This is a genomic window from Streptomyces sp. CNP082, assembly GCF_059570535.1.
The window spans coordinates 1-57,339 of the sequence record NZ_JCANSZ010000013.1 but is presented as its reverse complement, the minus strand read 5'-3'; the positions used below and the strand labels follow the sequence as shown (position 1 = coordinate 57,339).

At 71.9% G+C, this 57,339-nt stretch carries 47 protein-coding genes and 3 pseudogenes (1 of these 50 only partly in view); 27 read left to right on the top strand and 23 right to left on the bottom strand.

Annotation, left to right across the window (positions count from 1 at the left end):
• Positions 1-724 carry the 5' portion of a glycoside hydrolase family 19 protein gene (locus tag B124_RS13770; protein ID WP_496503172.1) on the bottom strand. It extends 179 nt beyond the left edge of the window, so only the first 724 of its 903 coding nucleotides appear in the window; its start codon is at positions 722-724; the stop codon falls past the left edge of the window.
• Between the two features lie 358 nt (positions 725-1,082).
• Between B124_RS13770 and B124_RS13765 the strand changes: the two genes are divergently transcribed.
• Positions 1,083-2,546 (top strand): SGNH/GDSL hydrolase family protein, encoded by a 1,464-nt coding sequence (locus B124_RS13765; RefSeq protein ID WP_496503084.1) that lies wholly within the window; start codon positions 1,083-1,085, stop codon positions 2,544-2,546.
• A gap of 154 nt (positions 2,547-2,700) precedes the next feature.
• Here B124_RS13765 and B124_RS13760 read toward each other — a convergent pair whose 3' ends face one another.
• Entirely contained in the window at positions 2,701-3,564 is an 864-nt protein-coding gene (locus B124_RS13760; protein WP_496503171.1) for a D-alanyl-D-alanine carboxypeptidase family protein, read from the bottom strand.
• A 354-nt stretch (positions 3,565-3,918) separates the two neighbouring features.
• Here B124_RS13760 and B124_RS13755 point away from each other — a divergent pair, with 354 nt between their 5' ends.
• Positions 3,919-5,145, top strand: coding sequence for a lipase family protein (locus B124_RS13755; protein ID WP_496503083.1), 1,227 nt, complete (start codon positions 3,919-3,921; stop codon positions 5,143-5,145).
• Between the two features lie 217 nt (positions 5,146-5,362).
• Entirely contained in the window at positions 5,363-5,617 is a 255-nt protein-coding gene (locus B124_RS13750) for a hypothetical protein (protein ID WP_496503082.1), read from the top strand.
• Positions 5,618-5,706: 89 nt separating this feature from the next.
• On the opposite strand, the gene B124_RS13745 is transcribed toward B124_RS13750, so the two are convergent.
• Positions 5,707-7,062 (bottom strand): MFS transporter, encoded by a 1,356-nt coding sequence (locus tag B124_RS13745; RefSeq protein WP_496503081.1) that lies wholly within the window; start codon positions 7,060-7,062, stop codon positions 5,707-5,709.
• A 367-nt stretch (positions 7,063-7,429) separates the two neighbouring features.
• Here B124_RS13745 and B124_RS13740 point away from each other — a divergent pair, with 367 nt between their 5' ends.
• A complete protein-coding gene (locus B124_RS13740) occupies positions 7,430-8,023 on the top strand; it encodes a CGNR zinc finger domain-containing protein (RefSeq protein ID WP_496503080.1) in 594 nt (197 codons plus the stop codon).
• Between the two features lie 241 nt (positions 8,024-8,264).
• Positions 8,265-10,892 carry an ATP-dependent Clp protease ATP-binding subunit gene (locus tag B124_RS13735; RefSeq protein WP_496503079.1) on the top strand — a complete coding sequence of 876 codons (2,628 nt, stop codon included), beginning with the start codon at positions 8,265-8,267 and terminating at the stop codon, positions 10,890-10,892.
• A 123-nt stretch (positions 10,893-11,015) separates the two neighbouring features.
• Here B124_RS13735 and rho read toward each other — a convergent pair whose 3' ends face one another.
• Positions 11,016-12,278, bottom strand: coding sequence for a transcription termination factor Rho (gene rho, locus B124_RS13730; RefSeq protein WP_496503078.1), 1,263 nt, complete (start codon positions 12,276-12,278; stop codon positions 11,016-11,018).
• A 328-nt stretch (positions 12,279-12,606) separates the two neighbouring features.
• On the opposite strand from rho, the gene B124_RS13725 reads away from it, so the two are divergent.
• The gene (locus B124_RS13725) at positions 12,607-15,927 is read left to right on the top strand and encodes an AAA family ATPase (RefSeq protein WP_496503077.1); all 3,321 of its coding nucleotides are present in this window, start codon (positions 12,607-12,609) and stop codon (positions 15,925-15,927) included.
• Between the two features lie 411 nt (positions 15,928-16,338).
• On the top strand, positions 16,339-16,509 hold the full coding sequence (locus B124_RS13720) for a hypothetical protein (RefSeq protein ID WP_496503076.1): 171 nt from the start codon (positions 16,339-16,341) through the stop codon (positions 16,507-16,509).
• Positions 16,510-16,646: 137 nt separating this feature from the next.
• Here B124_RS13720 and B124_RS13715 read toward each other — a convergent pair whose 3' ends face one another.
• Together B124_RS13715 and B124_RS13710 are read right to left on the bottom strand one after the other, a co-directional pair.
• On the bottom strand, positions 16,647-17,834 hold the full coding sequence (locus B124_RS13715) for a sensor histidine kinase (protein ID WP_496503170.1): 1,188 nt from the start codon (positions 17,832-17,834) through the stop codon (positions 16,647-16,649).
• Between the two features lie 380 nt (positions 17,835-18,214).
• Complete coding sequence (locus B124_RS13710) at positions 18,215-18,934, bottom strand: response regulator transcription factor (protein WP_496503075.1); 720 nt, start codon at positions 18,932-18,934, stop codon at positions 18,215-18,217.
• A gap of 296 nt (positions 18,935-19,230) precedes the next feature.
• On the opposite strand from B124_RS13710, the gene B124_RS13705 reads away from it, so the two are divergent.
• From B124_RS13705 to B124_RS13675, 7 genes and pseudogenes are all read left to right on the top strand, one after another.
• Positions 19,231-19,698 (top strand): hypothetical protein, encoded by a 468-nt coding sequence (locus tag B124_RS13705; protein WP_496503074.1) that lies wholly within the window; start codon positions 19,231-19,233, stop codon positions 19,696-19,698.
• Positions 19,698-20,855, top strand: a complete 1,158-nt coding sequence (locus B124_RS13700; protein WP_496503073.1) for a peptidoglycan-binding protein — start codon at positions 19,698-19,700, stop codon at positions 20,853-20,855. The genes B124_RS13705 and B124_RS13700 overlap by 1 nt, the downstream gene beginning before the upstream one ends.
• Positions 20,852-21,721, top strand: a complete 870-nt coding sequence (locus tag B124_RS13695) for an ABC transporter ATP-binding protein (RefSeq protein ID WP_496503072.1) — start codon at positions 20,852-20,854, stop codon at positions 21,719-21,721. The genes B124_RS13700 and B124_RS13695 overlap by 4 nt, the downstream gene beginning before the upstream one ends.
• Positions 21,718-22,956: an ABC transporter permease gene (locus B124_RS13690; protein WP_496503071.1), complete on the top strand. Its 1,239-nt coding sequence runs from the start codon at positions 21,718-21,720 to the stop codon at positions 22,954-22,956. Before B124_RS13695 ends, B124_RS13690 begins: the two co-directional genes overlap by 4 nt.
• Before the next feature lie 77 nt (positions 22,957-23,033).
• Positions 23,034-23,603, top strand: a complete 570-nt coding sequence (locus B124_RS13685) for a Uma2 family endonuclease (protein ID WP_496503070.1) — start codon at positions 23,034-23,036, stop codon at positions 23,601-23,603.
• 496 nt (positions 23,604-24,099) lie between these two features.
• A pseudogene (locus B124_RS13680) lies at positions 24,100-24,216 on the top strand (IS5/IS1182 family transposase); the annotation flags it as partial.
• A gap of 266 nt (positions 24,217-24,482) precedes the next feature.
• Positions 24,483-25,040 carry a hypothetical protein gene (locus tag B124_RS13675; RefSeq protein WP_496503069.1) on the top strand — a complete coding sequence of 186 codons (558 nt, stop codon included), beginning with the start codon at positions 24,483-24,485 and terminating at the stop codon, positions 25,038-25,040.
• A gap of 553 nt (positions 25,041-25,593) precedes the next feature.
• Here B124_RS13675 and B124_RS13670 read toward each other — a convergent pair.
• Together B124_RS13670 and B124_RS13665 are read right to left on the bottom strand one after the other, a co-directional pair.
• Positions 25,594-26,115: a GNAT family N-acetyltransferase gene (locus B124_RS13670; RefSeq protein WP_496503169.1), complete on the bottom strand. Its 522-nt coding sequence runs from the start codon at positions 26,113-26,115 to the stop codon at positions 25,594-25,596.
• 29 nt (positions 26,116-26,144) lie between these two features.
• A complete protein-coding gene (locus tag B124_RS13665) occupies positions 26,145-27,500 on the bottom strand; it encodes an NsdA family TPR-like regulatory protein (protein WP_496503068.1) in 1,356 nt (451 codons plus the stop codon).
• A gap of 335 nt (positions 27,501-27,835) precedes the next feature.
• On the opposite strand from B124_RS13665, the gene B124_RS13660 reads away from it, so the two are divergent.
• A complete protein-coding gene (locus tag B124_RS13660) occupies positions 27,836-28,309 on the top strand; it encodes an ATP-binding protein (protein ID WP_496503067.1) in 474 nt (157 codons plus the stop codon).
• Here the strand turns inward: B124_RS13660 and B124_RS13655 are convergent.
• A complete protein-coding gene (locus B124_RS13655; protein ID WP_496503066.1) occupies positions 28,296-29,279 on the bottom strand; it encodes a LysR family transcriptional regulator in 984 nt (327 codons plus the stop codon). The two genes, B124_RS13660 and B124_RS13655, sit on opposite strands and share 14 nt — an antisense overlap.
• A 179-nt stretch (positions 29,280-29,458) precedes the next feature.
• Between B124_RS13655 and B124_RS13650 the strand changes: the two genes are divergently transcribed.
• On the top strand, positions 29,459-30,901 hold the full coding sequence (locus B124_RS13650; RefSeq protein WP_496503065.1) for an MFS transporter: 1,443 nt from the start codon (positions 29,459-29,461) through the stop codon (positions 30,899-30,901).
• Between the two features lie 32 nt (positions 30,902-30,933).
• Here B124_RS13650 and B124_RS13645 read toward each other — a convergent pair whose 3' ends face one another.
• Together B124_RS13645 and B124_RS13640 are read right to left on the bottom strand one after the other, a co-directional pair.
• Positions 30,934-31,413, bottom strand: coding sequence for a hypothetical protein (locus B124_RS13645; RefSeq protein WP_496503064.1), 480 nt, complete (start codon positions 31,411-31,413; stop codon positions 30,934-30,936).
• 147 nt (positions 31,414-31,560) lie between these two features.
• Complete coding sequence (locus B124_RS13640; protein ID WP_496503063.1) at positions 31,561-32,460, bottom strand: LysR family transcriptional regulator; 900 nt, start codon at positions 32,458-32,460, stop codon at positions 31,561-31,563.
• Positions 32,461-32,530: 70 nt separating this feature from the next.
• Here B124_RS13640 and B124_RS13635 point away from each other — a divergent pair, with 70 nt between their 5' ends.
• A complete protein-coding gene (locus B124_RS13635; protein WP_496503062.1) occupies positions 32,531-33,256 on the top strand; it encodes an SDR family oxidoreductase in 726 nt (241 codons plus the stop codon).
• A 170-nt stretch (positions 33,257-33,426) separates the two neighbouring features.
• Here B124_RS13635 and metG read toward each other — a convergent pair whose 3' ends face one another.
• A complete protein-coding gene (gene metG / locus B124_RS13630; RefSeq protein WP_496503061.1) occupies positions 33,427-35,043 on the bottom strand; it encodes a methionine--tRNA ligase in 1,617 nt (538 codons plus the stop codon).
• A gap of 166 nt (positions 35,044-35,209) precedes the next feature.
• Here metG and B124_RS13625 point away from each other — a divergent pair, with 166 nt between their 5' ends.
• Positions 35,210-37,297, top strand: coding sequence for a PhoX family protein (locus tag B124_RS13625; protein ID WP_496503060.1), 2,088 nt, complete (start codon positions 35,210-35,212; stop codon positions 37,295-37,297).
• Between the two features lie 127 nt (positions 37,298-37,424).
• Positions 37,425-37,817: a hypothetical protein gene (locus B124_RS13620; RefSeq protein WP_496503059.1), complete on the top strand. Its 393-nt coding sequence runs from the start codon at positions 37,425-37,427 to the stop codon at positions 37,815-37,817.
• Positions 37,818-37,911: 94 nt separating this feature from the next.
• Here B124_RS13620 and B124_RS13615 read toward each other — a convergent pair whose 3' ends face one another.
• The gene (locus B124_RS13615) at positions 37,912-38,472 is read right to left on the bottom strand and encodes a TetR/AcrR family transcriptional regulator (protein WP_496503058.1); all 561 of its coding nucleotides are present in this window, start codon (positions 38,470-38,472) and stop codon (positions 37,912-37,914) included.
• Between the two features lie 143 nt (positions 38,473-38,615).
• On the opposite strand from B124_RS13615, the gene B124_RS13610 reads away from it, so the two are divergent.
• Positions 38,616-39,197 carry a hypothetical protein gene (locus tag B124_RS13610; protein WP_496503057.1) on the top strand — a complete coding sequence of 194 codons (582 nt, stop codon included), beginning with the start codon at positions 38,616-38,618 and terminating at the stop codon, positions 39,195-39,197.
• 74 nt (positions 39,198-39,271) lie between these two features.
• Here B124_RS13610 and B124_RS13605 read toward each other — a convergent pair.
• The 5 genes and pseudogenes from B124_RS13605 to B124_RS13585 all read right to left on the bottom strand — a co-directional run.
• A pseudogene (locus B124_RS13605) lies at positions 39,272-39,907 on the bottom strand (MFS transporter); the annotation flags it as partial.
• A 224-nt stretch (positions 39,908-40,131) separates the two neighbouring features.
• The gene (locus B124_RS13600) at positions 40,132-40,980 is read right to left on the bottom strand and encodes an ABC transporter permease (RefSeq protein ID WP_496503056.1); all 849 of its coding nucleotides are present in this window, start codon (positions 40,978-40,980) and stop codon (positions 40,132-40,134) included.
• Positions 40,977-41,978 (bottom strand): ATP-binding cassette domain-containing protein, encoded by a 1,002-nt coding sequence (locus B124_RS13595; RefSeq protein ID WP_496503168.1) that lies wholly within the window; start codon positions 41,976-41,978, stop codon positions 40,977-40,979. Before B124_RS13595 ends, B124_RS13600 begins: the two co-directional genes overlap by 4 nt.
• Positions 41,979-42,026: 48 nt before the next feature.
• A complete protein-coding gene (locus tag B124_RS13590; protein ID WP_496503055.1) occupies positions 42,027-42,668 on the bottom strand; it encodes an NADPH-dependent FMN reductase in 642 nt (213 codons plus the stop codon).
• Between the two features lie 344 nt (positions 42,669-43,012).
• Positions 43,013-44,217 (bottom strand): annotated as a pseudogene (locus tag B124_RS13585) (RNA-guided endonuclease InsQ/TnpB family protein).
• Positions 44,218-44,405: 188 nt separating this feature from the next.
• On the opposite strand from B124_RS13585, the gene B124_RS13580 reads away from it, so the two are divergent.
• The 6 genes from B124_RS13580 to pstB all read left to right on the top strand — a co-directional run bounded on the left by B124_RS13580 (position 44,406) and on the right by pstB (position 50,600).
• Positions 44,406-45,434 carry a PstS family phosphate ABC transporter substrate-binding protein gene (locus B124_RS13580; RefSeq protein ID WP_496503054.1) on the top strand — a complete coding sequence of 343 codons (1,029 nt, stop codon included), beginning with the start codon at positions 44,406-44,408 and terminating at the stop codon, positions 45,432-45,434.
• 227 nt (positions 45,435-45,661) lie between these two features.
• Entirely contained in the window at positions 45,662-46,396 is a 735-nt protein-coding gene (locus tag B124_RS13575) for a response regulator transcription factor (protein ID WP_496503053.1), read from the top strand.
• 75 nt (positions 46,397-46,471) lie between these two features.
• Positions 46,472-47,614: a phosphate ABC transporter substrate-binding protein PstS gene (pstS, locus tag B124_RS13570; protein ID WP_496503052.1), complete on the top strand. Its 1,143-nt coding sequence runs from the start codon at positions 46,472-46,474 to the stop codon at positions 47,612-47,614.
• A 120-nt stretch (positions 47,615-47,734) separates the two neighbouring features.
• Positions 47,735-48,733 carry a phosphate ABC transporter permease subunit PstC gene (gene pstC / locus B124_RS13565; protein WP_496503051.1) on the top strand — a complete coding sequence of 333 codons (999 nt, stop codon included), beginning with the start codon at positions 47,735-47,737 and terminating at the stop codon, positions 48,731-48,733.
• Positions 48,730-49,800, top strand: coding sequence for a phosphate ABC transporter permease PstA (gene pstA, locus B124_RS13560; protein ID WP_496503050.1), 1,071 nt, complete (start codon positions 48,730-48,732; stop codon positions 49,798-49,800). The genes pstC and pstA overlap by 4 nt, the downstream gene beginning before the upstream one ends.
• Positions 49,801-49,823: 23 nt before the next feature.
• A complete protein-coding gene (gene pstB, locus B124_RS13555; RefSeq protein ID WP_496503049.1) occupies positions 49,824-50,600 on the top strand; it encodes a phosphate ABC transporter ATP-binding protein PstB in 777 nt (258 codons plus the stop codon).
• Between the two features lie 333 nt (positions 50,601-50,933).
• Here the strand turns inward: pstB and B124_RS13550 are convergent, their stop codons facing one another.
• From B124_RS13550 to rfbB, 4 genes are read right to left on the bottom strand one after another with little or no spacing between them, the layout of a single operon-like run.
• Positions 50,934-52,106: a UDP-N-acetylglucosamine--N-acetylmuramyl-(pentapeptide) pyrophosphoryl-undecaprenol N-acetylglucosamine transferase gene (locus B124_RS13550; protein WP_496503048.1), complete on the bottom strand. Its 1,173-nt coding sequence runs from the start codon at positions 52,104-52,106 to the stop codon at positions 50,934-50,936.
• A 20-nt stretch (positions 52,107-52,126) separates the two neighbouring features.
• Positions 52,127-53,272, bottom strand: a complete 1,146-nt coding sequence (locus B124_RS13545; RefSeq protein ID WP_496503047.1) for a DegT/DnrJ/EryC1/StrS family aminotransferase — start codon at positions 53,270-53,272, stop codon at positions 52,127-52,129.
• Positions 53,269-54,237 carry an ATP-grasp domain-containing protein gene (locus tag B124_RS13540; RefSeq protein ID WP_496503046.1) on the bottom strand — a complete coding sequence of 323 codons (969 nt, stop codon included), beginning with the start codon at positions 54,235-54,237 and terminating at the stop codon, positions 53,269-53,271. Before B124_RS13540 ends, B124_RS13545 begins: the two co-directional genes overlap by 4 nt.
• A complete protein-coding gene (gene rfbB, locus B124_RS13535) occupies positions 54,234-55,241 on the bottom strand; it encodes a dTDP-glucose 4,6-dehydratase (protein WP_496503045.1) in 1,008 nt (335 codons plus the stop codon). Before rfbB ends, B124_RS13540 begins: the two co-directional genes overlap by 4 nt.
• Positions 55,242-55,388: 147 nt before the next feature.
• Between rfbB and B124_RS13530 the strand changes: the two genes are divergently transcribed.
• On the top strand, positions 55,389-56,882 hold the full coding sequence (locus tag B124_RS13530) for a peptide deformylase (RefSeq protein WP_496503044.1): 1,494 nt from the start codon (positions 55,389-55,391) through the stop codon (positions 56,880-56,882).
• 246 nt (positions 56,883-57,128) lie between these two features.
• On the opposite strand, the gene B124_RS13525 is transcribed toward B124_RS13530, so the two are convergent.
• Positions 57,129-57,339: IS30 family transposase (locus B124_RS13525; RefSeq protein WP_496503043.1), on the bottom strand; the 211-nt coding region annotated here is incomplete at its 5' end.

Here is a 57,339-nt window from a genome sequence, read left to right as displayed (position 1 = left end):
TGCCGGGGCCGGACTGGGTCATCCAGTACCACAGGCCGGTCTGCCAGGCCACGGCCGGCTCCCGCTCCACCCGCCAGGGGTTGGTGAGCAGGTCGAGGCCGAGCGCGTCGCCGGCGGCCTTGTAGTTGAAGTTCCAGCTGAGCTGGATGGGCCCGCGGCCGTAGTACGCGGCCTGGCCGGCGGGGCAGCCGTAGGGCTGGGTGGCGTCGCAGTAGTGCGGGTAGTTGGACTGGTTCTGCTCGACGACGTACACGAGGCCGCCGGTCTCGTGGCTGACGTTGGCGAGGAAGGCGGCGGCTTCGCGGGCCTTGGTGGTGTCGTCACCGGTGTTGGCGAAGGCGGGGTAGGACTGCATGGCGGTGGTGAGGCCGCTGTACGTGTAGAAGGAGTTCCGGTTCGGGAACATCTGGTTGAACTGGGCCTCCGTCACGAACTCCCCGGGGCCGGGCCCCGGTCCGGGGTCATCGCCCCCGCAGGTGCCCTGGTCGGCCCAGACGCCCCACTCCCCGGTGGTGCCGGGCTCCTCGCCCTGGGTCCACCACTTGGCCTGCCAGTTGTGCCCGTTGTGCGAGACGACGTTGCCCTGGGTGTAGACGGCGCCGCTGCTCCAGCCGGCCGCGCAGGCGGCGGCGCTGGCGGGGGCGGCGGTGGCGAGGGGGACGAGCACGGCGAGGACGGCCGCCGCGGCGAGGGCGGCGACGAGGCCCCGGATCCGTCTGCCGATGCTGCGGTGCAGGCGCACGTGCACATGTGTGGCTGACACGACATCACATCCTGTCGGTGGGGGTGTGCGCGGTATGTACGTGGCATGACGGAGCAAAGCCCCTTGGTCTGGACCTGTCAAGGTCTAGACCAACAAATACCCCGAGGATCGGCCCGCCCGTCCACGGCCCTCACCAGCAAGGGCTTTCTGCAACGGTGGCCCGAAGCAACTGAACGCCCCTCAGGCCCCGTTGACCGCCGTTCCTGAGCAGCCGTACCTTCCTCCCGTCTGGTTTCTCAGCCCGGTCGGGCAGCCGGACCGGCCGCCCTCGGCGGCGGACCGCCGGGCGTGCTCCGACCGCCGAGCCGGAGGTACGCACGTGCCCGAAGAAGCCACCCCGCCACCCGACCATGCCGTCGTCCGAGGCCCCGGCAGACCCGGCGGCCCCGGCAGACCCGGCGGCCCCAGCAGCCCCAGCAGCCCCCGCGACTCCAGCAGCCGCAGCGGCCTCAGCAGACGCAGCCTCGGCCGCGCCGCCGCGGCGGTCGCCGCCACCCCCGTCCTCGCCGGTACGTGGCAACTGCTCACCACCCCCGCCGCCTCCGCCGCGGAGGCCGGCGGCGCGGCGGGCCGGGCCTGGACCGGCACGTGGGCCACCGCCGAGACGACGGTGCCGGCGGCCGACGCCACCGCCTTCGCCGACCAGACCCTGCGCCAGGTCGTCCACACCAGCACCGGCGGACGCGCACTGCGTATCCGCCTCACCAACCAGTACGGCACCGAGCCCCTCGTCGTCGGCGAGGCCCGCGTCGCGCTCTCCGTCCCCGGCGACGGCACCGCCGTCGTCCCCGGCACCGACCGCCCCGTGCTCTTCGGCGGCCGTACGTCCGTGACGCTGGCGCCCGGCACCCGGCGGTGGAGCGACCCGGTGTCGCTGGACGTACCGGCCGCGGCGAACCTCGCCATCAGCGTCTACCTGCCGCAGGCGACGCCGGCCGACACGGTGCACAGGTCGGCGTTCCAGCGCAACTACGTCGCCGCCGGCAACGTCGCCGCGAAGCCGGCCGTCGAACCCCAACGCTCCGCCACGTACTGGTACTTCCTCGCCGGGGTCGCCGTCGCCGGCGCCGTGCCGGGGACGGACGGCGGCACCGGCACCGGTGCCCGCCAGGCGATCGTCGCCTTCGGCGACTCCATCACCAACGGCTCCAACACCACTGTCGGCGCCAACCGCCGCTGGCCCGACCACTTCGCCCGCCGCCTCCGCGACGAGGCCGGGCGCACCGGCACCGGCGTCCTCAACACCGGCATCGGCGGCAACCGCCTCCTGCGCGACCCCAACCCGCCGCCCGGCTCCCCCGCCGAGACCTCCGCCCCGTACTACGGCGAGGCCGGCATCCGCCGGTTCGCCCGCGACGTACTGGACCAGCCCGCCGCCCGGCACGTCATCGTGCTCATCGGCGTCAACGACCTCGGCCACCCCGGCCTCGCCGCCCCCGTCGACGAGGAGGTCACGGCCGCAGAACTCATCGCCGGCCACCGCGACCTCATCCGCCAGGCCCACGCCCGCGGCCTGCGCATCCACGGCGCGACGGTCCTGCCGATGGAGGGCAACTCCCTCGGCATGTACACCCCGGAGCGGGACGCGATGCGCGAGACGCTCAACGACTGGATCCGCACCGCCGGGGAGTACGACGGCGTGATCGACTTCGACGCGGTCACCCTCGACCCGGCGCAGCCGAGCCGGCTGCTGGCGGCGTACGACAGCGGCGACGGGCTGCACCCGAACGACGCGGGGATGGAGGCGATGGCGGCGGCGGTGCCGCTGGACCTGTTCACCTGAGACCTGTTCACCTGAGACCTGGCCACTGAGACCTGGTCGCCTGAGGTCCGTTCGCCTGAGACCCGTTCGCCTGAGCGGCACGAGGGCCGGCCCGCGCGCTCGCGCGGACCGGCCCTCATGTGCCGTACGCCTTACGGACCTTCGGACGGACAGGTCAGTCCCGCTGGGCGCCCTCCGGGAGCTGACGGAGCTGCATCGTGCTCGCCGTGCTGCTGCCGAAGCCGTAGTCCAGGAGCTTCGCCGCGTCCTTGTAGCGGTCGCTGGCGTTGAGGACCACGCCGATGTACGTCTTGCCGTCGCGCTTGGCGGTGAAGACCAGGCACGGCCCGGCCGGGGTGGTGGTGCCGGTCTTCATGCCGTTGGCGCCGCTGTAGGAGCCGAGGAGCTGGTTGGTGTTGTACCAGGTGTACGTGCGCCGGTTGCCGTTGCTCGCGGTGGCGTAGCGCACGGCCTTCGTCTTGGCGATGATCTCGCGGAACTTGCTGGAGTAGTTGTACGCGCTCTTCGCCAGCTTCGCCATGTCCCGCGGCGTCGAGTAGTTCTCCCCGGTGCTGGAGATGCCGTCGAACGAGTCGAAGTGGGTGTTCGTCATCCCCAGGAAGTCGGCCTTGGCGTTCATCTTCTTGATGAAGTTCTTCACCCGCGCCGCGCGCGTGTCGCCCGAGCCGTACGTGTCGGCCAGCGCGTACGCGGCGTCGCAGCCGGAGGGGAGCATCATCGCGTACAGCAGCGTGCCGACGGCGACCTTGTCGCCGGTCTTCAGATCGGCGGTGCTGGCGCCCTTGTTGACGACGTAGTCGCGGTACGCCTGCTTGATGGTGACCTTTTTGTCCAGGTCCAGGTTCGGCTGGCTGAGCACCACGCGCGCGGTCATGATCTTCGTGGTGCTGGCGATCTGCCGCTTGGTGTCGGCCCCCTTGGCGAAGACCTTCGTGCCCGACCCGTTGATCAGGAACGCGCCCTTGGCGGAGACGGTGGGCGCGGCGGCGGCCTCGGCCGCGCTCGCCGGGGAGGCCATCGGGGCCACGGCCAGCAGCGCCCCCGCGGCCACGACCCCGGCGGTCGCCTTGCGGAACCGGGTGCCCGGGCGGCGCGGGCGGACGCTGTTTTCTGTTGATATCAAGTCAGTTGCTCCGATGCTCCGGATGTCGCGGCGGCTGCGCCGCTCCCTCTCACGACTCGCGGGCGGGCCGGATGGATGTACGACATCCGGCCTGGTTTTCCCGGGCCGTGCCGGGTCGTGCGGGTCGTGCCGGGTCGTACGGGTACGGGGCCGGCGGCGCGGACCGCACCCGCACAGAGGGTTGACATGTTCGCGGAAAGCGCGCTTCTTTACTGACAAGTCAGTAACTTCTGTTGGGAGTTGACCGCAATGCATGGCCGTACCCTCCGGCGTGCCTTCGGCACGCTCGCCGGCACCACCGCGGCGGCCCTCGCCGCCACCGTCGCCCTCCCGCTCACCGCCGCCGCGGCGGAGGAGCGCCCGCCGTTCTACGAGCCGCCCGCCGCGCTCCCCGCGGACAACGGCGACGTCATCCGCTCCGAACCGTCCGTCTACTACCTCGACCCGCTCAAGACCCTGAAGGTCGACGCGAACGTCCAGCGCGTCATGTACCGCTCCACCGACGGCCAGGGCGCGCCCGTCGCCGTCACCGGCACCGTCATCACCCCCAGGTCCGCCTGGTCCGGACCCGGCGAGCGGCCCGTCATCGGGTACGCCGCCGGCACCCAGGGCCTCGGCGACCCGTGCGCGCCGTCGCGCCAGCTCGCCAACGGCACCGAGTACGAGGGCCTGTTCGTCAAGGGCCTCCTCGCCCGCGGCTACGCCGTCGCCATGACCGACTACGAGGGCCTGGGCACCCCCGGCCTGCACACGTACATGAACCGCGCCGTCCAGGGCCAGGCCGTCCTCGACTCCGTACGCGCCGCGCAGCGCCTGCCCGCCGCGGACCTCCCCGACGACGGCCCCGTCGCCGTCTACGGCTACTCCCAGGGCGGCGGCGCAGCCGCCTCCGCAGCCGAACTCGCCCGCTCCTACGCCCCGGACCTCGACGTCAAGGGCGTCGCGGCGGGCGCCGTCCCCGCGGACCTCGCCGCGGTCGGCCGCAACCTCGACGGCTCGCTGTACGCCGCCTTCCTCAGCTTCGCCGTCGCCGGCCTCGCCGAGGGCTCCGGTGTCGACCTCGACCCGTACCTCAACGACCGCGGCCGGCAGGTCATGGCCGAGGCGGCGGAGATGTGCACGGCAGAGGCCATCCTGAGCTACCCCTTCCTGCAGTCGAAGACGCTGACCGCCGACGGCCGGCCGATCACCGACTACATGAGCGAGTCGCCGTGGCGCGAGGTCGCCGAGGACCAGCGGATCGGCGTACGGAAGCCGGAGGTCCCGGTGTTCGTCTCGCACAGCATGCTCGACGACGTGATCCCGTACGGGGTCGGGCGGAACCTGGTCGCGGACTGGTGCGCGCGGGGCGCGACGGTGGACTTCTCGACGAACGTCGCGCCGACGCACGTGGGCGGCGCGGTGGCGTCGTACCCGGCGGCGTACGGGTGGCTGGAGGACCGGCTGGCGGACCGGCCGGCACCGTCCGACTGCTGAGCGGTGCGCAGGCGCTGCGCTGTGCGTACGGGTCCGGGGGGCGGACGGCGCGGGGGACGGCGCGGCGGGCTCGCTTCCGTGTCCAGGGACTCCCTCCCCCGGGCGGTTTCCTCCACCGGTACACCCGCATCCGCGGCCGTCGCCCGCACCGGAGGGAAGGAGCCGCGCGGGGGCGTGCGAGTCGGCGCCCGTTCATCGGCGTAGGAAGGATGAGCCCATGGCTGTCTACGACACCGAGATCCACACCGGAGGCGGCGGCTGGCAGGGGGACCAGCCGCTGTCGCTCAGCATCGCGAACCGCGGCGAGGTCGTCCCGGCGGACGCACCTCCCGCGACGGGGACGACCGTGACCTGGAGCGGCGACGCGGGCAACGGCTCCGTCACGTTCTTCGACAGCGGCAGCCGTTTCTCGGGGACCGCACAGTTCCCCGGTGAGGGCCCCGTCGAGTACCGCGGCACGCTCCAGGGCTGACCCGGTCAACCCGCCAGCCGGGGTACGGGGGGTGCGCCCCCGTACCCCGGCTGGACGCGTCGGAGGCCGCGCGCACCGCACCGACCCGCTCAGCGACGGGGTGTGCCGCGCAGCAGCGTGGCGCCGGCGAGTTGGAGCGCGGCGAGAGCGGCGAGGAGTGCGGCGGGCGAGAGCGCGGACGCGGCGGCGGCGGTGAGCGCCGCACCGGCCGCGCCAGCGGTGGTCTTGAGCCCGGCGCCGAGAGTGAAGACCTGGGTGCGGACGTCGGGCGGCGCGTGGTCGGCGCGGATCCGCAGCGTGGCGGCGAGCAGCGGCCCGTCGCAGAGCCCGGCGAGGGCGAACAGCGCCACGCACAGCGGGTACGGGGCCGCGGCGGCGGCGCCGAACAGCGCCACCCCGGTACCGACGAGGCAGGCGGCGGCCAGCCCCACGTCCGACAGCCCGGGTGCCCGCCGCGCGGCGGCCAGCGACCCGAGGAGCGCCCCGGCGGCCAGCACGGTGAGCAGCACACCGCCGCCGCCGGGATAGCCGCGTTCGTCGGCGAGCAGCACGGCGGCGGGAGCGAGCCCGCCGACGCCGACGAAGGCGAGGGAGGTGGCGGCGGTGATCCCCCGCAACTCGGGCACCCGCCACAACACCCCGAGCCCGCCGAGGAGTTCCCGCCAGCGGGGGAGCCGGGGGCGGGGACGGCGAAGGGGCAGGTGGCGGATGCGGCGGTCGGGGCCCGGGGTGGCACCGCATGCCCCGGCGCTACGCGACTCGGCAGCACGTGGCTCAGCGGAACCCGACTCGGTGGCGCGTGGGGCGGCATGGGTGCGCAGCCGCCAGCGGCGGCCCCGCGGCCCGGGTCGCCCACCGGCGGGCTCGGGGCCCTCGCCGGCCGGCCGCGGTATCCGCAGGGTCGTCGCCAGGGCTGCCGCGCCCGCCGCCGACGCCGCCAGGGCCGCCGTCGCCGGGCCCGCTCCCCACACGCCCGCCGTCGTCGTCACCGCCGCCGGGGCGGCGATGCCCGCCGCGTTGTACGCGGCCGCGTCCAGGGCGTACGCGCGGGCGCGGGCGCCCGAGTCCGGGACCAGGCCCGCGAGCAGGCTCGACAGGCCGCCGGTGACCATCGGCCCGCAGCAGCCGCCCAGCGCCGCCACCGCGAGCACCACCGGCACCGGCGCGCGGCCGAGGGTGAGCGCGACGCCCGCGATCGCCGCGGCGAAGACGCAGAGCGCGGCTCCGTGGAACACCGCACCCGCGCCCCGCGCCCGCGCGGCCAGCGCCCCCGTCAGCGGGGCGGCGACCGCGTGCGGCGCCATCCACGCCGCGAGCACCGCCGCGCCCTGCGCGGCGCTGCCGGTCCGGTGGAGGGCGAGCAGCGTGACGGCGACGGCCATGCCGTCGTCGGCGAAGCGTGCACAGGTGGCGGTGGCCAGGTACCGCCGCAACCCCTGCCCCATGCGCCCCACCTCTCCCGTCTGACGGCTGCTCACGTTTGCGATCACCGCTCACCCGCGAGAGCACCGCTCTCGATGCAGAGCATCGATCTCGTCGCGGAGCGTCGCTCTCGGTGCAGAGTGCCGGTCTCGGCACAGAGCAGCGGTCTCGGCACAGAGCAGCGGTCTCGGCACAGAGCGCCGATCTCGGCGCAGAGCACCGATCTCGGTGCGGAACACCGATCTCGGAAAAGAGCACCGCTCTCGGAAAAGAGCACCGCTCCCGCCCTCGCTCGCCCACCCCGCAGAGCAGCACCCTCCGTAACGGCTTATTGCATCAAGACGTTACCACTACCCTGGACCCACCACCCCGCCCACCCCAGGAGCCCCGATGCCCCCGCCGCCGCCCTCCGCGGCCCACGGATTCCGCCCCGCCCAGCGCCTCCTGGACGTCGCCAACGCCGTCCGCCGCGACCCGGCCACTCCCCGCGCCGACCTCGCCCGGCTTCTCGCCGCCCACGGCGAGACGCCCGCCGATCTCGCGCCCGGCGCCTTCACCGACGCCGACGCCGACGCGCTGCGCGGCGCCGCCCGGCGGATGACGGCCGTGCTCACCGAGCCCGACCCGGACCGCGCCGCCGCCGCGCTCAACGACGTGTTCGCGGAGTGCGGCGCCCGGCCCCGGCTCTCCCGGCACGGCGACCACCCCTGGCACCTGCACGTGGACCGCGGCGACGACGCCGGCTGGGCCGACTGGTTCCTCGCCTCCGGCGCCCTCGCGCTGGCACAGCTCCTCACCGAGTACGGGCAGCCGCCCTGGGGCGAGTGCGCCGCCCCCGACTGCACCGTCCTCTATCTCGGCACCGGCCCCGGCAGCGCCCGCCGCTACTGCTCCACGGCCTGCGCCTCCCGTACGCGCGTCGCCGCCCACCGCCGCCGGAAGCGGGCCGAGCAGGCAGAACGGACCGAGCCCGCGGGGGCCTGACCCCACCGCCGCCCCGAGCCGCTGCCCCGAGACAGCACCCCCGAGCCGCCGCCCCGAGCCGGCACCCGGGCAGCCCGACACCGCACCCGGGCAGACCACCGGGCCCCAGCAGACCGACCCCCGGCAACCGTCCGAGCGAACCCCCCACCCCCCTTTCGTACCGTTTGCGCGCTTCCGTCGCTCTTGTTTCAGTGAAGTGAGGCCCACGCACCACCCCACCCACCGCCGCGGAGACTCCCCCATGTCCCTGACCCCCCTCGGCCCCTACGGCTCCTCCGACCCGTTCTCCGAGCTGCTCAACCGGTTCTTCGGCATGTCCCCCGCCACCTCGCCCCCCGCCGTCCAGCGCGTGCCCATCGGCCGTCTCCTCACCGACTCCGCGCGCGAGCTGATCGGCCGCGCCCAGCGCCGCGCCGAGGAGGACGGCAGCGTCGACCTCGACACCGAGCACCTCCTGTGGGCCTGCACCCAGGTGGACCCCGCCCGCTCCGTCCTCGCCCAGGCCGGGGCCGACCCCGACGAGCTGGCCCGCGCCATCGCGGAGGCGCTGCCGGGGGAGGGGCGCACCGCGTCGTCGGAGCCGGAGCTGACGCCGGCCGCGAAGCGGGTGCTGCGGGGTGCGGTGGCGCGTTCGCAGGCCCACGGCACCTCGTACATCGGCCCCGAGCACATCCTCGGCGCCCTCCTCGACGACCCGGACGCCGGCGCCGCCCGGCTGCTCGGCGCGTACGGCACGGACACCGACCGGCTGCGCCGCACCGCCGAAGCCGCCACCGCGAGCCACGCCCCCGCCCCCGGCCGGCCCGGCACGCAGGGCTGGCCCGGCACCCAGGGCCGGCCCGGCGTGCAGGGGCAGCCCGGACAGCAGCCGCGGAGCGAGACCCCGACCCTGGACGAGTACGGCCGCGACATCACCGCCGAGGCGCGCGCCGGCCGGCTCGACCCCGTGGTGGGGCGCGCCGGGGAGATCGAGCAGACCGTCGAGATCCTCTCCCGCCGCACCAAGAACAACCCCGTGCTCATCGGCGAACCCGGCGTCGGCAAGACCGCCATCGTCGAGGGCCTGGCGCAGCGCATCGAGTCGGGCGACGTGCCGCAGACGCTCGCCGGCAGGCGCGTCGTGGGCCTGGACCTGGCCGGTCTTGTCGCGGGCTCGAAGTACCGCGGCGAGTTCGAGGAGCGGCTGAAGAAGGTCATCGAGGAGGTGAAGAGCACCGAGAGCAGCACGGTCCTCTTCATCGACGAGCTGCACACCGTCGTCGGCGCCGGTTCCGGGGGCGAGGGCGCGATGGACGCGGGCAACATGCTCAAGCCCGCGCTCGCCCGCGGCGAGCTGCACGTCGTCGGCGCGACGACGATCGACGAGTACCGCAGGCACGTGGAGAAGGACGCCGCGCTGGAGCGCCGCTTCCAGCCGGTGCTGGTGCCGGAGCCGACGGTCGCGGAGACCGTGCAGATCCTGGAGGGGCTGCGGGACTCGTACGAGGCGCACCACCAGGTCCGCCTCACCGACGAGGCGCTGGCCGCCGCCGCCGAGCTGTCCGACCGCTACGTCTCCGACCGCTTCCTGCCCGACAAGGCCATCGACCTCGTCGACCAGGCGGGCGCGCGCGTACGGCTGCGCTCGATGGGCCGCAGCACCGAGGTCGTCGACCGCGAGGACCGGCTCGCGAAGCTGCGCCGGGAGAAGGACGAGGCGGTCGCGGCCGAGAGGTACGAGAAGGCGTCGCAGCTCAAAGAGCGGATCGCCGAGGCGGAGGCGGAGCTGGCGGGCGTCGAGGAGCGGCGCGAGGGCGTGATGGAGGTGACCGCGGACGACATCGCCGGGGTGCTGTCGCGCTCGACGGGCATCCCCGTCGCGCAGTTGACGGAGAGCGAGAAGGACAAACTGCTGAAGCTGGAGGACGCGCTGCACGAGCGGATCGTCGGGCAGGACGAGGCGGTGGTGGCGGTCGCCGAGGCGGTACGCCGCGGGCGGGCCGGCATGAGCGACCCGGACCGGCCGACGGGCTCGTTCCTCTTCCTCGGCCCCACCGGCGTGGGCAAGACGGAGCTGGCGAAGGCGCTGGCGGAGCTGCTGTTCGGCGACGAGAGCCGGATGGTCCGCTTCGACATGAGCGAGTTCCAGGAGCGGCACACGGTCTCCCGGCTGCTGGGCGCCCCGCCCGGCTACGTCGGCTACGAGGAGGCCGGGCAGTTGACGGAGAAGGTACGCAGACGCCCGTACAGCGTGCTGCTCTTCGACGAGATCGAGAAGGCGCACCCGGACGTCTTCTCGGCGCTGCTCCAGGTGCTGGAGGACGGGCGGCTGACGGACGCGCAGGGGCGGACGGTCGACTTCCGCAACACCGTCGTCATCATGACGTCGAACATCGGGGCGCAGCGGATCCTCGCGCACAAGGGGCGGGTCGACGAGATCAGAGACGAGCTGATGGAGGACCTGCGCGCCCGCTTCCTGCCGGAATTCCTCAACCGCATCGACGAGGTCATCATCTTCCACGGGCTGACGGCCGACGACCTCGCCTCGGTGGTGGACCTGCTGCTGGACCGCAGCCGGCGGCGGCTGCGCGCCCAGGAGGTCGGCCTGGAGGTGACGGACGCGGCGAAGAAGCGGCTCGTCGCGCTCGGCCACCAGCCGGAGTTCGGCGCCCGGCCGCTGCGGCGCACGCTCCAGCGGGAGCTGGACAACCGGATCGCGAACCTGCTGCTGGACGGGTCGGTACGGCCCGGGGACACGGTGCTGGCGGACGTGGACAGCGACAGCGGCGAGCTGGTGTGCACGCTGGTCCGGCCGGAGACCTCGGCGCAGGAGGAGCGCGAGGTGGAGGCGGAGGGGAACGGCCCGAGCGGGCTGCCGGACGCGGCATAGCGGGGCCAGCGGGCTCAGCGGGGCCAGCGGGCTCAGCGGGAGTCACACGGCGCGGCGCGGGGCGTTCACGTCGTACGAACCGGGCGCACACCCCGCTCCGTACGCCCGCGCGCCCCACCCGCGTCACGCCGGTGTCGTACGCCCCAGGCGCAGCAGGAACTCCGCGTTGCCGCCGCTGGCCTTCATCCGCTCCAGCAGCAGCTCCATGCTCTGCACGGTGTCGCGGTCGCCGAGCACCCGGCGGAGCCGGTGCAGCAGTGCGACCTCGCCGGGGGCGGCGAGGAGTTCCTCGCGGCGGGTGCCGGAGGCGTGCACGTCCACGGCGGGGAAGATGCGCCGTTCGGCGAGGGCGCGGCTCAGGCGCAGCTCCATGTTGCCGGTGCTCTTCAGCTCCTCGAAGTAGTAGTCGTCGGCGCGGGAGCCGGTCTCGACGAGCGCGGAGGCCAGGATCGTCAGCGAGCCGCCGTCCTCGATGTTGCGGGCGGCGCCGAAGAGCTTCTTGGGGATCAGCAGCGCGGAGGCGTCCACGCCGCCGCTGAGGGTACGGCCGCCGGCGCCGGCGCTGTTGTTGGCGGCGCGGCACAGCCGGGTCAGCGAGTCCAGCAGGATCACGACGTCCTGCCCGGCCTCGACCATCCGCTTGGCGCGCTCGATCGCCATCTCGGCGACGGCGACGTGCTCGCGGGCGGGGCGGTCGAAGGTGGAGGAGATCACCTCGGCGCGTACGGAGCGCTGCATGTCGGTGACTTCCTCGGGGCGTTCGTCGAGGAGGACGACCATCAGGTGGCACTCGGGGTGGTTGACGGCGATGGCGTCGGCGAGGTGCTGGAGCAGGATCGTCTTGCCGGTCTTGGGCGGGGCGACGATCAGCCCGCGCTGGCCCTTGCCGACGGGGGCGAGGAGGTCGACGACGCGGTTGGTGAGGCGGCCGGCTCGGGTCTCCAGGCGCAGCCGCTCGGTGGGGTGGAGGGGGATGAGGTCGGCGAAGCGGGGGCGGCGGGCGGCGTCGGCGGGGTCGAGCCCGGCGACGCGGTCGACTCGGGCGAGGGCGGGGGCCTTCGACCGCCGGTCGGCCGCGGTGCCGCGGTCGCGGCGCTTGCCGGAACCTGAACCGGAGCCGGCGTTTGAGCCGGAACCGGAGTGTGCGGCGGAGCCGCCGGCCGGCAGCACGCCGCCCTCCACGAGGTCGCCCTTGCGGAGGCCGAAGCGGCGTACGAGGTTCGCCGGCACCTGGACGTCGTCGTCGCCCGGCTGGAGGCCGCCGACGCGCAGGAAGCCGTGGTTGCCCACCGGCTCGAACACCCCGGCGACCGCGGTGAGTTCGGACGTGGCCCGGACGGCGGTGGCAGGCTGGGGCGCTGCTGTGGCGGGTGTCGTAGTAGTCATGCACGGTCCTTTCGAGGACGGTGTCGCGGTTCCAAGAGGTGTGTGGGATGTGCGGCAGAGGCGCGGCTTGGACACGCGCGGCCACTGAAAGAGGTGGTACGACCTCGCTCGGCGTCAGTCAGCGACTCGACGGAGAACCGGAGCGAGCGGGTGGAGAAGCACGGGCGCCGATCTGCGGGCGCGGCTCAGTGCTGATGTCAGCGTAACACCCCTCGTGCCCCGGGCCATTCCCCCGAGTAGCCGCGCATGCGCTGACCAGGCACGTAGCGGCGGATTCGGGGAAAAGGGCTGCCTGACTGTCAGAGGCGCATGTCATGGTGCTGGGGACATGACTGCTGCACTCATCGGACGGGACCACCCCGCGGGCGTACTCCGCGCCGAGGCCGACCGGGCCGCGGACAGCCACGGGGGCCTCGTGCTGGTCACGGGAGAGCCGGGCATCGGCAAGACGTCGCTGGTCACGGCCGTGGTGGCGGACGCGAGACGGCGGGGGACGCTGGTGCTCGGCGGCTCGTGCTGGGCGTCGGAGAGCGCCCCGGGGTACTGGCCCTGGGTCCAGGTCGTACGGGCGCTGCGGCGCGGTGTGCCGGCGGCGGAGTGGGCGGAGGCGCGCGAGGCGGCGGGCGGCGGTCTTGAGGTGCTGCTCGGCGAGGAGCCGGCCGCGGCCGGGAGGCACGAGCACGGCGCGCCCGACGACGTACGGGACGACGGCACGCAGCACCGCGGGACCGACCCCGCAGCGGCACCCGACCCGCAGGCCGCCACCCCCGGAAGAGCCCCTGCAAGCACGGGGCCCTACGCCGACGGCTTCCACCTCGCCGACGCCGTCACCACCGCCCTGGTCGCCGTCTCGCACACCCGCCCCGTCATCGTCGTCCTCGACGACCTGCACTGGGCGGACCCCGCCTCCCTGCGCCTGCTGGAGTTCGCCGCGCAGCACACCTGGTTCGAGCGGCTGCTGCTCATCGGCACGTACCGGGACGCCGAGGTCGACACCCCCGGCCACCCGCTGCGCGACCAGATCGCGCCGCTGGTCGCCAAGGCCACCACCCTCACGCTCACCGGCCTCGACCGCGCCGGTACGGCCCGGCTCATGGCCCGTACCGCCGGCCGCGACCCGGACGAGGCGCTGGCCGCCGAGGTGCACCGGCGCACCGGGGGCAACCCGTTCTTCATCGAGCAGACCGCCCGCCTGTGGGCCGGCGGCGCCGCCGCGGACGCCGTGCCGCCCGGCGTGCGTGACGCGCTGCGGCACCGCGTGCGGCTGCTGCCGGCGCCGGTCGCCGAGCTGCTGGTCGCCGCCGCGGTGCTCGGCCGCGAGTTCCACCGCCAGGTGCTGGCCGCCGCCGTCGGCAAGCCGCCCGGGCACGTCGACCGGCTGCTGGAGACCGCCGTCGCCGCCCGGCTCGTCGTCGGCCGGGGGGCGGGCACGTTCGCCTTCGGGCACGACCTGGTGCGCGAGACGCTGTACGAGGAGCTGGACCCCGCCGAGGCCCGCCGCCGGCACGCCGACGTCGTCCGCGCCCTCGACGCCGCGCCCGCGCTGAGCGAGAAGGTCTTCCCCGCCGACCGCGCCCGGCACGCCTGGGCCGCGGGCGGCGAGCTGCCCGCAGAGCAGGCCGTCGGGCTGCTGCGGGCCGCCGGGCAGGACGCCGGCAGCCGGCTCGCGTACGAGGAGGTCGTCGGCCATCTCCGGCGGGCGTACGAGCGGTCTGCCGGCGCGTCGGCGCGCTGCCGGGCGCTCACGGCGCTGGACCTCGGCGGCTCGCTGCTGCACGCGGGCCGGATGACCGACGCCGCGCCGCTGTTCGAGGACGCGGTGCACATCGCCCGGGAGCAGGGCGACCCGGAGCTGCTGGCCCGCGTCGCCCTCGGCGTCTACAGCGCCGAGGGGTACTGCGGGCCGATCCCCCGGGACCAGGTCGAAGCCAACCGCCTGCTGCTGCACGAGGCGCATCGCGCGCTGGCCCGCCGCGCCCGCCCGGAGCCGGCCGCCGGCCCGGCAGGCGCCCCGACCGGCGGCCCCACCACTGACATAGAGCTGTCGGGCGACCAGATGGCGGCGGAGCTGAGCATCGCCCTGTCGGTCAGCGCCCGCCGCGGCCAGGACGACGAGGAGCTGGGCTTCGGCCTGTGGACCCGGCACAACGCGATCTGGGGCCTGGGCACGGCCGCCGAGCGGCTGGCGCTGACGGAGGAGCTGATCACGCTCGCCGAGCGGGCGGGCAACCCCTCGGGGCGCCACATGGCGGTGGCGATGCGCTGGGTGGCGCTGCTGGAGCTGGGCGACCCGCGCTTTCCGTACACCTACCGCGGCTACGTCGACGCCGCCGAGCGGAGCGACCTGCCCAGCATCCGCCACACCCTGGAGATGGACCAGAGCCTGGTCACGGCGCTGCGCGGCGACTTCGACGCCGCGGAGCGGCACCTCGCGTACGTCGTCGAGCTGGGCCGGGACAACGACGCCGAGCACTGGGTCGAGATGCTCGACCACCACTGGTGGACGATCCGGATGCTCCAGGGCCGGTACGCGGAGGCGGCCGAGGCGGCGGCCAGGGTCACCGTCGCCGGGCACGGCTTCCCGGCCGCGCTGCACGCGCTGACGGAGCTGCGCCGCGGCGACCCGGAGCCCGCGCTGCGGCTGATCGCCGAGGGCCCGCCGACGGACGAGCAGTTGAACCGCGGCTTCCTCCCCCTGTGGCTGCGGCTCCAGGCGGAGACGGCCGCCGCGACGCGGGACCCGGAGCTGGCCGCGGCGGTACGGGACGCGCTGTGGCCGTACCGCGGGCAGTGGCTCGTGGCGGTCTACGGCTGGGACGTGAGCGGTCCCGTCGACTACTGGCTGGCGCTGGTCGACGCGGCGCAGGCCCGCTGGTCCGAGGCCGCGGACGGCTTCCGCGCGGCCCGCCGCTCTGCGGACGTCATGCAGGCCCGCCCCTGGTCGGTGCTGGCCCGCCACGGCCTGGCGCGGGCGCTGCGGGAGCGGGGCGACGAGGCGGCGGAGAAGCTGGCCCGCGAAACGGCGGCGGAAGCGGCCCGCCTGGGCATGCGGCTGGACGGGGAGACCCCCCGCCCCCCGCAGCCCAAGCCGGCCCCCACTGGTGCGGAGTTCAGCTACGACGGCCGGGTGTGGACGCTGACGTACGCGGACCGGACCGTGCACTTCCCCGACGCCAAGGGCCTGCGCGACCTGCACACCCTCCTCGCCACCCCCGGCACGGACCACCCGGCCGTACGCCTCCTCGCCCCGGAGGGCGGCGAGGAGCTGGCAGCCGCCCACCGCCTGGGCGGCGACCCCGTGCTGGACGCCGAGGCCAAGTCCCGGTACCGCCGCCGCCTCGAACTCCTCGACGAGGAGATCGACCACGCCACCGCCACCGGCGACGACACCCGCGCCGCCGCCTACGACCGCGAACGCGCGGCCCTGTTGGACGAGCTACGCGCCGCCGCGGGCCTCGCGGGCCGCACCCGCCGCCTCGGCGACGAGGCGGAACGCGCCCGCAAGGCGGTAGGCGCCCGCATCCGCGACGCCCTCCGCAAGATCGCCAAGGACCACCCGCCCCTGGCCGACCACCTCAGACAGACGATCTCCACCGGCACCACCTGCACCTACCACCCGCAGCACCCGGCACCCACCTGGCGCCTGTGAAGGCTCCCCCGTCTGAAGGGTGACGGTGAGTCTGTCGGCCTTCCCCGCCCCGTTCCCCCTGACGTTTGCTGGCAATGCCACATGTGCTCCAGCGGAAGACTCTTCGCGCCACTTTCCCGCCCTGTTACAGGCGCTCAGGTGAGGCCAGTCTGCATCTTGGGGAAGGCGGTTTCACGTGCTGGCCTTCCAACAGGAACTTGCATGCCGCCTTCGGTTTCGGCAGTGATCGGCATGCGCGATCAGGAGCGAATGGCAATGAAAACAGCACAAGCAGCGCGTCGTTCGGTGGCGCGAGGTCTGATGGTCTGCGTCGCCGCCGCAGTGGTGGCCTTGGGCGCTGGCCCACCGGCGGCGGCTCAGCCAAGCGTGTTGCCCACGTACCAGTGCGAGGATGGCTCCGGGAGCCTCGCGGTGTCCGCTGGCACTCGCTGCCAGGCGTTGAACGGCGCCCCGTACCAGGGCATCGTCCCAGAGGTCTTCGTCATGGCGTTCCCGACCGGCGCCTGGACGTGTTCCTTCGGGGTGGCCAATATGCCGGGGGTGGTCGCCGGAATCGCTTGCAGCGAAGCCGAACCCCCGTGATCAGCCAGTCTTGGACGAGTCGGGCGCTTCTTCGCCCTGTGCTCGATGTGCCGGACGGGCGGAGTGCGCTCGTCCGGTACATCCCCACTGATCCGCCCGACCCGAACGCACCCCGCCTCCGCCTGGCGTCTGTGACGTCACCGAGCCGACTCGTCGGGGGGTGAGTCGGGAAGTGAGCCGGGCAGCCCGTCCGGCGACTCGGCGCCCGCTCCCGAAGGCGCGTCGGCGGCGGCGTCAGCGGCGTCAGCGAGCGGCAGCGTGAGGCGGAACACCGCCCCCGCACCGGGCGCGGTGTCCACGGTCACCGTGCCCCCGTGGGCGGTGGCCAGCGAGGCCACGATGGCGAGGCCCAGTCCGGAGCCGCCCGTGCTGCGGGTGCGCGAGGTGTCGGCGCGGTAGAAGCGTTCGAAGACGCGCTCGGCCTGCTCGGAGGTGAGGCCGGGGCCCTGGTCCGCCACCTCCAGGACCAAGGCGGGTGCGGTGCCGAGCCGGCCGGGGCGGAGCCTGAGGGCGACCGGCGTGCCCGGCGGGGTGTGGGTGAGGGCGTTGGCGGTCAGGTTCGTCACCGCCTGGCGGAGCCGGTCCTCGTCGCCGCTGACGACGTAGGCCGTGCGGTCGTCGGCCGTGAGGCGGATGTCCCGTTCGGGCGCGAGCAGGCAGGCGTCGCGTGCCGCGTCGGCGGCCAGGGCGAGCAGGTCGACAGGGCGGTGCCGCAGGGGACGCTGCTGGTCGAGCCGGGCCAGCAGCAGGAGGTCCTCGATGAGGGTGCCCATCCGGGTCGCCTCGGTGCCCACGATGCCCAGGATCCGGTCGAGTTCGGCGCGGTCGCGGCGGGGTCCGCGGTGGACGTGGTCGGCCCAGGCGCGGATGACGGCCAGCGGGGTACGAAGGTCGTGGCCGGCGTCCGCCACGAACCTGCGCATGCGTTCCTCCGAGCGCCGGGCCGTCGACTCCGACTCGGCCCGCGCCCGGAACGCCCCCTCGATCTGGCCGAGCATCCCGTTCAGGGCCCGGCCGAGCCGGCCCAGTTCGGTCCGCGGGGGATGTTCCGGCACCCGCCGGGTCAGGTCGCCGGCGGCGATGGCGGCTGCCGTCTTCTCCACCCTGACGAGCGGTCGCAGCGCGATCCGTATCAGGGCGGCGCCGACGGCGGCGACGGCGAGCAGGGCGAGCGAGCCCACGGCCAGGTCGACGCGGACGAGTCCGGAGACGGTGGCCTCGTGATGGCCGAGAGCCGCCGCGACCACGAGCCACCCGTCCGTCCCGGCCTGCGGCTGGATCAGGATGCGCCAGTCGCCGTCGCCCGTCGTCGACGACACGGTCATCGGACGGCCCGCGTGCTCCCTCAGCCAGGCCGCGTCCTCGGGTACGTCGAGGGCCGTCATCTCCGCCCCGGCCGCGGGCTCCGGCTCACCGGGGTTCTTCAGCTTCCTGCCGTCGCCGTCGTGCCGCTGGACCCGGTACAGGCCCGTGCCCCCCGGCTGGGGCGCGTCCGGGGTGTCGACACCGGGCGGGCTGTCGCCGACCGGCGAGTCGGGGTACCCGAGGGCCACCAGGCTGAGCTGGGCGTCGGTCCGGTCCAGCAACTGCCGGTGCAGGACGGTCACCCCCGCGATGCTGATGGCGGTGAGCGCCATGGCGACGAGCAGGAGGATCGCGGCCACCAGCCGGAACCGGAGCGACAGCCGCCCGAGCGCGCGCCGGATCACGACGGGGGCCGCAGTACGTAGCCGATGCCGCGGAGGGTGTGGATCAGCCGGGCCCGCGGCTCGCCGATCTTGCGGCGTACGGAGTGGACGTACGTCTCGACGATGCCGCTGTCGCCGCGGAAGTCGTAGCTCCACACGTGGTCGAGGATCTGTGCCTTGGACAGGACCCGGCCGGGGTTGGCCATGAAGTAGCGCAGCAGCTTGAACTCGGTCGGCGACAGGGCGATCCGCTCACCGCCGCTCCACACCTCGTACGTCTCCTGGTCCAGTTCGAGGTCGGCGAAGGCCAGCCGGGCGGTGGGGCGGCCGGCGGCGGCGTGGGACTGCCGGCGCAGTACGACGTGGATCCGGGCGATCACCTCGTCCAGGCTGAACGGCTTGGTGACGTAGTCGTCGCCGCCGATCGTCAGCCCGCGGACCTTGTCCTCGGTGGCGTCCCTGGCGGTGAGGAAGAGCACGGGCGCCGGGCAGTCCGCGCGCAGCCGGCGCAGGACCTCGAAGCCGTCCATGTCGGGCAGCATCACGTCGAGGACGACGGCGTCGGGGCGATGCCGCCGGGCGGCGGCCAGCGCCTCGTGGCCGGTCGCCGCGGTGACCGCGTCGAACCCGGCGTAGCGCAGGCTGCCCGCCAGCACCTCAAGGAGGTTCGGCTCGTCCTCGACCACCAGCAGCCGCGGCTTCGCCGCCGGCCGGGGCGCGGTGCCGGCTTCGCTCATCCCTGCCTCCTGTGCGCGCACGCGATCGGGCCAGTGCGCGCATCATGACGCGCCAAGCTGAGCGCCGGCTGAGAGTTCGCTCAGCGTTCCCGCACCCCGGGCCGCCGCCCCGCCCGGGCGGGACCGGGGACGGTCCGGCGCCCGCCGCGCTCCGGGGCGCCGCCGCTCAGCGAACTCTGAGGTTCGACTCAAGGCCCGCTGATCGGGCCCCGGCACGCTTCCTCCGCGCCCCACGGATCGGCCCGGCCGGGGCCGGCGGCGCACCGGGACGAGGAGGGTGACGAGGAGTGTCACGGATGGGAAGAACGACGGGCCGGGTGTCGAGGGCGGTCGCGGTGCCCGCCCTGGCCGTGCTCCTGGGGGCTTGCGGATCCGGCGCGCTGGGCGGCTCGGACGACTCCGGACTCCAGGACAAGGCCCTGAAGCTGACGAAGTGCCTGCGCGCGCAGGGCCTGGACGTGGAGGACCCCGTGAACGGCGCGCCGGCTCCGGTGAGGGGCGAGGATCCGCAGAAGCTGGACAAGGCCCTGCGGGCCTGCCGCAAGTACCAGATGCCGAGCACCGGCGACGCCGACGACCACAAGGAGGACGTACGGCGCGGGCTGAAGATGGCCGCGTGCATGCGTGAGAACGGAGTGGAGTCCTGGCCCGACCCCAACGCCGACGGCGGCTTCTCGCCCGTACCCGAGGCCGTCGAGGATCCTGACCTGGAGGCCGCCGAGAAGAAGTGCCGGGCCGCGCTGCCCGACCCGGAGGGCGAGTGATGGGCGGGCCGGACGCCGCACGGTCGGCAGTACAGCCGGCAGAGCTGTCTCCACCCGATCCCTCCGGCACGCCCGGGCGCCGGCGCCCGCGGCGCGCCCGCAGGCTCGTCGTCGGCGCCCTGGTCCTGGCCGCCGGCGGCGCGCTGGCCGCGAGCTGGTTCGCCGTGCGCGGCAGCGACCCGCAGGGCACGGGGGCGGACAGGCTGCCGCCGAGGACCGCCGCGGTCACGGAGCGGACGCTTCAGGCCACCCGCAGCGAGGACGGCGAACTCGGCTACGGCCCGGCCACCACCGTGCCGGGCCTGCTGCCCGGCACCCTCACCGCGCTGCCCGCCGAGGGCCGGCGGATCGGCCGCGGCGGCATGCTGTACGAGGTCGACAACCGGCCCGTCGTGCTGATGTACGGCGCGAAACCCGCCTTCCGCGACCTGGCGGCCGGGGCCGAAGGGCCCGACGTCGAGCAGTTGGAGGCCAACCTGGCCGCGCTCGGCTACACCGGCTTCACCGTGGACGAGACGTACAGCGACCTGACCGCCGAGGCCGTCGAGCGGTGGCAGGAGGACCGGGAGCTGCCGGAGACCGGGAAGGTCGAGCACGGGCGGGTGGTGTTCACGCCCGGGAAGGTGCGCGTCGAGAGCCAGCAGGCGGCCGAGGGCGAGCAGACCGGGCCGGGCGGCGCGGTGCTCACGTACACGGGCACCGCCAGGGCCGTCACCGTGGAGCTCGACTCCGCGGACCGGGACCTGGCCGCCCAGGGCACGGCGGTCACCGTACGGCTCCCCGACGACAGCACCGCCGCGGGCACGGTCACCGACGTCTCCACCGAGGTGCAGCCGGCCACCGGCAAGGAAGCCGCGAAGACGTCCGTCAACCTGGTCGTCGGACTGAAGGGCGGGAAGGCGCGGCAGGCCGCCGCCGCGTACGAACAGGCGGCGGTGCACGTGGACTTCACCACCGGCACCCGTGAGGACGTGCTCACCGTGCCCGTGGCCGCGCTGCTCGTCCTGCCCCGGGGCGGCTTCGGCGTGGAGGTGGTCGACGAGACGGCCTCGACGACCCGTTACGTCCCCGTCAGCACCGGGCTGTTCGCCGGCGGACAGGTGGAGGTCTCCGGCGACGGCATCGCCGAGGGCACGACCGTGGGGATGCCCAAATGATCACTCTGACCGACGTCACCAAGACCTACCCCGGCGGCGTCACCGCGCTCGACGGCGTCCGGCTGCGTATCGCCCGCGGCGAACTCCTCGGCATCGTCGGGCCGTCCGGCTCGGGAAAGTCCACCATGCTGCACATCCTGGGCACCCTCGACGTGCCGACCTCCGGCACCGTACGCATCGACGGCCGCGACACCGGCGCGCTCTCCGACGCGCAGCTCTCGGCCCTGCGAGCCCGCCGGATCGGCTTCGTCTTCCAGCAGTTCCACCTCGCCCCGGGCACTCCGGCGCTGGACAACGTGGCCGACGGCCTGCTGTACACGGGCCGGCGGCGCGCGGAGCGCCGGCGGCAGGCGGCGGCGCTGCTGGAGCGGGTCGGCCTGGGCCACCGGCTGGCCCACGAGCCGCACGAGCTGTCCGGCGGTGAACGCCAGCGCGTCGCCATCGCCCGCGCGGTCGTGGGCGAGCCGTCCGTGCTGCTGGCCGACGAGCCGACCGGCGCACTGGACACGGCCGCCGGCTCCGGAGTGCTGAGGCTGCTGCGGGACCTGCACGCCACCGGCACCACGGTCGTGATCATCACGCACGACCGGGAGCTGGCCGCGGGCCTGCCCCGCCAGGTGCGGATGCGCGACGGCCGCGTCGTCGAGGACACCGCGGCCCCGGCGGGGGACACCGGGAACCCGGCGCGGGACACCGCAGCCCCACCGCAGGACACGGCAGCCCCTCCGCGGGACAGCACAGCCCCTCCACAGGACACGCCAGCCCCTCCACAGGACACGCCAGCCCCTCCACAGGACACGGCAGCCCCTGCACGGATCACGCCAGACCCGGCGGAGACCACCCACCACCCGGAGGCACGCCGATGACCGGGACCCGGCTCCGCCGCCGCCCGCGCACACCCGACGAAGAGCTTCAGCCCGCCCGTCTCCACCCGGACGACGTGGTCCGGGTCGGCGCGGTCGGCCTGCGGACCCGCCCGATGCGCGCCTTCCTCTCCGCGCTGGGCATCGCCATCGGCATCGCCGCCATGGTCGCCGTGGTCGGGATCTCCTCGTCCTCCCGGGCCGGACTCGACCGCACCCTCGCCTCCCTGGGCACCAACCTGCTCACCGTGTCCCCCGGCCAGACCCTCGCGGGAGGCGACGCCCCGCTCCCCGCCACGGCGGAGAGGATGATCGGCCGCATCGACCAGGTGGAGTCGGTGTCCGCCGTGGGCGAGGTGAAGGACGCCGATGTCTACCGCAACGACAGGACCCCCAGGATCGAGACGAACGGCCTCGCCGTCTACGCCACCCGCACCGACCTGCGCGCCACCATCGGAGCGGAGCTGCGCAGCGGAACGTGGCTCAACGACGCCATGCGCGCGTACCCGGCCACGGTGCTGGGCGCGACCGCGGCGGAACGCCTCGGCGTGGGGCACGCCAAACCGGGTACGCAGGTGCTCATCGGCGAGCGCTGGTTCACGGTCGTCGGCATACTCCGCGAGGCCCCCCTCGCCCCCGAGGTGGACGCCGCCGCCCTGGTCGGCTGGCCGGCGGCCGAGACGGAACTGGGCTTCGACGGCCGTCCCACCACCATCTACACCAGGACCCAGGACGCGCACGTCGAGGAGGTCGCCGCCGTGCTGGGCGCCACGGCCAACCCCCAGGCCCCCGGCGAGGCCCAGGTCTCGCGCCCCTCCGACGCCCTGTCCGCCAAGCAGGCCGCCAGCCAGGCGTTCACCGGTCTGCTGCTGGGTGTGGGCGCGGTGGCCCTGCTGGTCGGCGGGGTCGGCGTGGCCAACACCATGGTCATCTCCGTCCTCGAACGCCGCGCCGAGATCGGCCTGCGCCGCTCGCTGGGCGCCACCCGCGGACAGATCCGCACCCAGTTCCTCGCCGAGTCGCTGCTGCTCTCCGCGCTGGGCGGCCTCGGCGGCGCCCTCCTCGGCAGCGGAGCGACCGGCGCGTTCGCCCTCTACCGGGACTGGCCCGCCGTCGTACCGCCCTGGACCCTGCTCGGCGGCCTCACCGCCACCCTGGCCATAGGCGCCCTGGCCGGCCTCTACCCCGCCGTCCGCGCCTCCCGCCTCGCCCCCACCGAGGCCCTGGCCACCCCCTAGCCGATGGCCGACGAGCCAGCCGGGGTCTCAGCCTTCCCTATGCTGTAGGGAGGAGAGCCACAGGAGGTGTGAGGTCCGTGGACAAGGCCAACGCGCTGGTGCAGCTCTGGCACGACCTCGACGTTCCGGACGGTCTGCGGGTGGAACTGCTCGACGGCGAACTGGTCATGCAGGCCAATCCCGGACACGTCCACGACCTGCCGGGCCGGAGTCTCGTCCGGCACACCCCGGAACCGTTCGAGGCATGGTCTGAGCGCGGTCTGCTGGTGGCGGACGACTACCGCCCGCGCGCCGACGCCGTGATCATCCGTAGCGAGGACCGCCCGGCGGACGAGGCGGACGCGGACTGGCCCGCGCAGGTCGTGCTGGCCGTGGTCGAGACCGTCTCCAGCACCCGCACGGCCATCAAGCGCGACTGGGAGGACAAGCGGGAGCGCTACGCCGCCGTGGGCATCCCGGTCTACCTGATCATCGACCCCAACGACGCGACCTGGCACGTTCTTGAGCTGGAGGGCCGGGTGTACGTCGAGACGGACAAGGGCATCTTCGGCCAGCCGCTCACGTTCCCGGAACCGATGGGCTTCACGGTGCAGACCCACACCTGGCACCCGTACAACCGCACGCCGACCAAGCCCCGCCACGGCTGAGCCCGACGATGCCCAGTCGCCGACCCAGCCCCGTAAGACCCGCTCTGCCGGCGGTTTGTCCCGGTCGCCGAACCCCAGCGGACGTGGCAGCGCGCACCGCGGGTGGACTACCGGCAACTGCGCGCCGAGGCAGACGAGTTCTTCGGCGACGAAGACCGCGTCGGCGAGAGCGAAGACGCCCTCTGGCGACCGACGTAACCGATAGCCGGCGCCGCCCCATGCACCTGATGACCGCCGCCACGGCCGCCGCGCCCGTGGAAGTCATCGCCGTCTGAGCAGACCGGCCCTTACGTCCTCCCCGGGAGGCACCGGTGTTTGCTTTGCCCGAGCCGTAACCAGGAGAGTGCCTGCCTTTTCTCTTTACGAAGGGGCGGTGGCCCCAGCTTTGATATCTGAGAAACCAGCCGCGGCACGTAGGGCCCGCCACTCGTCCGGGGAGTGGTCCCGGCGTGTGGCTGTCCGTGCTTCCCGGAGAGTGCCCACCGGTTGTTGCCCGTCCCGGCTCAACGGCCGTCGCCCTCTGCACCGCCGCTACGAGCGCACGGCCGAGCACTTCCTGGCATTCGTCGGCATTGCCAGCACTCTGATCAGCTTCCGCCAGGTCACCGACTGAGACCTCCTTCCGGGCGGCACGATCCGAAAGGCGACGGAATGGCACCAAGCCCGAAATGCGATAAATTGCACACCTTCTGTGATATCACCACTTCAAGCAGTCACCGCTGCCTGCCGACAGGCACCTCTCTCGCAGAAGGTCATCTCATGCTCAGTACAGTAAGACGCAGGGCAGCCCGGTTGGTTATCGTGGTATCCGCTGCCACCGCGATTGCCGCTGGCCCGGTCGCCGCCGCTCACGCACAGGCTCCTATCGCCACAGGCTCCGTGACCGTTCACAGCATTGAGAGCCTGGAGACCATCGGGAATTCCGAACCCCTTGCGGGAGTCACCGTCCAGACCGTCAACGCTGCGGGCGACACCGAGGACGAGTGCGTGACCGACGCGAACGGCCACTGCAACCTCGAATTCGCGTCGACAGGAGAGTACTCCATCTGCATCACTGACATCCCCGAGATCTTCGAACGCGAACCGGGCGGCTGCATCGAGGCGCTCATCGAGGCAGGCAGGAACAACAACTTCGTCTTCTTCCTCGCGCCAGGAGAAGCAGACGGGGACGGAAACGGCAACGGAAACGGAGACGGCGACAGCAACGGGAACGGCGATGGGGATGGCGATGGAGACGGCAACGGAAACGGGGACGGCGACGACAGTGGCAACGGAAACGGCAGCGGAGAAGATGTCGTCAACTCCGGAAGCAATGACAACATCGTCAACGGGTCCGGGCAAAACTGCTCCGTGACGAACTCCGGCAGCCCTCTGCTGTCGATTCTTTCGCCGACCATCAACCACTGCGTCAACGCCCCTGGGCGCACGTCCGGCTGAGTCTGCAGACCTGGCCACCCTTGCCTCCAGCGGGACGATGCGGCCGGACTCGCAGGCCGGCCCGGCGCCGGGCGGTCTCCTACGGACACCTTCCCGGCGACTGGGCCGCCGCTGCGGGATCCGAACGCTCCACGGCCTGGCCCGCCAACTGCGCATCCGTCACCGCTATGCATGCACGGGCCGCACGCCGCCCCGATCGAGCACCATCACGACGTGCAGATCAGCGTCGGCCCAAGGCCGTGCCTCGCCACCCCCACGCCTGATACGCGGCCGATGCCGCCGCGTCCGCCCGCGGCTCGCCGCTCCCGTGGAGGGGAAGGCCGTAACTCACGGCAACCCGCCCGCAAAACCATGTCAAATCGCCCACGAGAGCTGACTTTTGCCCGGAGGCGTGCATTCACCGCCCTGAGGCGCGTTTCCCGCGCGTTGACCGCCCTGTGTGAACGCGGAGGGTTAAAACTCACCGCAACCCGCCCGCTATACCTAGGCAAACCGCCCACAGGGGCTCACTTTCACCCGATGAAGCGCACGCGGCGGGCGCCTGGCTGCGCGCTCAGCCCAGATCGAGCACCATCACGTCGTGCAGATCCGCACCGCCCCAAGGCCGCGCTTCGCCGACCTTCCGGTATCCCCACGTCCGGTACGCGGCCGAGGCCGCCTCGCTGCCGGGGTGGACGTTGAGCAACACGCGCTCGGCCGCGATGCCGACGAGCAGCGTCTCGTGGAGGCGGCGGGCAATGCCCTGCCGGCGCCAGGGCGTTCGCACGGCGAGTTCCATGAGACCGAACGTCCGGCGGCCGTCCCCGCGCCGCATGTCCTCGTTGACGGGTTCGGCGAGTTGGTCCCACCATCCCGTGTCGGCGCTGAGTGGATGCCCGTACGCCATACCGACCGGCTCACCGTCCTCGGTCCGGGCCAGGGCGGCGCGGAAGGCGATCTTGCGGGTCTGGGAGCGGAAGCGCCGGAAGGTGGCGTTCACCTCGTTCTCGGTCTCGTCGTACGGCGGCTCAGCGAATGCCTCGGCGTAGATCAGACGGAACGAGTCCTCGGCCTGCGCAGCGGCCCGTCCGTCCATCTGCTCCAGAGCGACGGCCTGTCGTCGTGTCACGTGCTGGTCGCACGTCTTTCTGCGGAGAGCTGACGGGCGTGCTCATAAACGTCACGTGCCACCGCATTGGACCGATACGGCCGGAGGAGCGCATTCATCTTGGCCACTCGTTCGTCCACTCGTCCCGAGTGGACGGTGGGGTAATCGTCCAGAACCCGCGTCCAGGTCGCACATGCGGCCTCCAGATGGCCTACTTCTAGCTGGCGTTCGGCCAGCATGGCGCCAAACCAGAGCGCAGACCTTCGGCTGTCAGTGGCATCACGTAGACGGAAATGCAACTGAAAGGACGCCACACTTCCTGCCACATCCCCAAGCTCGTAGCGGACTTGGGCGGTGGCATAGGCCAGGGTAGCCGGGGTGAAGCCACCGAAGGTACCCACCTGACTCTCCGCCTTCTCCAGGGAGACCTCGGTCTCCCGGATACTCTGCAGGGCTTTCGACCGGTCGCCGGCCATCGCGTAGGAATGTGCCTGCTGCCCGGCGATAAAGGCCCGCATCCGAGGTCCGGCCGTTGGGGATGCCGCCGCGGAGGCGTCGGCCAGACGGCTGGCTGCTGCACCATGCCCCAGGTTGGCGGCCTGCACAGACATCCCCCGGAGAATGTGACAGTAGGTCATCTGATCAGCGGCGGCACCGGCCAACTCCAACCCTTTGACGTAGTACCGCTGGGCGAGTCCCTGGAGCCCCTCGTCCACAGCCATCCAGCCAGTCAGGTAGCACAGGAGGGACGTCGCAGAAAGCATGGCCTTGCGGACGCGGCTCGACCCGTCCGCCCTCAAGTAGGGCGCAACCGTGTTGGCCAGAAAGGCGGCGGACAACGGCCGCGCGTAGCGCCCCCCGAAATGGCCGTCAAGTTCAGAAAGGCGATCGGTCATCGTCGACACAGCCTCCACGTCGGCCATGCCGATACGCCGAGCCCGATCAGTTTGGACAGCCTCCATGCGGCCCACGATGTCGGGCCACGCCGGGATGGCCAGAGCGGCGGAATAGAGTCCGACGCCCAACACTCCTCGACGGGTCGGGTCCATATCGCTCCTCACGAGGTCTACCAACTCTTCGACGGTGCACGAGAACGTTCGCTTTTCCGACGTGGCACGGGGACTGGCGTAGCCCACCTCGGCGAGGGTCACGGGACGGCCCAGCCGCCGCGCCAGAACCTCCACGATGAACGGTCTGACGACCTGGCGCGGCCTCGTGCCCCCTAACCACTGGCTCACCGAGGGTTGGTCGTAGTGCATGAACAGGCCGGACTCGGCTGCCAGCCGGTTGACCGCACGGATGAACTGCGTCTCACTCAGCCCCGACTCCGCAAGGAGCCTGGCCAGCTGGATGTTCGGCTCGCCCCTGCCCATACGTCAGTGTCGCCCCCGAACTCTTATGACTCTCATGATTCGGCTCCCGCTCCACGCTACCGGCCGCCGTGCGCGCTGCGTTGTGATTTGCGTGCACTAAGTAACGAAGAAGGAGGGGCCATGACCGACTCGGAGCCCCAGGCCGGCGAGCTGGCGCGCAACGGTCGCACCGATGGCGTCGGCTTCTACCTGGGCCGGGAAGGGGCACCTAGCACACCGCTAACGCTGGGCGAAGGAGGGGAGTCGCCCGTACCGACGGCGGGTCCGCGCCACGCCCCAAACGGGGCGACGGACACGGACGACAGCTCAGCTCCACCCGGAACGAGGCAAGACCGATGACCACGTATGCGCGGCAGTTCCTCCGGAGTGCCCGTTCGGTCGGTCAGGCGCGTGACTTCGTCGTGTCACTCGTCGGCGCGGCCGGTTGTGCCGACCGCGCCGACGATATCCGCGTGTGTGTCTCGGAGCTGGCCACGAACGCGCTCGTACACGGCACTCCCCGGGGCCGCCAGTTCCGGGTGCACGTCACCATCGACGACGGCGCCGTGCGGGTCGAGGTCCACGACGCCAACCACACGCCCCCGCACCTGCGCCACCCCGCCGACAGGTGCGGGTGCGCCGAGCGGAGGAATCTGGTCGTAACTCGCGGTAACACCCCCCTGTCAGGCCCGAATCAGGCCCTCCGCGCCGACTTTCGCCGTCTCAGACGCACCCCCACCGCAGCTCCGGGCCGGGAACGGCCCCCCGCCCGGCCGGAGGGCGGCGAGCGCTGCCGGGCGGGGCCGGCCACCGCGGTCAGGTGCGGGTGAGGCTGCGGGGCTCGGTGGTGGGCGGCGTGGGGGCGGGGCTTTCCCGGTGGGGTGGGCCGCCGGTCACCTTCAGCACGGTTCGGGCGAAGGCCCGTACGGCGCCGGTGTGTTCCCCCGCCCGCCACACCAGGCCGTAGCGGGCCGGAGCCGCGTCGGTCACCGGGAGGTAGGTGACGCCCGGGCGGGCGTGGTACGTGGCGGCGTGTTCGGCCGTCAGCAGTGCGCCCTGGCCGCCTGCGACGAGCGTCAGGGCCTCCTGCATGTTGGTGATCGCGGGGCCCGGGGTGATCGGTTTGCCGCCGGGTGTGCGCGCCGTGGCGTGTTCGCCCAGGACGCTGTCCGGCACGTGGCCGTCGATCGTCAGCAGGGGTACGCCGGCCAGGTCGTCCAGCGCGACGGCGGCGCGTTTCGCCCTCGGGTGGCCGGCGGCGATGGCGAGCATCCGCCGCTCGGTGTAGAGGACGGGGCCTTGGCCGAGGGCCGGGCCGTCCGCCGCCGGCCCGGCCGGAACCGGCTCGTCCGCCGGCAGTTCCTGGAGCTGGACGTCGTAGGTGCCGTCGCGTAGGTGCCCGTACGGGTCGGTGAGAGGCACCTCGCAGATCTCCACCGCCAGTCCCGGCAGGTCGATCCGCAGCGCCTCCGCCGCCCGCAGCACGACCTCCCCCGCCGCCGGGGTGGCGAAGCCGACGTGCAGCACGCCGTCGACGCCCTGTGCCACCGCCCGCGCCCGTCGCAACGCGGCGTCGATGGCCCGGTGGTGCGGTTCGATGCCGTCCCGCAACTGCCGGCCGAGGGCGGTCAGGGCGACCCGGCGGCTCGTGCGGTCGAACAGCCGGCCGCCGACGCGCCGTTCCAGGCGCTGGACAAGCTGGGTCACCCGGGCCCGGGACAGCCGCAGCCGGTCCGCCGTGCGGCCGAAGTGCAGCTCCTGTGCGAGCACCAGGAAACACTCCAGCTCCCTCTGCTCCATCGTCGTCCCTCCAGCTCCGTCAGCCCCGCCGGCCCGTGCGGCTCTTCCCATCGGTAAGCCTGACTGAACGAACATTGCGATCTTCGCCGTTGTTCCGCCCCCGGGGCTGATCGAGGGTGGAAGAGCCCGAGGCGGTTCCGCCCGGCCCGTCCCCCTTTCTCACCCATCGAGGACCTCAGATGAACCAGCTCAGCGCACGCCACTGGGGCGTGCTGTTCGTCCTGTGCGGGGCGATCTTCCTGGAGGGCATCGACGTCGCCATGCTCAACGTGGCGCTCCCCTCCATCCGCGCCGACCTGGGCATGTCCACCGGCCAGTTGCAGTGGGTCATGAGCGCGTACGTACTCGGCTACGGCGGCTTCATGCTGCTCGGCGGGCGCGCGGCCGACCTGTTCGGACGGCGCCGGATGTTCGTCACCTGGCTCGCCGTCTTCCTGGTCTTCTCCGGACTCGGCGGGCTCGCCGAAGAGGGCTGGATGCTCATCCTGGCCCGGTTCGTCACCGGTGTGGCCGCCGCGTTCATGACTCCGGCCGGGCTGTCCCTGATCACCACGACCTTCGCGGAGGGGCCGCAGCGCGACCGGGCGCTGCTCATCTACTCGGGCACCGCCGCCGCGGGCTTCTCGCTCGGGCTCGTCGCCGGCGGGCTGCTCACCGCGGTGAGCTGGCGGTGGGTGTTCTTCGCGCCGGTCGTGCTGTCCGCCCTGATCCTGGCCGCCGCGCTCGCCCTGCTGCCGCCGTCGCCGCGGCCCGAGCGCGACGGGCAGCGTACCGACGCGGCCGGCGGGCTGCTGCTGACCGCCTCCCTCATGCTGCTCATCCTCGCCGTGGAGCGGGCCGCGCACGCCTCCGTGGCCGCGACCCTCGCCACCGTCGCCGCGGCCCTGGCGCTGCTCGCCGTCTTCACCGCCGTCGAGCGCCGCGCGGCCACGCCCCTGGTCCGTCTGGGCATCCTGCGCAGCGGCCGGCTGATACGCACCAACCTCGCCGCGCTGCTGCTCGCCGCCGGGTTCTTCGGCTTCCAGTTCCTCGTCGTGCTCTACCTGCAGGAGCTGCGCGGCTGGTCGACGCTGGAGACGAGCTTCGCGATGATCGTCATCGGCATCGACGCGATCCTCTCGCCGACCCTGACTCCCCGGCTGGTCTCCCGCTTCGGCAACTCCCGGGTGATCTTCGGCGGCCTGTTGCTCGCGGCGCTCGCGTACGCGCTCTTCCTGCCGGTCGGCGCCGACTGGTCGTACGCGGCGATGTTCCCGAGCCTGATCCTCCTGGGGCTGAGCTTCGCGCTCGCCTACGGGCCGTTGACGATCACCGCCACCGAAGGCATCCGCGAGGAGGAGCAGGGGCTGGCCGGCGGGCTGCTCTACACCTGCTTCCAGTTCGGCGCCGCCCTCGGGCTCTCCGCGGCCACCGCGGTCAGCACCGCCGCCACCGCCTCCGACGCCCCCGCCGACCTGCTCGACGGCTACCGCGCCGGCTTCGCCGTCCCGCTCGCCGCCGCCCTCCTGGCCGCCGCCGTCTCCGCCTCCCCATTCGGCCCGCGCCCCCGGCACCCGGCCGACACCCCGGCCGCGGGCGGCACAACGGACACAGGCGGCGCCGCGGCCGATCACAGAGTTTGACCGCTGGAGGGAAGCCAGGGCAATCGGCGGTGTCACTCCCGGGGTTCGGGCGTGACCTCGTCGATCACCTGCTCGCCGAAGCGCCAGAAGCCGCGGTTGCCGAACCCTTCAGTCTTCAGGCCCTCCTCGGCCGCGATGGCCGCCGCGCGCTGCTGGGTGAGGCCGGGGAACGCGCCGGGGCTGACGCGGATGTAGCCGCGCCGGTCAAACACCCGGGCCTGCAGGATGCTCCTGAGGGTGACTTCCTGTTCCGTCACCGGCTGTTGCTTCTTCCGCCACATTCCGGGCCTCCCCTCCGTACGGCCGGGCCTGCGTGCCGTCCACACCACGGCGCCCGCGCATACCGCGGCGGCGGCAGCGACGCCGAACAGTTCCGGCGCCGCTCCCGTGAGCCCCGGCGTCGTCGGCCGCACCTCGCCCTCCGGGTCCGCGACCACGGTCACGGTGTCGCCGGGGTCGAGGTCGTCGTCCTCCCGCCGCAGCTCCGGGCCCCCGCGGACACTGACGACCACGGCCGCGGACTGCTCCTGGTCGCAGCCCTCGCCGAGGACTGGGGCGCCACCGACCGCAACGGCCCCGGCAAAGCCGTATGGGCCGCGTTCAAACTCCCCGGTGCCGCACCCACGCCTTGAGCCCTGCCGCACTCCCGCACGATCCCCCTAGAAGACCTCGGCGAGTGCGCTGGAGAGGGTCGCCACGTGCACGAAGTCGGCGATCAGACGGTCGCGGGCTCCGGACGCCCACGCGACGGAGACCACGTACGGGCTGGCGTCGCGGACGGGGCGGTAGGTGACGTCGGCGCGGGGGTTGCTTGCGGCCAGTGACTCGGGGACCAGGGCGACGGCCTGGCCGAGGGCGACGACCTCCACGAGTTGTGCGGTGTCCTGGATGAACGGCCCGGTGACCGGTGCGGTCGAGGGCACCGTGTCCCGGCCGGACCAGAAGTCGGTCTCCTCCGGCGTCGCGCCGGCCCAGCGCGGCATCGGCAGGCCGGCGAAGTCCGCCACCGACAGCTCCGCGTGGGCGGCGAGGGGGTGTGTCGCCGGCAGCGCCGCCACCCGGGGCTCGCTGACCAGCGGCTCGGTGTCCAGCCCGGCCCCGGGGTGGGGTGAGCCGACCAGGGCCAGGTCCGCCCGGCCGGAGCGGACCAGACCGGGCTGTTCGCCGTAGCCGCTGACGAGGATCTCCACCTCCGCAGCGGCCGGCCGTGCCCGGTAGGCGTCGACGATCCGGGTGAGCAGCGCCGCCGCGACGCCCGGTTTGGCGGTGACGATCAGCGTCGGCGCGGGGCGGGCGGCTCTGCGGGTGCGGTGGGTGGCCGCCGACACCGCGTCGAGGACGCGGTCGGCTTCCGTGAGCAGGGTCGCGCCGGCGGGAGTGAGGGTGACACCCCGGTTGTTCCGGTCGAGCAGCCGCACTCCGAGGCGGCGTTCCAGCCGGCTGATCGCGCGGGACAGCGGAGGCTGTGCCATGCCGAGCGCGGTCGCCGCCTTCGACAGGCTCCCCTCGGTGGCCACCGCGCGGAAGTAGCGCAGCTCGCGTACCTCCAGTTCTGCCATACCTGAAGGGTAGACCCACCGGACTCAGGCGGTTCTTCCGCCCGGGTCGCACCGGCGCTGCACTGGGGGCATGGACAACGGTGAAGTGGCGCTGGTGACCGGCGCTAACAAGGGCATCGGCAAGGAGATCGCGCGGCGGCTCGCGGCGGAGGGGTTGATCGTCTACCTCGGCGCGCGCGACGAGGACCGCGGCCGGTCGGCGGCGCGGGAGCTGGGCGTCCGGTTCGTCCGGCTCGACGTGACCGACGGGGACAGCGTCGAGGCCGCCATGAAGGAGATCGGCGCGCTGGACGTGCTGGTGAACAACGCGGGCGTCGCCGTCGAGTGGGGCACCGACCCGGTCGACATCGGTGCGGCTGAGCTGCGTCGGACGTTCGACGTCAACGTGTTCGGCATGGTGGCCGTCACCAGGGCGGCGATACCGCTGCTCCGCCGGGGCGGCAGGATCGTCAACATGTCCAGCCCGCTCGGCTCGCTGACCCTGATGTCCGACCCGGAGAGCCCGGTGAGCGCCCGGCGCCTGCTGGCGTACAACTCCTCGAAGGCCGCGCTCAACGCGCTGACCGTCATGTACGCCGCCGAGCTCCGGTCGCGGGGGATCCTGGTCAACGCCGCCAACCCGGGCCTGGTCGGCACCGACCTCAACGGCTTCACCCCGGGCCGCGACGGCGTGCGCACGGTCGCGGAGGGCGCCCGCGTGCCGGTCCGGCTGGCGCTGCTCGCGCCGGACGGGCCGACCGGCGGGTTCTTCGGCGACGACCAGTTCGCCACCGGCGGCGGTGTCGTGCCCTGGTGAGCGCCGTACGCTACGCCCGGCGCCCACCGGCGCGACCGCCGCGCCCGGCACGACGGCACGACGGCACGACGGCACGACCGGCTCGGCGGCGGGCCCCCGCAGCCCGCTGAGCCCCCAGCCACGGCAGGGCCCGCCGCCCGGCGAGGCGGCGGGCCCGGAAACGGAAACGCCTACGCCTGCTTCGGCTCCTCCAGGCGCGGGAACAGGATCGCGCCCTTCGTCACCCGCGACCCCGCCGGCAGGCGGCCCCACTGGGCCGCCTCCGCGATCCGCTGGTCCGCCAGCGGGCCCAGCGCCGGCTCCGCGCCCAGGGACGCCCAGAGCTGCTGCGCCGTCCGCGGCATCACCGGGTGCAGGAGCACCGCGACCGCGCGCAGGGCCTCCGCCGCGGTGTACAGGATCGTCGCCAGGCGGGCCTGGGCTTCGGGCGAAGAGTCCTTCGCGACCTTCCAGGGCTCCTGCTCCGTCAGGTACAGGTTGACCTTCTTGACGAAGTCGAAGACCGCCGCGATGCCGCCCGCGAAGTCCAGCTCGTCGCCGATCCGCCGGTCGGCCTCCGCCGTCGCGTGCGCCAGGCCGTCCACGATCACCTGCTCCGCGGCGCCCGCGGCGGAGGCCGCCGGGAGGTCGCCGTCGAAGTACTTGACGGTCATCGCGCCCACGCGCGACGCCAGGTTGCCGAAGTCGTTGGCGAGTTCGCTGGTGTAGCGGTGGGTGAAGTCCTCCCAGGAGAACGAGCCGTCCTGGCCGTACTGGATGGCCCGCAGGAAGTACCAGCGGTACGCGTCGACCCCGAAGTGGTCCGTGAGGTCCTGCGGCTTGATGCCGGTCAGGTTGGACTTCGACATCTTCTCGCCGCCGACCATCAGCCAGCCGTTGGCGAAGACCTTGCCCGGCAGCGGCAGCCCGTTGGCCATCAGCATCGCGGGCCAGATCACCGCGTGGAAGCGGAGGATGTCCTTGCCGACCAGGTGGACGTCCGCCGGCCAGGTGGCGGAGAACTTCTCCTCGTCGGCGCCGTAGCCCACGGCCGTGGCGTAGTTGAGCAGGGCGTCGATCCACACGTAGATCACGTGCTTGTCGTCCCACGGGACCCGCACGCCCCAGTCGAAGGTGGAGCGGGAGATCGACAGGTCGTTGAGGCCCTGCCGGACGAAACTGACGACCTCGTTACGGGCCGACTCGGGCTGGATGAAGCCGGGGTGCGCCTCGTAGAACTCCAGCAGCTTCGGGCCGTACTCGGAGAGCTTGAAGAAGTAGTTCTCCTCCTTCAGCATCTCCACCGGCTTCTTGTGGATCGGGCAGAGCTTCAGGCCCGCGTATTCCCCCTCGCCGTCGAGCAGCTCGCCGGGGGTCTTGTACTCCTCGCAGCCGACGCAGTACGGACCCTCGTAGCCGCCCTGGTAGATCTCACCCTTGTCGTACAGGTCCTGGACGAACTCCTGCACCCGGTCCGTGTGCCGCTTCTCCGTGGTGCGGATGAAGTCGTCGTTCGCGATCTCCAGGTGCTCCCAGAGGGGCTTCCACGCCTCCTCCACGAGCTTGTCGCACCACTCCTGCGGGGTGACGCCGTGCGCCTCCGCGGTGCGCATGATCTTCTGACCGTGCTCGTCCGTGCCGGTGAGGTACCACACCTTCTCGCCGCGCTGGCGGTGCCAGCGGGTGAGCACGTCGCCTGCGACGGTCGTATAGGCGTGGCCCAGGTGCGGAGCGTCGTTCACGTAGTAGATGGGGGTCGAGACGTAGAACGCCTTCGTCCCCTGCTGCTCTTCTCCAGTGGCCGCCATGCTCGAAATCCTAACGGCCACGGACCCTCGCACTCATCCGATTACGTACGGTGACCGCCGCCGTGCGTCCACCGCCGCGGTTCACCTGGAATTCAAGTCCGCGTCGCACCCCGGCGGGACTCCGCGCCTAGCGTCCGGCACGAACTCACAGAATCCGGAGGGGATCGTGCGCAGACTTCTGCCGCTCATCGGCTCGCCGCACCCGGGCGGTCGCTCGGCCATGACCTGTCGCTACCGCTGTGGCGACGCGTGCTTCCACGAGGTTCCGAACACCAGCGACAACGAGTACGCCGGCGACATCGTCGCCCGCGCCGTCTCCCGCCGCCGGGCGCTGCGCGCCGGTGCCGCGGTGACCGTCGTGGCGGCCGGCGCCGGGCTGGCCGGGGCCGTGCCGGCGTCGGCCGCGCCGACCTCGCCGGCCGGCACCTTCGGGCGGGGGCCCGGCGGCAGGCCCGGCAGCGGCGGCGACGCCGCCCGCGGGCTGCGCTTCGACCCCGTCGCGCCGAACACCGCCGACACCGTCACCGTGGCCGACGGCTACGAGCAGAACGTCGTCATCGCCTGGGGTGACCCCATCCTGCGCGGCGCCCCCGCCTTCGACCCGGCCCGCCAGTCGGCCGCCGCCCAGGCCGGCCAGTTCGGCTACAACTGCGACTTCCTCGCCCTGCTGCCGCTGGGTGAGCGCGACCGGCAACTGCTGGTGGCCAACCACGAGTACTCCGACGAGCAGATCATGCTCCCCGGGTACGACCCGGAGAACGTCACCCGCGAGCAGGCCGAGATCGGCTGGGCCGCGCACGGCATGTCCGTCGTGGCGGTCGAGGAGGAGCGCGGCGGCGGCAGCCTCCGTGCCGTGCCGCGGCACCCGCTGAACCGCCGGGTCACCGCCACCACCGAGTTCGAGCTGCGCGGCCCGGCCGCGGGCGGCGACCTGCTCAAGACCTCCGCCGATGCCACCGGCCGGCGCGTGCTCGGCACGCTCAACAACTGCGCCGGCGGCACCACCCCGTGGGGCACGGTGCTCTCCGGCGAGGAGAACTTCAACCAGTACTTCGCCAACGCCGGGTCCGTCACCGACCCCGTCGCCAAGCAGCGCCTCGCCCGCTACGGCCTCTCCGGCGGCGCCTCGGAGCGCAAGTGGGAGCAGTTCGACGACCGTTTCGACGTCGTCAAGGAGCCCCACGAGGTGCACCGCTTCGGCTGGGTCGTCGAGATCGACCCGTACGACCCGGACTCGACCCCGGTCAAGCACACCGCGCTGGGCCGCTTCAAGCACGAGGGCGCCAGCATCCGGCTGACGCGCGACGGCCGCGCGGTCGCGTACTCCGGTGACGACGAGCGCTTCGACTACCTGTACAAGTTCGTGTCGAGCAAGCGCATGGTGAGCGGCACCGGCCGCTGGGCGCGCGCCCACAACATGACGCTGCTGGACGAGGGCACGCTGTACGTCGCCAAGCTCAAGGGCGACAGCCCGGCGGGCGAGATCGACGGCAGCGGCGCGCTCCCGGCGGACGGCGAGTTCGACGGCACCGGCGAGTGGATCAAGCTGGCCAGCGGCGACCGTTCGTACGTCGACGGCATGACCGCCGAGGAGGTCTACGTCTTCACGCGCCTCGCCGCCGACAAGGCCGGCGCGACGAAGATGGACCGCCCCGAGGACGTGGAGCCCAGCCCGAACAGCGGCAAGGTGTACGTCGCGCTGACGAACAACAGCAGGCGCGGCGTCGACAGCAACGCCGCGGCCGACGAGGCGAACCCGCGCAACGCCAACAAGCACGGCCACGTCCTGGAGCTGTCCGAGAAGCACGACGACCCCGCGTCGACCGGCTTCGGCTGGCGGCTGTTCCTGGTCTGCGGCGACCCGGCCGACCCCTCGACGTACTTCGCGGGCTTCCCGAAGGAGCAGGTCAGCCCCATCTCCTGCCCGGACAACGTGACGTTCGACCCGTACGGCAACCTGTGGATCTCCACCGACGGCAACGCGCTGGGCAACCACGACGGGCTCTTCGGCGTGGCGACGACGGGCCGGTACGAGGGCCAGGTGAAGCAGTTCCTCACGGTGCCGACCGGCGCGGAGACCTGCGGCCCGATCGTGGAGGAGGACCGCGTGCTGGTCGCGGTGCAGCACCCGGGCGAGGTCGACGGCGCGTCGTACGAGAACCCGGGCTCGGCGTGGCCGGACGGACCGGGCAAGCCGAACCGCCCAGCGGTCGTCAACGTCTGGCGCGGTGGCGGCGGGCGCATCGGGGCCTGACCCCCGGGGACTCTCCTGCCTGCGAGTCCCCGAAGCAGCGGCCCCGCGGCGTGTACCCGACACGCCGCGGGGCCGCCTCATAGTCTGTACGGGTGCGGTGCCTGTGACTCGCCTGAGGGGGGCGGCCATGTCCGAGCGGTGGGGCCTGATCGTCGAGGAGACCGACGGTCTCGGCGATCGCAAGTCCATGTCGGCGAACGTCCTGGAGAACTTCACCGGCACCCGCGAGGAGGCCATGGCCCGCCTGGAGGCACACGCCCGCGCCTACCGGCCCCAGCACCCGGCCAGTTCCTCGCGCACCTTGCTGTACCGGACCGGCGACGGCTTCCTGCTCATCAAGCAGGGCTCGATGCGCAGCTACGGCTGCCGCTTCTCCCTGGCCGCGCTGCTGTACGACAGCGCCGAGGCGGAAAAGGCGGCACAGGCGGCCCGCGCGGCGGAGCGGGAACGGCGCGCGGCGGAGAAGGCGCAGGCGAAGGCGGCGAAGCGCGCGGAGCGCGAGGCCCGGCGGCGGCGCTGACCCGGCGGATGCCGCCGTACGAGACGGCCCACCACCGCCGCCGCCGAGGCTGACGGTTCCCGGCGCGTACCCGCGACCGGGAACCGTGGCGTTCTCACAGGAAGCTGAGGTACTTCAGGAGCCCCTCGACCCCGCGCAGGAATGTCTCGCTGACGGTCTTCGGGTCGCTCAGGCAGCCGGCGGCCATCGCGCCGTCCCGCAACATGACGAAGTGCCGGCCGGCGGGGCCCGCGTCGGGTTTGCCGGTGGCGGCGAAAAGCTCGGTCATGGTGTCCAGGAACCACTGCCGGTGTTCGAGGACCATCCGGTGGACCGGATGGTCCGGGTCGGGGTACTCGGCGGCGGCGTTGATGAACGCGCACCCGCGGAAGCCGTCGCGCTGGATGTCGCCGGCGATCCCCCGGCCGATGGCCCGGATGGTGTCGTCCGGGGAGGCGGCCCGCTCACGGGCGGTGTTCACGCCCGCCCGGACCGCCTCGTCGACCTGCTTGAGATAGGCGACGAGGAGGTCGTCCTTGCTCCGGAAGTGGCGGTAGAGCGTGGCGCGGGTGACCTGGGCCTCCGCGACGACGCGGTCGATGCCGACGGCGTGCAGGCCCTCGGAGTAGAAGAGCCTGGTGGCCGTGGTGAGCAGTCTGGTCCGTGCTTCCGACATGCGCTTCCCTCCTGAGGTAGTCCGGCTGCGTCCCGTCTGTGTCCAGGCTAACAGATAGAACGATCGGTCTTGACACCCGCCCGGGAGTGCTTCACCCTCTTGCGTGTACCGACCGTTCTACCTCAACCGTCAGGAGAGATCAGATGTCCAGCTCCATCGAGACCGGCCGCCTCGGCACCGCGGCGGCCACCACCGGCGCCACCGACCGGCTGCGGAACCTGTACTACCTCCGCTTCGGCTTCGCCGTGGTCTGGGCCGCCCTGCTCGCCTTCACGGCTTCGGACCTCAACCCGGTCAGTGTCGCGCTGCTGGTGATCTATCCGGTCTTCGACGTGTGGGCAGCCGTGACCGACTACCGCGCCTCCGGTGCCGCACGGCCGCGGGCGCTGCTCCGCGTCAACATGGCCCTGAGCCTGCTCACCGCCGCCGGACTGGCAGCCGCCGCCGCCTCGGGCATCCCCGACGTGCTGCGGGTGTGGGGAGCCTGGGCGATCACCGCGGGCATCGTGCAGTTGGCCGTCGCCCTCGCGCGCTACCGGCTCGGCGGCCAGTGGCCGATGATCCTCAGCGGCGGGCTCTCCGTCCTGGCGGGTGGCGGTTTCGTGCTGCTGGGCGGCAGGGACGACCCGTCGCTCGCCGTCCTCGCCAGCTACGCGACGGTGGGCGGCGTCTTCTTCCTCATCTCGGCGATCCGCCTCCGCCGCCAGGCAGCCCAGGCGAGGTGACATGACGGACACGAGCCGGGGGGCGGGGGCCGGTGAGCACGAGCGCGACCCCCGCCAGGAGGGCCGGGAGGGCGGCCAGGGCGAAGCGGGGGATCCGAGCCGGGCGCGGGCGCCGTGGCCGGCCTGGCGCGGGAGCCCCGCCGGGCGCGGGCCGCCGGTGACGTGACCAGCGCCAGCGTGCCGCAGAGGACCAGAACCGCGCCCGCCCCCAGCCCCACCGGCGCCGGGGCCACCGCCACCACCGCGCCGACCAGCAACGGCCCCGTCACGAGCAGCAGTTCCTCGGCGACCGCGTCCAGGCTGTACGCCCGCGGCAGCAGCTCCGGCGGCGCCAGGTCGCCCCACAGCACCCGCATCACCGGGCCCAGCGGCGGCGTGCACGCCCCGGCCGCCGCCGCCAGCGCGGTCAGCCCCGCGGCGTCCGCGCCGTCGCCGGCGGTGGCGACCGCCAGCACCGCGAGCAGCACCGCGTACGCGGTGGCCATCGGCGGCAGCGCCCACCGCGGGCCGTGCCGGTCGATGAACGCCGCCCGTACCGGCGACAGGGTCACGCTGGTCGCCCCGAAGCACGCCATGGCGGCCCCGGCCGCGGCGTACGACCCGGTGGCGTCCTTGACGGAGAGCAGCAGGGACAGCGGGACCATCCCGTACGACAACCGCCCCAGCAGGGCGGCACCGAAGGTGCGGGAGGCATGGGGGATGCGCAGCACAGCCGCGTAGGACGGCGCAGACATGGTGGTGTTCCTCAAAGACACGTGCGTACAGGGGCGGCGAAGTGCCACGCCCGGTGGGCGCGGCGGCGCCGGCTCTATGCACGGGGGAGGAACATGCGGCCGAACTTAGCAGACCGGTGGGCGGACGCGATCAGGCCCGCCCCCCTCTGTCGGCAGATCAGTCGGCAGAGGCGGGCGGGCCCGGTCGGACTCCGGTCGCGTCACTTCCTGGCGTACAGGCGCATCGTGATCGGGCCGAAGACCGCCACGATCACGCCCGCCCAGCCCAGGGTCCAGGCGATGTCCGCGCCCGCCGAGTTGCCGTGCATCAGGTCGCGGACCGCGGAGGCGAGGCGCGTGACCGGGTTGTTGTTGACGAACGCCTGCAGCCAGCCCGGCATCGTCTCCGGCTCGACGAAGATGTCGCTGAGGAACGTCAGCGGGAACAGGACCATCATGCTGACTCCCATGACCGACTTCTCGGTACGGAGCAGCAGGCCGAACATCGTCCAGATCCAGGAGAACGCGAAGGAGAAGACGATCAGCAGCGCCACCCCCGCGAACACGCCCACCACGCCGCCGTCCGGGCGGAAGCCCATGATGAGGCCGACGCCGATCATCACCACCGACGCTATGGCGTAGCGCAGCATGTCGCCCAGCAGGTAGCCGACCATCACCGAGGGGCGCCAGATCGGCAGCGAGCGGAAGCGGTCGAAGACGCCCTTGTCGATGTCGGTGTTGACGGAGACGCCGGTGTACATCGTGATCATGACGATGCTCATCACCAGGATGCCGGGGAGCAGGTACTGCAGATAGTCCGAGGTGGAGCCGGCCAGCGCACCCCCGAAGAGGTACGTGTACATCAGCACCATCATGATCGGGAAGGCGGTGACGTCGAAGAGCTGCTCGGGCACGTGCTTGATCTTCAGCACGGCCCGCCAGCCGAACGTCAGGGAGGCCGACCACGCGCTCGGCTGCGGCGGCCGTTCCTTGGCGACGAGCAGTTCCGCCAGGCTCTCGGTGGTGACCGGCGCGAGGTCTTCGGTACGGGTCTCGGTCGCGGTGCTCATGCTGCTGCCTCCTGGGTTCCGGCACCGGACTGCCGGTCGGTGAGGGCGAGGAAGACCTCGTCCAGGCTGGGCTGACCCAGCGAGAAGTTGTCGACGGTGATGTCCGCGCGGGCCAGCTCCGCCAGCGCGGCGGCGGCCTGGGCGGCGGCGCCGTGGTCCCCGGCGCCGTCCCCGACGCGGGCCGTGAGCGCGACGGGGTCGGGCTCAAGCTGCACCTGCGCGCCGGCCAGCGCCGTCTGCAGCAGAGCGACCGCCTCCGCGCGCTGCGCGGCGTCGCGCAGCCGGAGGTGGACGGAGCCGGCGCCGACGGACGCCTTCAGCTCGCCCTTGGTGCCCTCGGCGATGACCTTGCCGTGGTCGATGACGGCGATGCGGGACGCGAGCTGGTCGGCCTCGTCCAGGTACTGCGTGGTGAGCAGGACGGTGGTGCCCTGCGCGACGACCGCGCGGACGATGTCCCAGACCTGGTTGCGGCTGCGCGGGTCGAGGCCGGTGGTCGGCTCGTCGAGGAAGAGCAGGTCGGGGGTGTTGAGGATGGACGCGGCGATGTCGATGCGCCGCCGCATGCCGCCCGAGTAGTTCTTGACCTGCTTGCCCGCCGCCTCGGTCAGGCCGAACGCCTCCAGCAACTGCGCGGAGCGCACCCGCGCGGCGGCGGGCCGGTGCCCGAGGAGGCGGCCGAGCAGCACCAGGTTCTCGGTGCCGGTCAGGTCCTCGTCCACGGAGGCGTACTGGCCGGTGAGGCTGACCCGGGAGCGTACGTCGTTTGCGTCGTGGACGACGTCCTTGCCGAAGATCCGGGCCTCGCCGGCGTCGGGGCGCAGCAGGGTGGCGAGCATCTTCACGGTGGTGGTCTTCCCGGCGCCGTTGGGGCCGAGGACACCGTAGACGGTGCCGCGGGGGACGACGAGGTCGACGCCGTCCACCGCGCGGGTCTCGCCGAACACCTTCACCAGTCCCGACGTCTCGATCGCCGGGCCGGACGAGTCCTTGGTCATGTCCTTCTTCTCCAGATTCATCAATATCAGGTATGTGTGCGGCGTTTGCTACGCCACGTACGGTCGCGCCGCGCGGGCCTCCCTCAGCGCGAGGCCCCACCAGGTGAGCTGGTCCAGCAGGGCACCGGCGGCGCGTACCAGCCCGTCCGAGTAGACAGACCCGCCCGCGGGGAATTTCTCATCGGTGAAGCGCAGGTCGATGCCGACCGAGTCGCGCACCGTGACCGTGTGCAGCTCGGTGAAGACCGACCTCAGGTGCTCCACCGCGTGCACCCCGTCGCAGCCGAAGCCGTACGAGACGAAGCCGACGGGCTTCGCGTGCCACTCGTCGTAGCCCATGTCGATGGCGTGCTTGAGCTGCGCGGGGAAGCTGCGGTTGCACTCGGGGGTGACGACGACGAACCCTTCCGCCCACGCCAGCTCCGCGGTGAACGAGGACATCTGGGCGGTGGGGCGCCGGGGGTAGTGCGGCGGGAGGTCGAAGTCGGCGAGGTCCAGGACGCGCAGCGCCAGGCCGCTCCGCTCGCCGGCCAGCTCGTCGAGCCAGCGCATGACGGCGGCGGGAGCGCAGCCGGCCTCGGCCGGGCCGCCCAGGACGCAGGCGACGCGCAGCCGCGCGGACGCACCGGCCGCACCGGCTGAGAGCGCCGGTCCTGGCGTATCGCGTACGCCGGGCTCGCCGTTGCGCATCGGGCACCTCCCTGGTCCGGGCCGCCCCGGGCGGTGCGCCCGGGGCCTCACCCTGCAGGCGCCAGAAACCGGCAGGCGCCCGCTAGATCCGATCTAGCGGGCGCGCACACCGCGCGCAACCCTCGCGCGCACCCACCCCCGCCTGCGCTTTCCCCCCTTACCCGGAGTTTCATCACGGATGTGTAACGCATCATGTCCGGGTCGTCCACTGTTCACCCCGCGATAACCGAAGCAGCCCCGCATGGCCGACTGCCATCAGTTCGATACGGACCTGGAGTTATGTCCGAATCGATCGATCAGCGGAGAGCATTGAAACCTCCCCCCGAGGAAGGGGGATTCCTGACTCAGGCAGCCTGGCGAAACAGCGTTCCGTCAGGTCTTCCACCCTCGGCGTCAGCCGGGTTGAGACCAGCCCGGACCAGCATCACGCGCGCGGAATTCTTGTCTCTGGGCGAGACAGTGCCGCACGCGGTGCAGGTATACGTGCGTTCGGAAAGGGGCAGTGCGTGCTTGGTTCTCGCTCCGCACTTCGCGCAGTCCATCGTGGTGTGCGCGGGGTGGACCAGGTGGACGGTGCGCCCGTGCTTGCGGGCCATCTCCACCAGGGCCGTCTTCGCGGCGCCGATCGCCCCGTCCGCGGCCTTGCGGGCCATCGTGGTCTTCGCGAGGAACTTCGGCCGGAAGTCCTCCACAGCAAGCTGGTCGTGGTCGGTCACGACACGCTTGGCCCATGTGCGGGCGGTTTCCCGGCGCTGCCGGGCCACCTTGGCGTGCAGCTTCGCCGCCCGGACCTTCGCCGCCCTGTAGCCGCCGGACGCGGGCTGACCGCGTTTCGGTTTCCGGCGGGCCATCATGCGCTGGTAGCGGGCGAGTTTCTGCGCCGCGGTGCGTCCGTGCCCGGAGTGGGGAAGGTCGTGGGCATCGGAGGTGGTGGTCGCCGTTTGGCTGACGCCCCAGTCGATCCCGATCACCCGGCCCGTCTTGGGCAGCGGCTCGACCGGCGCGGGCACCACGAAGGACGCGTACCAGGATCCGGTGGCGTCCTGGTAGATCCGCACGGACGACGGCTCCGCGGGCAGGGCCCGCGACCACACCACCCGCACCACGATCCCGCCCGCGAGGTGCACACGCCCGTCCTTCAGACGGAAACCCCGCCGCGTGTAGTTCAGACTCGGCCGCGCCTCACGCTTGGTCTTCCACCGCGGCATCCCCGACCGGCGGGCCATCGGAAGCCGGTCCCTGATGTCCTTCAACGCCTTCGCGCGGGACTTCCCGAAATCCCGGATCACCTGCTGCTGGGTACCGAACTTCCCTCGCCAAGCCACGGACTCACCCGCCGGGCCTCGGTGAGCATCCGGTCCAGCGCGGCCGGACCGACCTTCTCACCCCCCGCGTACGCCTTCTTCGAACGGGCCACCGACTCGTTCCACAGCCACCGGCAACGCCCCCACTCCGCTTCCAGCGCCCGGCGGTCGGTCGCCGAAAGACGCACACGGAAGGTGTACCGGGCATGCCCGGCACTCCCACCACTGACCGCCGCAGACGCCATACACCCGAACCTACCCGGGAGGACTGACAATTGAGATTCCCTGATCTCTGCGGCCCCCACCACCCCCGCGCGCGGTGGACACCGGACCGCCCCGAGAACGATCCGGCTGCCCGCGCCCTGCCCCGCAGGAGTCCGATCCGTCCCCGGCCTGAACCCCGGGGCATCCGCAGAGAAGTCAGGTGAGCCCGATGCAGACGAAGCGCACCGCGACCCGCCTGGCCGCCCTCCTCCTCGCCCCGGCCGCCCTCGCCTCCCTCGCGGCGTGCGGCGACGACAGCGAGGCGAGCGCCGGTGCGGACCGGCCCGAGCGGCTGACCGGGACGGTGCTGATCGACGGCTCCAGCACCGTGGAGCCGCTGACGAAGCTGGCCGGCGAGCGCTTCGGCCGGCAGGAGCCGGGGGTACGGGTCACGGTCGAGGCGTCCGGCACCGGCGGCGGGTTCGACAAGTTCTGCGCCGGTGAGACCGACGTCTCCGACGCCTCCCGGCCGATCAACGACTTCGAGCAGGAGACCTGCGCCAACTGGGACGTGCCGTACCGCGAGCTGACCATCGCCAACGACGCGCTCACCGTCGTCGTCCCGCGCGGCAACGACTGGATCGACTGCATCACCACCGACCAGCTCAAGCGCATCTGGGAGCCCGGCTCCACGCTGACGAGCTGGCAGGAGGTCGACCCCGCGTTCCCGGACGAGCCGCTGCAGCTCTACGGGCCCGACACCGACTCGGGCACGTTCGACTACTTCACCGAGGCCGTCAACGGCGAGGAGAAGGCGTCCCGCGCCGACTTCACCCCGAGCGCCGACGACAACACGCTCGTCGAGGGCGTCGCGGACCACCCCGGCGGGCTCGGCTACTTCGGCTTCACCTACTTCGACGAGAACCGCGACAAGCTGCGCGCGCTGGAGATCGACGGCGGCGACGGGTGCGTCGCGCCCAGCACGGCGTCGGTCCAGGACGGCTCGTACACGCCGCTGGCCCGGCCGCTGTTCCTCTACCCCTCGGCGAAGGCGCTGCAGCGCCCCGAGGTGGAGGCGTTCGTCGAGTTCTACGTGTCCGGCCACACGGACTTCGCCTCAGAGGCCGGCTACATCCCGCTCAGCGAGGCGCAGGAGGACAAGCTGCAGCGGGACCTGGCGCGGCTGAAGAAGCACAGCGCCCGGCCCGGCGGCGCGGGTGACACCGGCGGCGACTCGGGCGGCTCGGGCGGGCTGTGAGGCGGCGCGCCCGGAGGGCCGCGAAGCGGTCCGCCCGGCGGTCCCCGCGGCGGTCTCTCAAGCGGACGGTGAGGCGCGTCGTGGAGTGGATCGAGCCGTTCATAACGAGCTGATAACGGCATCACGCGCTCCTGTTCCGATGTTCACCTTCAGTTAACCGCCACCACCGTCCCAGTCCGCTGTGACCGATTTCCATATGAGGCGACGAAGGGGGTGGTGACCGACCGATGGACACACCGGCGATACCCGGCCAGCGCCAGGGGCAGGCCCATGGACAGGGTCACGTCCTGCTGCTCGCCGACCCGGACGAACAGGTGGCGCACGATCTGGCGGAGCACCTGTCGGGCCATCAGGTGAAGGTCGTCTTCTGCGCCGACGGGGCGGAGGCGCTGCTCCAGGTCGGCCTGCAGTCCCCCGACGCCGTACTGGTCAGCGCCAAGCTGCCGCTCGTGCCCGGCGCCCGGGTGGTGGAGGTGCTGCGGCGGCGCAGCGCCACGCCGGTCATCATCGGCGTCGGCCCCGACGACGCGGAGGACGCCGTGGAGGCGCTCACCGCGGGGGCCAGCGCCTGCGTCGCCCGCCCGTACCGGCCGTACGAGGTCCTGAAGATGCTCGGCGTCGCCAGCCCGGCGACGTACGACGTGGACCAGTCGGTCGCCTCCGGTCCGTACAGCGTCAACCCCGCCACCTTCGAGGCCCGCGTCGACGGCCGGCTGGTGCAGCTTCCGCTCCGCGAGTTCAAGCTGCTGCACCTGCTGGTGGCCAACGCCGAGAAGGTCGTCACCCGAGACCAGATCAGCGCCGAGCTGTGGGGTGGCAGCGCACCGAAGTCCAACACGATCGCCGTGCACATCCGTCGGCTGCGCGACCGCATCGGGGACAACCCTCATGATCCACGGATCATCCTCACCGTCCGCAACGTCGGCTACCGCTTCGTGCCGCCGGTCGCGGATCTCCCCTAGACCCCACGACTCCGCATGTCTCGATTTGTGATCAAGCCGCCTCTGTCAGTGCGGCCTCAGGAAGGAAAGCCCTCAGTGAAGTCTCAGAGCAGGATCCGGTTCCGCACCGCGGCAGGCGTACTCGCCCTCTCCAGCGCCCTCGTCCTCTCGGCGTGCGGCTCGGACGACAACTCGGACTCCGGTGACGACAAGGCCAGTGGCGGCGACAAGAGCTCGGCCGCCGCCGGCGGCGACATCGCGTGCGGCGGCAGCGGCGAGCTGCTCGCCTCGGGCTCCAGCGCCCAGGACAACGCCGTGCAGCAGTGGGTCGCCGACTACCAGGCCGCCTGCCCCGACCTGACGGTCAACTACAAGCCGGTCGGCTCCGGCGCCGGCATCGAGGAGTTCCTCAACGGCCAGACGGCGTTCGCCGGCTCCGACTCCGCGCTGGAGCCGGAGGAGCTGGAGAAGTCCAAGGAGGTCTGCACCGACGGGCAGGGCATCAACCTGCCGATGGTCGGCGGCCCGGTCGCCATCGCGTACCACGTCGAGGGCGTGGACGAGCTGGTGCTCGACGCCGAGACCCTGGCGAACGTGCTCGGCGGCAAGATCACCAACTGGGACGACGAGGCCATCGCCAAGCTGAACCCCGACGCGGAGCTGCCGGGCACCAAGATCCAGCCCGTGCACCGCTCGGACGAGTCCGGCACCACCGAGAACCTCGCCGCCTACCTCAACACCGCCGCGCCCGACGCCTGGCCGCACGAGCCCGACAAGAAGTGGCCGATCGAGGGCGGCCAGGCGGCCAGCGGCTCGGCCGGGGTGTCCTCGCAGGTCAAGCAGACCGACGGCGCCATCTCGTACATGGAGATCTCGCACGCCGAGTCCAACGGCCTGACCACGGTCAAGCTGGACACCGGTGCCGCCGAGCCCGTCGAGGCCACCGTGGAGAACGCCTCCCAGGCCATCGCCGTCGGCGAGCGGGTCGGCAAGGCCCCCGACATGGCGCTGGAGCTGGACTACGCGACCAAGGAGGACGGCGCGTACCCGATCACCCTCGTGACGTACGAGATCATGTGCGACACGGGCAACAAGCCGGAGACCCTGGACGCGGTGAAGTCCTTCCTCGGCTACACCGCCAGCGAGGCCGGCCAGCAGTCGATCGTCGAGGTCGGCTACGCCCCGCTGCCCGCGGAGATGGCGACCGAGGTCGCCAAGACCGTCGACAGCCTTTCCTGAACCGCCCTCCCGCCGGCCGGCGAACCACCCTGTCCGGCCGGCGGGGGGCCATCCGGTGCACCGCCGCCGGGACGCGGGCGCGGACCGCGCCTCGCCCCACACCAGACCGGAGATTCACGTATGACTGCTCCACCCACCGACATAGAAACCCCCGCCCCACCGCCATCGCAGGTCCTGCCGTCGGACGGCAAGGGCGGCACCCGCCGCGGCGACAAGATCTTCTCCGGCCTCTCGAAGGGGTCCGGGATCACGCTGCTGCTGATCATGGCCGCGATCGCCGCGTTCCTGGCGTACCGCGCGTCCCTCGCCCTCGCGGACAACGAGGGCAACTTCCTCACCACCTTCGAGTGGGACGCCAACTCCCTCCACCCGAAGTTCGGCATCGCCGTCCTGGCCTTCGGCACGGTCGTCTCCTCGGTCGTCGCGATGGTCATCGCGGTGCCGATCGCCGTCGGCATCGCGCTGTTCATCACCCACTACGCGCCGAAGAAGCTGGCGGCGCCGCTCGCGTACGTCATCGACCTGCTGGCCGCCGTCCCGTCCATCGTCTACGGCCTGTGGGGCGCCCTGTTCCTCGTGCCGCACCTGGTCGGCACGTACGAGTGGCTGGACCGGTACCTCGGCTGGACCGTCGTGCTGTCCTTCGACGGGACCGCGCCGCGGTCACTGATGACCGCGGGCATCCTGCTGGCCGTGATGATCCTGCCGATCATCACCAACGTCAGCCGCGAGGTCTTCGCGCAGACCCCCCGCCTCCAGGAGGAGGCCGCACTGGCGCTGGGCGCCACGCGCTGGGAGGTCATCCGCATGACGGTGATCCCCTTCGGCCGCTCCGGCGTCATCTCCGCCTCGATGCTGGGCCTGGGCCGGGCGCTCGGCGAGACGATGGCCGTGGCCACGGTGCTGTCGCCGTCGGCGCTGCTGGCGCCGGAGATCCTGCAGGCGGGCGGCGGGACGTTCGCGCAGAACATCGCCGCGTCGTTCGGCGAGTCCGGGCAGTTCGGGCGGGACGCGCTGATCGCGTCCGGTCTGGTGCTGTTCGTCATCACGCTGCTGGTCAACGGGGCCGCCCGGCTGATCATCGCCAGGCGCAAGGAGTACTCGGGGGCCAACGCATGAGCGCGCAGATCGTCGCCGACAAGGTCGAAGGCATCGACCGGCTCGGCATCCAGCAGCCGCGGCTCCCCCGCTGGGCGCCGCTGGGCATCGCGGCCGGCGCCGCCGCCGTGGGCTCCCTCATCGGCGTGCTCGCCGACCTCGGCAACCGGATCCAGTGGGGCCTGATCGCGGCGATCCTCTTCGTCGTCGGCCAGTTCGTCATCTCGGCGGTGGCCGAGGACCGCAGGCAGGCGAAGGACCGGCTGGCGACCTCCCTGGTGTGGGTGGCGTTCCTGCTGGCCGTGGTCCCGCTGGCGTCGCTGGTCTGGGAGACCGTCAGCAAGGGCATCGGGGTCACCGACGGCACCTTCCTCACCCACTCGATGAGCGGCGTGGTCAACATCGCGCCCGGCGGCGGCGTCTACCACGCGCTGCTGGGCACCATCGAGCAGGTGCTGATCGCCACCCTCATCGCCACCCCGATCGGGCTGCTGACCGCCGTGTACCTGGTGGAGTACGGCCGCGGGGCGCTGGCGAAGGCGGTGACGTTCTTCGTGGACGTCATGACGGGCATCCCGTCGATCGTCGCCGGCCTGTTCGTCCTCAGCCTGTGGATCATGATCCTGGACTTCGGCTACTCCGGCTTCGCCGGGGCGCTGGCGCTGGCGATCCTGATGATGCCCGTGGTGGTCCGCTCCACCGAGGAGATGCTGAAGCTCGTCCCGAACGAGCTGCGCGAGGCGTCGTACGCCCTGGGCGTACCGAAGTGGAAGACGATCCTGAAGGTCGTCCTGCCCACCTCCATCGGCGGCATCACCACCGGCGTCATGCTCGCCGTCGCCCGCATCACCGGCGAGACCGCCCCGGTGATGCTGCTCGTCTTCGGCAGCCCGGCGATCAACAACAACCCCTTCGACGGCGGCCAGGCGTCCCTGCCGCTGTACATCTACCAGCAGTGGGGGGCGGGCACCGAGGCGTCGTTCGACCGCGCCTGGGGCGCCGCCCTCGTCCTCATCGTCTTCGTGATGATCCTCAATCTGCTGGCCCGCGGCATCGCCCGCTGGAAGGCCCCGAAAACCGGCCGCTGACGGCCAAGGAGAAGTGATCTGACATGGCCAAGCGCATCGACATCAGCGGCCTCACCGCCTACTACGGCGACTTCAAGGCGATCGAGGACATCTCGATGGCCGTCGAGCCGAAGTCCGTGACCGCCTTCATCGGCCCGTCCGGCTGCGGCAAGTCCACCTTCCTGCGCACCATCAACCGCATGCACGAGGTCATCCCGGGCGCGCGGGTGGAGGGGAAGGTGATGCTGGACGACGAGAACCTCTACGGCTCCGGCGTCGACCCCGTCTCCGTACGGCGCGTGGTGGGCATGGTCTTCCAGCGCCCCAACCCGTTCCCGACGATGAGCGTCTACGAGAACGTGGCTGCGGGCCTCAAGCTCAACGGCACGTACAAGAAGCGCGCGCTGGACGAGATCGTGGAGAAGTCGCTGCGGGGCGCGAACCTGTGGGACGAGGTCAAGGACCGCCTCAACCGCCCGGGTTCCGGCCTCTCGGGCGGCCAGCAGCAGCGGCTGTGCATCGCCCGCGCCATCGCCGTCGAGCCGCAGGTGCTCCTCATGGACGAGCCCTGCTCGGCCCTCGACCCCATCTCCACCCTCGCCATCGAGGACCTCATCGGGGACCTGAAGACCCGCTTCACGATCGTCATCGTGACGCACAACATGCAGCAGGCGGCCCGGGTCTCGGACCGCACCGCGTTCTTCAACCTGGCCGCCGTCGGCGAGCCGGGCCGGCTCATCGAGATCGACGACACCGACAAGATCTTCTCCAACCCGTCGGTGCAGGCGACCGAGGACTACGTCTCGGGCCGCTTCGGCTGAGCCGACGACTCCGGCCGGTGTTTCCGGGGGAACGCCGGCCGGCCAAGCCGTCTTGCGGTGCTGCCTGGCGGTGCCGCCGCAAGACACCAGGGCCCGCCCCGCACCCCGGGGCGGGCCCTGGCTCTGGGCGGGCCCTGCACTCCTCCGAGTGCGGACGTCCCGGCCTCTTACGTCGTGGTCCGGGAGCGGCGCCGACGGCGGCGACGAGGGAGCTTGAAGTCGCCTTCGGTGGGCGGGAGGTCCTGGCGTGCGTTGGCGGGGCGGTGGCCCGACGCCGGTAGCGCGCGCCTGCGATCCGGCGAATCGATGTGGCCATGACCAGGCGAGGGCCTGCTACTTACCGCGTGTGGCGTTGAGGAGTACGTCGACGAGGCGCTCGGCTGCGTCCGGTCGGCCCAGGTCCGTGGCGCGAGCGGCCATGTCCCTCCGTTGGCCGGCGTCGGAGAGAAGCGGGGTCACGGCCTGGCGCAGGCTGTCGGTGTCGTCCAGGAGGGCGACCGCGGCGCCGTTTTCGGCGAGGTGGCGGGCGTTGTGGGCCTGCTCGCCTCCGGCGGATGTGGCCAGCGGGATGAGGACCGATGGCTTGCCGAGTGCGGTCATTTCCGCGATGGTTCCCGCTCCTGAGCGGGCAATCACGATGTCGGCGAGGGCCAGGACGTCGGGGAGTTCCGCCCCCACGTAGCCTGTGACGAGGTACTTGGCAGCCAGGTCGGCGGGCAGGGTCGCGGTGTGCCGTTGCAGCTCGGGGAGGTTGTCCGGACCGCACTGGTGGACGATGTTGGCGCTGGTGAGGAGCCAGGGCAGGGCATCGCGGATCAGGTTGTTGATCTGCTGGGAGCCCTGTGCTCCGCCCGTGACGTAGATGGTGGGCAGATGCCGGTCGAAGCCCCGCAGGTCCAGGGTCTCGACAGCCTTCTCAGGTTGCCCGGCCATCAGCTCGGCCCGCACTGGGTTGCCGGTCACGACCGCGTCGGTGCGGCAGTGATCGGGCAGGAGCGGCAGTGTGGCTTCGTGGGAGACGGCGAAGGTGGCGCCGGCGCCGCGGGCGAGCGTGCGGTTGGCCAGCCCCAGCCTGACGGTCTGTTCGTGGACGACCAGGGGGCGGTGGCGCATCTTCGCCGCCATGCCGACGGGGATGGCGACGTAACCACCGGTTGCCAGGACCACGTCGGGGCGGAAGCCGGAGACGATGGCGCGGGCCTGGGCGACGCCGCGGGCGGCCCGGCCCATGTCGCGTACGTTGGCAGGAGAGACCAGCTTCAATGGGTTGGAGCTGCGGCGGATCTTGCCGGTCGCGACGGGCTTGAACGCGATTCCCTCGCCTTGGGCAACGCGTTCTTCGAGGCTGCCTTTCGTGCCGACCCACAGGACGTCGAGAGCCCGTCCACTGGCGTGCAGGCGGGCCTTGAGGGTGTGCACCGCGGTGAGGGCGGGGTAGGTGTGCCCGCCAGTGCCGCCGCCGGTGACGATCAAGCGAAACGCGGGGTGTTGGGGAAGGTTCGACACCCGCGGGAGTGTAGTGCCGCTCACCGTGGCCTCCGTGCATTTACGGCCTGTTCAAGAAGGCGTGCTACATGCTTGACGTCGTCCTCGCTGAGGTGCTGATGGAAGGGCAGAGTCAGGACCTGCCTGCCCAGCTTCTCCGTCACCGGCAGCGGGCGCCGCCAGGCGGCGAAGGCAGGCTGCAGGTGGTTCGGCGGGTAGTGCACGCCCACGCCGACTCCGCGGCGTCGCAGGAAGGCGAACACCGCGTCGCGGGCCGGGACCCGTACGGCACACAGGGAGGGCACGGCGTGCTCCGGATCCACGTCGACCAGATCTATGTCGTCGAGAGAGCCCAGAGCGTCGGCATACGCGCGCCACAGGCCCCTGCGCACGTCCTGCGCCTGCGAGAAGTGGGCGAGTTGTACGCGGCCGATTGCGGCGTTCAACGAGGGCATCTGGTAGCGCAGGCCCATGCCGTGGACGTCGTAGGACGTGGCCGTGGATCGCTCTTCGGCTGTTTCCGCCACGCCGAGCATCCGCGCGGTGCGAATCCTGTGGGCTTGCCCGGGGTTGCGGGGGATGACCATTCCGCCCTGGCCGCAGGTGAGATTCTTGATCGGCCCGAAGCTGAAGCACGTCACCACCCGAGGATCCGCGCCGACCATGCCCGCGTACGTACGGGAGCCGAAGGCGTGTGCGGCATCCTGCACGACGGTAATGTGCCGGCCGGCCAGAGTATCCAGCATGCTGCTGAGGTCGATGGGCCGGCCGCCGTAGAGCACGGGTACGACCGCCCGGGTCGCCGGCGTGATGGCCTCCCGTAGCGTCTCGGCGGTGACGCACAAGGTTTTCGGGTCGACCTCGGCGAACCGGGGGTGGGCACCGCATGCTCTGATCGCTTGGACGGTGGCGCAAAACGTCATCGACGGCACCACCACCTCGTCGCCCGTTCCGATGCCGGCTGTGATCAGGGCCAGGTGCAGGGCGGCGGTGCCGGAGGCGACGGCAACGGCGTCGGGAACGCCCAGGAAGGCGGCCACTTCGTCCTCGAAGCGGGCGGTGATCTCGTTGTGTCCGTAGTAGCCGCTGTGCAGAGCCTTGATGAGGGCGTCGTCCTCCGGCCCGTACAGGCAGGGGGCGGCGTTACGGGCCACGGCCCAGGCTGAGTCCGCGCCTTGAGGGTTCATCGGTTGCCTCCGATGCGGAGTGTCTCGATGTACTTCGTCAGTCGCACGCCCGGCTTGTAGCTGAGCCGGGCATGATCGATGGGCTGCTCGAAGAGGCCGGCGATCAGTTGACCGACGAGGTCGGCTCCGGCTGCTTCGGCGAGCGGGAAGCCGCCGGCGATACGGGCGTTGGCCTCCGTCAGGAGTACGCGTGGCTCCTCGCCGGTGCGGGTGAAGCCCTGTACGCAGCACACGCCCTCGGCGCCCACGGCCCTCAAGGCTGCTTTGACCAAGCCGGTGATCTCCGAGTCGTGGACGGTCTCGGAGACCATGGACAGGCCCGCTTTGACCAGCAGCCTGTGACGCACGACGACGGAGGCGCGCGCGCTGCGGTCGACGAGGCAATCGGCGGTGAACTCGCCGCCGTCGATGCGCTCTTGCACGAGCGGGTCCGAGGTGAGGCGGCACAAAACCTTCGCTTCGCTGCGGCTGGTGCAGTAGGTGATGCCCTGCGATCCGTGCCCGCGCCGCGGCTTGACGACCAGCGGCAGCCGGTCAGGGATCGTGTCGATCTGCTCGGGGAGCCAGGTGCGTGGGGTCGGGATACCGTGCTCGGTGAGCACGGCGGCGAAGCGGGCCTTGTCCCCGCAGGCATCGACGGTCGCGGCGGGCGGCAGCCAGACCCTCACTCCGCCGGCTGCCAGCGTCGAGCGCAGAGCCAGCAGCCGCGGCAGTTCCGCCTCCACACACGAGATGATCGCCTCCGCAGTGTGCTCGCGGCACAGCGTGAGGAGCTGCTTTTCGAACTCGGGTGCGTCAGCAGCCGGCAGGACCGCGGGGAGTGCTTCCGGAATGTGCAGTCCGGGGGAGAGTGGGTTGGCGTCGGCCGCGGTTACCTGGTGGCCGAGCCTGAGCAGCGATCTGGCCAGGTCGAATCCGGGGGCACCGCCCACTCCCGTGACGATGATCCGCCTGCTGGTCATCATCCGGCCGCCTTCGTCAACTGGACCGTCGGCGTCAGCGCCTCAGGGTTGCGCAGCAAAGGTGCCCAACGCCCCGGGTTCTCCCTATACCAGCGGACGGTCTCGGCGATGCCCTCGGCCAGGTCTCGGCGAGGGCAGTAGCCGAGGGAGCGGATCTTCGACCAGTCCATCGCGTACCGGATGTCGTTGGCCCGTCGATCCGGTACGCAGGTCACCGAGGACCAGTCGGCACCGCACTCCCGCAGAATGAGGGCGGTCAGCTCCTTGTTCGTCACGTTGGTGCCGGCACCGATGTTGTACACCTCGCCCGGCCGGCCATCTCGGAGTACGAGTTCGATGGCGCTGCAGTTGTCCTGGACGTGCAGCCAGTCCCGCACGTGCTCGCCCTCGCCATGGAGCGTGACCTTGTCGTCCTTGAGCAGGCTGGTGACGAACAGCGGGATCATCTTCTCGGGGTGCTGCGCCGGTCCGTAGTTGTTGGCGGAGCGGGTCACGCACACCGGCACGCCGTAGGTACGGAAGTACGCCAGCGCCACCAGGTCGCTGGCCGCCTTCGACGCCGCGTACGGCACCGTCGGCCGCACCGGATCACCCTCACCTGCTGCACCGGACGGCACAGGACCGTAGACCTCGTCGGTGGAGATGTGCACCACCTTGGCCGTTCTGTGCCGTTTGGCGGCATCGAGCAGCGTGTGCGTGCCGATGACATTCGTCGCCAGGAAGTTCCCGGCCTCGTAGAACGAGCGATCCACGTGCGACTCCGCCGCCAGGTGCACGATCGCCGAGTGCTTGCGAACCAGGTCGTCTACCAGCGGCTCATCCAGGACACTGCCCTGAATGAACTCCAGCTTCGGCGACAAGAACGCCTCACCCAGGTTCTCGATGTGACCGGCGTAGGTGAGCGCGTCCAGCACGGTGACCCGGCGGACATCGCTGAAGTGCAGCAGACGCTTGACCAGATGAGAGCCGATGAACCCGGCTCCGCCCGTGACCAGTACGGCTTCCATGGTGCTCCCCTTCCACACGTCGAGGACCAGAGAGGCAGATCCAGGCGCCCCCGCCTGGCACCATTGACCCTCAGAGGGGCACGATGAGGCGACGATGAGCCGCACTCACTCACGAGCCCGCTGAACTCCCGGAAAGGACCGGCCCCTGTGAAGAGCGAGGAACGGGCCACGTTCGCCGCGGAACTCACGCACTGGCGCAACGTCCGCGGCCTGTCGAAGGCGGCCCTCGCCAGCCGACTCAACATCGACCCGTCCTACGTCAGCCACCTCGAAGCAGGCCGCGAGCACGGCAGTTCCCCACTCGCCCGCCGAGCAGACACCGAGCTGCGCGCCGCCGGCGCCCTCTGGCAGGCATGGCAGCGAACAGACACCACACCCGCCACCGCCGTCCAAGACGATCCGCCCGCGGGCACCGGACTGCTGGTCCTGGAGGACGAAGCCGGCCTCACGTACGACGCCGGCAGCTACTACCTGCGGATGCGCAGACTCTTACGGAACAACGGCATCGAGCCAGTCACCCGCTACCTCGTACGCATCGCCGTGGACCGCCACCCCACCAACCCGGAACGCTCCAACGCCCTCTACCGCAAGTTCCCCCTTACCTGGGAAGAACTGGGACTAGAAGCCCACTGCGGGAGCGAGCCGATGGAATGGATCGTCAAACACGACCGTGATGCGTTCAAGGAAGTCTGGCTCCAGTTCCAGAATCCCACGAGCCGCTTTCCGCTCTACCCCGGCCAACAGACGGAGATCACTTACTCCTACAGCGTCAGCGACCAGAAGTGGGGAAATTGGTTCCAACGCGCAATCAGGTTACCGACCCGCTGCCTGTCCGTGGAACTAGCATTCCCAGCCGATGCCGCACCGACTGCATGGGGCACCGAGACATCAATGAGCGCCGACGTCGCTCCCCTTCGCACACCGCTCCAGCAGTCGACCCGAAACGACCAGACGGTGTTCACCTGGAGCACCGTTGATCCGCCTCTGCACGCGCGATACCGCGTCGAATGGCGCCTAAAGAACCAACACGAAGAGAAAGAAAATCAAGCCGTGGACGCCATCGCCACCAGCCACGCAATGGCGAACGCCGGAATCGCGCAACTCGGCAACCCGGTCCTCACTGGCCTCGCCCGCCCCTTCGACCTGCCAACTGAAGAGGAAGAAGCAGAGCGGGTCATCCGCGAACTCATGGCCGCCACCGACCGAGTACGGCAACTACACACCTTCGGCAAAGGCATGGGCATCGCCGCACCCCAACTCGGCATCGACCGCTCCGCAGCCGTCATCCTCCCACCAGATGCCGACGCGGACGCCATTATTCTACTGAATGCCACGATAGTGGAATCCTCGGCAGAACAGGACGAACAGTACGAAGGCTGCCTGAGCTTCTTCGACGTGCGCGGCCTCGTCCCACGCGCCCTCTCCATCGTCGTGGCTCACTGCAACCTCGACGGCACCCCCAGACTGTCCCGCTTCTCCCAAGGTCAGGCCCGCCTCGTTGCTCACGAAGTGGATCACCTGGCAGGCATTCTTTACCGCGAGCGGATGCGTCGAGGCGTCCCCCCGATCCCCGTGGAAGAATACCGTGGAATAGGACAAAAATGGACCTATAACACAAGGCGTGGTGCCGAGAGTTCGTAACTAGCGGCAGGGGTCGCCGTACCAGGGCGCGCGGGGTGGGCTACGCGCTGGAGAGTGCACCCGCCGCCCCCACGCCTGGATCGAGGCGGACAACTGCCGAGTCAGGATGCTCGACCCGCACGCCGCCCACCGCACCCTCCGCCGCGCCAGCGGAGAAGGGCGGTGCTGCCTGGCGGTGCCGCCGCAAGACACCAGGGCCCGCCCCGCACCCGGCAGATTCTCGGGGTCCTCGCAACACCTGATGGCTTACGTGGTCGTCAGTAGATCACGCAGGCGCTCGGCTGGTGTTCTCCAGTCGAGCGTTTTGCGTGGTCGGCGGTTGAGTTGCTGGGCGACGTGTTCGAGGTCTTCTGGGCTGTGGACGGACAGGTCGGTGCCTTTGGGGAAGTACTGCCGCAGCAGGCCGTTGGTGTTCTCGTTCGATCCGCGTTGCCAGGGTGAGTGCGGGTCGCAGAAG

Excerpts from the sequence above, each read along its gene's own strand:
- B124_RS13760 (WP_496503171.1), bottom strand. The coding sequence starts at position 3,564 with ATGGCCTCCCCGGCGAGCGCGGCCGAGGCCGCCGCCGCGCCCACCGTC.
- B124_RS13755 (WP_496503083.1), top strand. The coding sequence starts at position 3,919 with ATGCATGGCCGTACCCTCCGGCGTGCCTTCGGCACGCTCGCCGGCACC.
- B124_RS13750 (WP_496503082.1), top strand. The coding sequence starts at position 5,363 with ATGGCTGTCTACGACACCGAGATCCACACCGGAGGCGGCGGCTGGCAG.
- B124_RS13745 (WP_496503081.1), bottom strand. The coding sequence starts at position 7,062 with ATGGGGCAGGGGTTGCGGCGGTACCTGGCCACCGCCACCTGTGCACGC.
- B124_RS13740 (WP_496503080.1), top strand. The coding sequence starts at position 7,430 with ATGCCCCCGCCGCCGCCCTCCGCGGCCCACGGATTCCGCCCCGCCCAG.
- B124_RS13735 (WP_496503079.1), top strand. The coding sequence starts at position 8,265 with ATGTCCCTGACCCCCCTCGGCCCCTACGGCTCCTCCGACCCGTTCTCC.
- rho (WP_496503078.1), bottom strand. The coding sequence starts at position 12,278 with ATGACTACTACGACACCCGCCACAGCAGCGCCCCAGCCTGCCACCGCC.
- B124_RS13725 (WP_496503077.1), top strand. The coding sequence starts at position 12,607 with ATGACTGCTGCACTCATCGGACGGGACCACCCCGCGGGCGTACTCCGC.
- B124_RS13715 (WP_496503170.1), bottom strand. The coding sequence starts at position 17,834 with ATGACCGTGTCGTCGACGACGGGCGACGGCGACTGGCGCATCCTGATC.
- B124_RS13710 (WP_496503075.1), bottom strand. The coding sequence starts at position 18,934 with ATGAGCGAAGCCGGCACCGCGCCCCGGCCGGCGGCGAAGCCGCGGCTG.
- B124_RS13705 (WP_496503074.1), top strand. The coding sequence starts at position 19,231 with ATGGGAAGAACGACGGGCCGGGTGTCGAGGGCGGTCGCGGTGCCCGCC.
- B124_RS13700 (WP_496503073.1), top strand. The coding sequence starts at position 19,698 with ATGGGCGGGCCGGACGCCGCACGGTCGGCAGTACAGCCGGCAGAGCTG.
- B124_RS13695 (WP_496503072.1), top strand. The coding sequence starts at position 20,852 with ATGATCACTCTGACCGACGTCACCAAGACCTACCCCGGCGGCGTCACC.
- B124_RS13690 (WP_496503071.1), top strand. The coding sequence starts at position 21,718 with ATGACCGGGACCCGGCTCCGCCGCCGCCCGCGCACACCCGACGAAGAG.
- B124_RS13670 (WP_496503169.1), bottom strand. The coding sequence starts at position 26,115 with ATGGACGGACGGGCCGCTGCGCAGGCCGAGGACTCGTTCCGTCTGATC.
- B124_RS13665 (WP_496503068.1), bottom strand. The coding sequence starts at position 27,500 with ATGGGCAGGGGCGAGCCGAACATCCAGCTGGCCAGGCTCCTTGCGGAG.
- B124_RS13660 (WP_496503067.1), top strand. The coding sequence starts at position 27,836 with ATGACCACGTATGCGCGGCAGTTCCTCCGGAGTGCCCGTTCGGTCGGT.
- B124_RS13655 (WP_496503066.1), bottom strand. The coding sequence starts at position 29,279 with ATGGAGCAGAGGGAGCTGGAGTGTTTCCTGGTGCTCGCACAGGAGCTG.
- B124_RS13650 (WP_496503065.1), top strand. The coding sequence starts at position 29,459 with ATGAACCAGCTCAGCGCACGCCACTGGGGCGTGCTGTTCGTCCTGTGC.
- B124_RS13640 (WP_496503063.1), bottom strand. The coding sequence starts at position 32,460 with ATGGCAGAACTGGAGGTACGCGAGCTGCGCTACTTCCGCGCGGTGGCC.
- B124_RS13635 (WP_496503062.1), top strand. The coding sequence starts at position 32,531 with ATGGACAACGGTGAAGTGGCGCTGGTGACCGGCGCTAACAAGGGCATC.
- metG (WP_496503061.1), bottom strand. The coding sequence starts at position 35,043 with ATGGCGGCCACTGGAGAAGAGCAGCAGGGGACGAAGGCGTTCTACGTC.
- B124_RS13620 (WP_496503059.1), top strand. The coding sequence starts at position 37,425 with ATGTCCGAGCGGTGGGGCCTGATCGTCGAGGAGACCGACGGTCTCGGC.
- B124_RS13615 (WP_496503058.1), bottom strand. The coding sequence starts at position 38,472 with ATGTCGGAAGCACGGACCAGACTGCTCACCACGGCCACCAGGCTCTTC.
- B124_RS13610 (WP_496503057.1), top strand. The coding sequence starts at position 38,616 with ATGTCCAGCTCCATCGAGACCGGCCGCCTCGGCACCGCGGCGGCCACC.
- B124_RS13600 (WP_496503056.1), bottom strand. The coding sequence starts at position 40,980 with ATGAGCACCGCGACCGAGACCCGTACCGAAGACCTCGCGCCGGTCACC.
- B124_RS13595 (WP_496503168.1), bottom strand. The coding sequence starts at position 41,978 with ATGACCAAGGACTCGTCCGGCCCGGCGATCGAGACGTCGGGACTGGTG.
- B124_RS13590 (WP_496503055.1), bottom strand. The coding sequence starts at position 42,668 with ATGCGCAACGGCGAGCCCGGCGTACGCGATACGCCAGGACCGGCGCTC.
- B124_RS13580 (WP_496503054.1), top strand. The coding sequence starts at position 44,406 with ATGCAGACGAAGCGCACCGCGACCCGCCTGGCCGCCCTCCTCCTCGCC.
- B124_RS13575 (WP_496503053.1), top strand. The coding sequence starts at position 45,662 with ATGGACACACCGGCGATACCCGGCCAGCGCCAGGGGCAGGCCCATGGA.
- pstC (WP_496503051.1), top strand. The coding sequence starts at position 47,735 with ATGACTGCTCCACCCACCGACATAGAAACCCCCGCCCCACCGCCATCG.
- pstA (WP_496503050.1), top strand. The coding sequence starts at position 48,730 with ATGAGCGCGCAGATCGTCGCCGACAAGGTCGAAGGCATCGACCGGCTC.
- pstB (WP_496503049.1), top strand. The coding sequence starts at position 49,824 with ATGGCCAAGCGCATCGACATCAGCGGCCTCACCGCCTACTACGGCGAC.
- B124_RS13545 (WP_496503047.1), bottom strand. The coding sequence starts at position 53,272 with ATGAACCCTCAAGGCGCGGACTCAGCCTGGGCCGTGGCCCGTAACGCC.
- B124_RS13540 (WP_496503046.1), bottom strand. The coding sequence starts at position 54,237 with ATGATGACCAGCAGGCGGATCATCGTCACGGGAGTGGGCGGTGCCCCC.
- rfbB (WP_496503045.1), bottom strand. The coding sequence starts at position 55,241 with ATGGAAGCCGTACTGGTCACGGGCGGAGCCGGGTTCATCGGCTCTCAT.